45 protein-coding genes and 1 pseudogene (2 of these 46 only partly in view) are annotated in these 57,671 nt (G+C 69.5%); 21 read left to right on the top strand and 25 right to left on the bottom strand.

Annotation, left to right across the window (positions count from 1 at the left end):
• Window positions 1-879, bottom strand: partial view of a LacI family DNA-binding transcriptional regulator gene (locus AB0A90_RS24795; protein ID WP_357252341.1) — the 5' portion only. 252 nt of this gene lie to the left of the window's left edge; 879 of the gene's 1,131 nt are visible here — the first part of the coding sequence; the start codon lies at window positions 877-879; the stop codon falls past the left edge of the window.
• A gap of 562 nt (window positions 880-1,441) precedes the next feature.
• On the opposite strand from AB0A90_RS24795, the gene AB0A90_RS24790 reads away from it, so the two are divergent.
• Window positions 1,442-4,150, top strand: a complete 2,709-nt coding sequence (locus AB0A90_RS24790) for an RICIN domain-containing protein (protein ID WP_357252338.1) — start codon at window positions 1,442-1,444, stop codon at window positions 4,148-4,150.
• A 234-nt stretch (window positions 4,151-4,384) separates the two neighbouring features.
• On the opposite strand, the gene AB0A90_RS24785 is transcribed toward AB0A90_RS24790, so the two are convergent.
• Window positions 4,385-5,563 carry an epoxide hydrolase family protein gene (locus AB0A90_RS24785; protein WP_357252335.1) on the bottom strand — a complete coding sequence of 393 codons (1,179 nt, stop codon included), beginning with the start codon at window positions 5,561-5,563 and terminating at the stop codon, window positions 4,385-4,387.
• Window positions 5,564-5,640: 77 nt separating this feature from the next.
• Here AB0A90_RS24785 and AB0A90_RS24780 point away from each other — a divergent pair, with 77 nt between their 5' ends.
• On the top strand, window positions 5,641-5,973 hold the full coding sequence (locus tag AB0A90_RS24780) for a hypothetical protein (protein WP_357252332.1): 333 nt from the start codon (window positions 5,641-5,643) through the stop codon (window positions 5,971-5,973).
• Between the two features lie 11 nt (window positions 5,974-5,984).
• On the top strand, window positions 5,985-6,662 hold the full coding sequence (locus AB0A90_RS24775; RefSeq protein ID WP_357252330.1) for a hypothetical protein: 678 nt from the start codon (window positions 5,985-5,987) through the stop codon (window positions 6,660-6,662).
• 248 nt (window positions 6,663-6,910) lie between these two features.
• On the opposite strand, the gene AB0A90_RS24770 is transcribed toward AB0A90_RS24775, so the two are convergent.
• Both AB0A90_RS24770 and AB0A90_RS24765 read right to left on the bottom strand, forming a co-directional pair.
• Complete coding sequence (locus AB0A90_RS24770; protein WP_357252327.1) at window positions 6,911-7,891, bottom strand: aldo/keto reductase; 981 nt, start codon at window positions 7,889-7,891, stop codon at window positions 6,911-6,913.
• 102 nt (window positions 7,892-7,993) lie between these two features.
• Window positions 7,994-8,926 (bottom strand): NADP-dependent oxidoreductase, encoded by a 933-nt coding sequence (locus AB0A90_RS24765; protein WP_357252324.1) that lies wholly within the window; start codon window positions 8,924-8,926, stop codon window positions 7,994-7,996.
• Between the two features lie 211 nt (window positions 8,927-9,137).
• On the opposite strand from AB0A90_RS24765, the gene AB0A90_RS24760 reads away from it, so the two are divergent.
• Window positions 9,138-9,764: a TetR/AcrR family transcriptional regulator gene (locus AB0A90_RS24760; RefSeq protein WP_357252321.1), complete on the top strand. Its 627-nt coding sequence runs from the start codon at window positions 9,138-9,140 to the stop codon at window positions 9,762-9,764.
• 16 nt (window positions 9,765-9,780) lie between these two features.
• Here AB0A90_RS24760 and AB0A90_RS24755 read toward each other — a convergent pair whose 3' ends face one another.
• The 8 genes from AB0A90_RS24755 to AB0A90_RS24720 form a co-directional block, all read right to left on the bottom strand.
• Entirely contained in the window at window positions 9,781-11,172 is a 1,392-nt protein-coding gene (locus AB0A90_RS24755) for a nitrate/nitrite transporter (protein WP_357252318.1), read from the bottom strand.
• Between the two features lie 53 nt (window positions 11,173-11,225).
• Entirely contained in the window at window positions 11,226-11,555 is a 330-nt protein-coding gene (locus AB0A90_RS24750) for a Rieske (2Fe-2S) protein (protein WP_357252315.1), read from the bottom strand.
• Window positions 11,555-14,212: a nitrite reductase large subunit NirB gene (gene nirB, locus AB0A90_RS24745; protein WP_357252312.1), complete on the bottom strand. Its 2,658-nt coding sequence runs from the start codon at window positions 14,210-14,212 to the stop codon at window positions 11,555-11,557. The genes AB0A90_RS24750 and nirB overlap by 1 nt, the downstream gene beginning before the upstream one ends.
• Window positions 14,212-14,559, bottom strand: coding sequence for a molybdopterin oxidoreductase (locus AB0A90_RS24740; RefSeq protein ID WP_357252306.1), 348 nt, complete (start codon window positions 14,557-14,559; stop codon window positions 14,212-14,214). The genes nirB and AB0A90_RS24740 overlap by 1 nt, the downstream gene beginning before the upstream one ends.
• A gap of 15 nt (window positions 14,560-14,574) precedes the next feature.
• Complete coding sequence (locus AB0A90_RS24735; RefSeq protein WP_357252303.1) at window positions 14,575-16,716, bottom strand: molybdopterin oxidoreductase family protein; 2,142 nt, start codon at window positions 16,714-16,716, stop codon at window positions 14,575-14,577.
• 227 nt (window positions 16,717-16,943) lie between these two features.
• The gene (locus AB0A90_RS24730) at window positions 16,944-19,799 is read right to left on the bottom strand and encodes a glycoside hydrolase N-terminal domain-containing protein (protein WP_357252300.1); all 2,856 of its coding nucleotides are present in this window, start codon (window positions 19,797-19,799) and stop codon (window positions 16,944-16,946) included.
• A gap of 370 nt (window positions 19,800-20,169) precedes the next feature.
• The gene (locus AB0A90_RS24725; RefSeq protein ID WP_357252297.1) at window positions 20,170-23,058 is read right to left on the bottom strand and encodes a glycoside hydrolase N-terminal domain-containing protein; all 2,889 of its coding nucleotides are present in this window, start codon (window positions 23,056-23,058) and stop codon (window positions 20,170-20,172) included.
• 397 nt (window positions 23,059-23,455) lie between these two features.
• Entirely contained in the window at window positions 23,456-24,955 is a 1,500-nt protein-coding gene (locus tag AB0A90_RS24720) for a protein kinase (protein ID WP_357252294.1), read from the bottom strand.
• 588 nt (window positions 24,956-25,543) lie between these two features.
• Here AB0A90_RS24720 and AB0A90_RS24715 point away from each other — a divergent pair.
• Window positions 25,544-27,220, top strand: coding sequence for a family 43 glycosylhydrolase (locus tag AB0A90_RS24715; protein WP_357252290.1), 1,677 nt, complete (start codon window positions 25,544-25,546; stop codon window positions 27,218-27,220).
• 65 nt (window positions 27,221-27,285) lie between these two features.
• Here AB0A90_RS24715 and AB0A90_RS24710 read toward each other — a convergent pair whose 3' ends face one another.
• The 3 genes from AB0A90_RS24710 to AB0A90_RS24700 form a co-directional block, all read right to left on the bottom strand.
• Complete coding sequence (locus tag AB0A90_RS24710) at window positions 27,286-30,345, bottom strand: immunoglobulin-like domain-containing protein (protein WP_357252287.1); 3,060 nt, start codon at window positions 30,343-30,345, stop codon at window positions 27,286-27,288.
• A 146-nt stretch (window positions 30,346-30,491) separates the two neighbouring features.
• Window positions 30,492-31,034 carry a hypothetical protein gene (locus AB0A90_RS24705; RefSeq protein WP_357252284.1) on the bottom strand — a complete coding sequence of 181 codons (543 nt, stop codon included), beginning with the start codon at window positions 31,032-31,034 and terminating at the stop codon, window positions 30,492-30,494.
• Window positions 31,035-31,150: 116 nt separating this feature from the next.
• Window positions 31,151-32,038, bottom strand: coding sequence for a dihydrodipicolinate synthase family protein (locus AB0A90_RS24700; protein WP_357252281.1), 888 nt, complete (start codon window positions 32,036-32,038; stop codon window positions 31,151-31,153).
• Window positions 32,039-32,108: 70 nt separating this feature from the next.
• Here AB0A90_RS24700 and AB0A90_RS24695 point away from each other — a divergent pair, with 70 nt between their 5' ends.
• Window positions 32,109-33,005, top strand: coding sequence for a LysR substrate-binding domain-containing protein (locus AB0A90_RS24695; RefSeq protein WP_357252278.1), 897 nt, complete (start codon window positions 32,109-32,111; stop codon window positions 33,003-33,005).
• 262 nt (window positions 33,006-33,267) lie between these two features.
• Entirely contained in the window at window positions 33,268-33,555 is a 288-nt protein-coding gene (locus tag AB0A90_RS24690) for a hypothetical protein (RefSeq protein ID WP_357252275.1), read from the top strand.
• A gap of 129 nt (window positions 33,556-33,684) precedes the next feature.
• On the opposite strand, the gene AB0A90_RS24685 is transcribed toward AB0A90_RS24690, so the two are convergent.
• On the bottom strand, window positions 33,685-33,921 hold the full coding sequence (locus AB0A90_RS24685) for a hypothetical protein (protein WP_357252272.1): 237 nt from the start codon (window positions 33,919-33,921) through the stop codon (window positions 33,685-33,687).
• A 36-nt stretch (window positions 33,922-33,957) separates the two neighbouring features.
• Between AB0A90_RS24685 and AB0A90_RS24680 the strand changes: the two genes are divergently transcribed.
• From AB0A90_RS24680 to AB0A90_RS24655, 6 genes are all read left to right on the top strand, one after another.
• On the top strand, window positions 33,958-35,970 hold the full coding sequence (locus AB0A90_RS24680) for a heavy metal translocating P-type ATPase (protein ID WP_357252269.1): 2,013 nt from the start codon (window positions 33,958-33,960) through the stop codon (window positions 35,968-35,970).
• Between the two features lie 41 nt (window positions 35,971-36,011).
• On the top strand, window positions 36,012-36,449 hold the full coding sequence (locus AB0A90_RS24675) for a MarR family winged helix-turn-helix transcriptional regulator (RefSeq protein WP_357252266.1): 438 nt from the start codon (window positions 36,012-36,014) through the stop codon (window positions 36,447-36,449).
• Window positions 36,436-36,957 (top strand): hypothetical protein, encoded by a 522-nt coding sequence (locus tag AB0A90_RS24670; RefSeq protein ID WP_357252263.1) that lies wholly within the window; start codon window positions 36,436-36,438, stop codon window positions 36,955-36,957. The genes AB0A90_RS24675 and AB0A90_RS24670 overlap by 14 nt, the downstream gene beginning before the upstream one ends.
• Window positions 36,958-37,087: 130 nt before the next feature.
• Complete coding sequence (locus AB0A90_RS24665; RefSeq protein WP_357252260.1) at window positions 37,088-37,591, top strand: MMPL family transporter; 504 nt, start codon at window positions 37,088-37,090, stop codon at window positions 37,589-37,591.
• Window positions 37,546-37,839, top strand: coding sequence for an MMPL family transporter (locus tag AB0A90_RS24660; RefSeq protein ID WP_357252257.1), 294 nt, complete (start codon window positions 37,546-37,548; stop codon window positions 37,837-37,839). The genes AB0A90_RS24665 and AB0A90_RS24660 overlap by 46 nt, the downstream gene beginning before the upstream one ends.
• A 237-nt stretch (window positions 37,840-38,076) precedes the next feature.
• Window positions 38,077-39,324, top strand: coding sequence for a hypothetical protein (locus AB0A90_RS24655; protein WP_357252254.1), 1,248 nt, complete (start codon window positions 38,077-38,079; stop codon window positions 39,322-39,324).
• Between the two features lie 94 nt (window positions 39,325-39,418).
• Here AB0A90_RS24655 and AB0A90_RS24650 read toward each other — a convergent pair whose 3' ends face one another.
• Window positions 39,419-40,864 carry a DHA2 family efflux MFS transporter permease subunit gene (locus AB0A90_RS24650; protein ID WP_357252251.1) on the bottom strand — a complete coding sequence of 482 codons (1,446 nt, stop codon included), beginning with the start codon at window positions 40,862-40,864 and terminating at the stop codon, window positions 39,419-39,421.
• A gap of 93 nt (window positions 40,865-40,957) precedes the next feature.
• On the opposite strand from AB0A90_RS24650, the gene AB0A90_RS24645 reads away from it, so the two are divergent.
• The gene (locus AB0A90_RS24645) at window positions 40,958-41,557 is read left to right on the top strand and encodes a TetR/AcrR family transcriptional regulator (protein WP_357252248.1); all 600 of its coding nucleotides are present in this window, start codon (window positions 40,958-40,960) and stop codon (window positions 41,555-41,557) included.
• A 106-nt stretch (window positions 41,558-41,663) separates the two neighbouring features.
• Window positions 41,664-42,188: a hypothetical protein gene (locus AB0A90_RS24640; RefSeq protein ID WP_357252245.1), complete on the top strand. Its 525-nt coding sequence runs from the start codon at window positions 41,664-41,666 to the stop codon at window positions 42,186-42,188.
• Window positions 42,189-42,253: 65 nt separating this feature from the next.
• Here AB0A90_RS24640 and AB0A90_RS24635 read toward each other — a convergent pair whose 3' ends face one another.
• A complete protein-coding gene (locus AB0A90_RS24635; protein WP_357252242.1) occupies window positions 42,254-43,240 on the bottom strand; it encodes a hypothetical protein in 987 nt (328 codons plus the stop codon).
• Window positions 43,241-43,310: 70 nt separating this feature from the next.
• On the opposite strand from AB0A90_RS24635, the gene AB0A90_RS24630 reads away from it, so the two are divergent.
• Both AB0A90_RS24630 and AB0A90_RS24625 read left to right on the top strand, forming a co-directional pair.
• Window positions 43,311-43,919: a TetR family transcriptional regulator C-terminal domain-containing protein gene (locus AB0A90_RS24630; protein ID WP_357252240.1), complete on the top strand. Its 609-nt coding sequence runs from the start codon at window positions 43,311-43,313 to the stop codon at window positions 43,917-43,919.
• Between the two features lie 54 nt (window positions 43,920-43,973).
• The gene (locus AB0A90_RS24625) at window positions 43,974-44,573 is read left to right on the top strand and encodes a GrpB family protein (RefSeq protein WP_357252237.1); all 600 of its coding nucleotides are present in this window, start codon (window positions 43,974-43,976) and stop codon (window positions 44,571-44,573) included.
• Window positions 44,574-44,637: 64 nt separating this feature from the next.
• Here AB0A90_RS24625 and AB0A90_RS24620 read toward each other — a convergent pair whose 3' ends face one another.
• The 5 genes from AB0A90_RS24620 to AB0A90_RS24600 all read right to left on the bottom strand — a co-directional run bounded on the left by AB0A90_RS24620 (window position 44,638) and on the right by AB0A90_RS24600 (window position 51,090).
• Complete coding sequence (locus AB0A90_RS24620) at window positions 44,638-45,603, bottom strand: AEC family transporter (RefSeq protein WP_357252234.1); 966 nt, start codon at window positions 45,601-45,603, stop codon at window positions 44,638-44,640.
• A gap of 275 nt (window positions 45,604-45,878) precedes the next feature.
• Window positions 45,879-48,350 carry an FtsX-like permease family protein gene (locus tag AB0A90_RS24615; protein ID WP_357252231.1) on the bottom strand — a complete coding sequence of 824 codons (2,472 nt, stop codon included), beginning with the start codon at window positions 48,348-48,350 and terminating at the stop codon, window positions 45,879-45,881.
• A complete protein-coding gene (locus tag AB0A90_RS24610; RefSeq protein ID WP_357252229.1) occupies window positions 48,347-49,108 on the bottom strand; it encodes an ABC transporter ATP-binding protein in 762 nt (253 codons plus the stop codon). The genes AB0A90_RS24615 and AB0A90_RS24610 overlap by 4 nt, the downstream gene beginning before the upstream one ends.
• 111 nt (window positions 49,109-49,219) lie before the next feature.
• Window positions 49,220-49,876 (bottom strand): response regulator transcription factor, encoded by a 657-nt coding sequence (locus tag AB0A90_RS24605; protein WP_357252226.1) that lies wholly within the window; start codon window positions 49,874-49,876, stop codon window positions 49,220-49,222.
• Window positions 49,864-51,090, bottom strand: a complete 1,227-nt coding sequence (locus AB0A90_RS24600) for a sensor domain-containing protein (RefSeq protein ID WP_357252223.1) — start codon at window positions 51,088-51,090, stop codon at window positions 49,864-49,866. The genes AB0A90_RS24605 and AB0A90_RS24600 overlap by 13 nt, the downstream gene beginning before the upstream one ends.
• 168 nt (window positions 51,091-51,258) lie before the next feature.
• On the opposite strand from AB0A90_RS24600, the gene AB0A90_RS24595 reads away from it, so the two are divergent.
• Together AB0A90_RS24595 and AB0A90_RS24590 are read left to right on the top strand one after the other, a co-directional pair.
• On the top strand, window positions 51,259-51,489 hold the full coding sequence (locus AB0A90_RS24595) for a hypothetical protein (RefSeq protein WP_357252220.1): 231 nt from the start codon (window positions 51,259-51,261) through the stop codon (window positions 51,487-51,489).
• 82 nt (window positions 51,490-51,571) lie between these two features.
• Complete coding sequence (locus AB0A90_RS24590; RefSeq protein WP_357252217.1) at window positions 51,572-52,213, top strand: SIMPL domain-containing protein; 642 nt, start codon at window positions 51,572-51,574, stop codon at window positions 52,211-52,213.
• A gap of 25 nt (window positions 52,214-52,238) precedes the next feature.
• On the opposite strand, the gene AB0A90_RS24585 is transcribed toward AB0A90_RS24590, so the two are convergent.
• Both AB0A90_RS24585 and AB0A90_RS24580 read right to left on the bottom strand, forming a co-directional pair.
• Complete coding sequence (locus tag AB0A90_RS24585; RefSeq protein WP_357252214.1) at window positions 52,239-53,120, bottom strand: hypothetical protein; 882 nt, start codon at window positions 53,118-53,120, stop codon at window positions 52,239-52,241.
• 123 nt (window positions 53,121-53,243) lie between these two features.
• Entirely contained in the window at window positions 53,244-56,555 is a 3,312-nt protein-coding gene (locus tag AB0A90_RS24580; protein WP_357252212.1) for a S8 family serine peptidase, read from the bottom strand.
• A 434-nt stretch (window positions 56,556-56,989) separates the two neighbouring features.
• On the opposite strand from AB0A90_RS24580, the gene AB0A90_RS24575 reads away from it, so the two are divergent.
• Both AB0A90_RS24575 and AB0A90_RS24570 read left to right on the top strand, forming a co-directional pair.
• Window positions 56,990-57,406 carry a transcriptional repressor gene (locus tag AB0A90_RS24575; protein WP_357252209.1) on the top strand — a complete coding sequence of 139 codons (417 nt, stop codon included), beginning with the start codon at window positions 56,990-56,992 and terminating at the stop codon, window positions 57,404-57,406.
• 209 nt (window positions 57,407-57,615) lie between these two features.
• Window positions 57,616-57,671, top strand: a pseudogene (locus AB0A90_RS24570) (sigma-70 family RNA polymerase sigma factor) (its annotated part continues 496 nt past the right edge of the window); the annotation flags it as partial.

Here is a 57,671-nt window from a genome sequence, read left to right as displayed (position 1 = left end):
CGGGGGAGTGACGTAGGCGGCGACCGGGATGTCGTCGAACCCGACGACGCTGATGTCCTCGGGCACCCGGCGCCCGGCCTCGAGCTGCGCGCGGATGAGCCCGATCGCCATGTCGTCGTTCGCGGCGAACACCGCGGTCACGGTGCCGTCGCCGGCCAGTTCCCGGCCCGCCGCGTAGCCGGACGCGGCCGACCAGTCGCCCTCGACGACAGGCGGCTCGTCCGCGCCGTGGGCTCGCAGCGCCTCGCGCCAGCCGGCGAGACGATCCCGTGCCGAATACCACCGCTGCGGGCCGGCCAGGTGATGGACGGTCGCGTGCCCCAGCTCCAGCAGGTGCTCGGTCGCGGCCCGCGCGAGCCGGCCCGCGCCGACCCTGGCGGTCACCACCTGCGGCGCGGTGAAGGTGGGCGGCGCGCCGAGAACCAGGACCGGCACGTCGACGCTGATGAGGCCGACGCCCTCGTCGATCGGCTCGGAGATGATGACGCCGTCCACGCCCTGGTCCAGCAGCGACGCCAGGGCGCTCGCGATGCCGCCCGGGTCGCCCTCGATCGTGGTGACCACCCGCAGCGTGTAGCCCACCTCCCGAACCGCCCGCTCGATGCCCATGAGCCACGACGCCGGCCCGTACAAGGCGCTGCCGAGCGTCACCACGCCGATCGACCGGGTCCGCCCGGAGGCCAACGCCCGGGCCGCCTGGTTGCGCCGGTAGCCGAGTTCCTCGGCGGCGTCCAGGACCCGCCGGCGCACGTCGGCCGAGACATACGGCTCGTCGTTGAGGACCCTGGACACCGTCTTCTGGGAGACGCCGGCCAGCCGCGCGACGTCCACGCTGCGCGGCGTCGGAGGGCTTCCACCCGGCCTCGCCAGTCGCGTCACGGCACCTCCCATCGCCAGCCATCGTCCTGTATGATTGCGCAGTCATGTCTACGCAGTCAGACACTCGCCGTCACGAGCCCGCAACCCGCTCGTAACGTGGGCGAAGCGTGTTACTTACCAGCACCCTAACTCCATTTTCGAAGCGAACAAGTCAGGCCGGGCCGCCCGCCGACTTCACCGAGGACCACAGTGCTGTCCACGTCTTCAGCGCGTCACGCAGCCGGGACCGCAGGGGCGAATCGGTTCGCTATTCGATCGGTACCGCGTCGGCGGGCCGGCGACACGGAGTGCCTGAGCGCGATGCCCAGCACTCCGGAAGGGCCGTATTATCTGCGGCCACTCAAAGCTCGTGAGGCGCCAGGAGCAGGAAGTAACCGCCTTGAAACCTTGACTTCACGCGCGATACGCCCATTAAATACATACCTATGTATCTGGGCCGCAGCCACCCTTCCCGGGTGGTCGGCGACGCCGGCAGATTTGTCGAATCGATTCGGGTCTCGGCCCTGAGGCTGTGCTCTGAACCGGTGTTGCGGAGCTGTCGGGTGAGTCACAGGAGGTAACCGTGCATCGTACCAACGTCCACTGGGGTGGCCGATTGTCGGCGTTGGCCAGAGGGCTGGCCGCGACCGTGGCCCTCGCCCTGCCTCTGACGCTGGGTGGTCTGACCCTGGCGACCCCCGGGTCGGCCCTGGCCGCGCCAGTCGCGACGCAGAGTGTCGCGGCCGCCGGACTTGACGGTGTGGCGGCCGGCAACGCCGCGCTCACCTCGGTCGACCTGGCCGGGACGTGGAACTTCACGCCCGCGGGTCGGGGGGCGACCACGATCGCGGTACCCGGCGGCGGCTGGTACAAGCAGGGCTTCACCACCGTGAACGAGGCGGTGTACTCGCGCAGCATCACCGTGCCAGACTCGGGGCAGCCGCAGTCGACCTGGATCGAGTTCGGCGCCGTCAACCACCAGGCGACACTGTCGGTCGACGGCCGAGTGGTCGCGACCCAGACGACGGCGTTCACCCCGTCGAACTTCGACATCAGCGCATACGCGGCGCCCGGCACCACCCACACGATCACGGTGAACGTGAAGGGCCGCGGCGCGTTGAAGGCATCCAACGGCCGGTACCTGGTGCCCGACGCCGCCACGTGGTCCGAGGCTGTCCCGCAGGGAATCTTCGGGTCCGCGTTCCTGCGGGTGTACCCGGCGGTGTACGTCAGCGACACATTCGTGCGTACGTCGGTGGCGAACAAGACGCTGACCTACGACGTGACGGTGCGGAACACGTCGGGCAGTTCCCGGTCGGTGACGTTGACCGGGTCGCTGTCGTCCAGCAACGGAACGGCTTTCAGCTACCCGGCACTGCCCAGCCGTACGGTCACCGTGGCGGCCCGCTCGACCGCGACCGTGACCGTCGGGCCGGTCGCGTGGAACCTCGACAGCACCTCGTACTGGTGGCCCAACGTGCCGTACCGGTCCGGGTACCGGGCGCAGCTGCACGGGCTGGCGGTGCATGCCGTCACCGACGACGGCCGGACGAGCGACGCCGAGTACCGGTTCGGGTTCCGGGAGGCCACCCAGAACGGTGACTACTACTACCTCAACGGCGTGCGCGTGAACTTCCGCGGCGACAACCTCCAGGGTGCCGACTATGACCGGATCAACAACGGCGGCAAGGGCGACGCGTACCACACCCTGCCCGGCTTCCTGCCCCCGTCGTCCGGCAACGGCGGCTGGCCGCAGGCGGTGGACAACTACCAGCGGCTGAACTACAACGTGGTGCGCATCCACCAGGAGCCCGGAAGCCCGTACATGTTGGATGTCGCCGACGAGATGGGCCTGATGATCATCGACGAGGTCGCGATTCGCGGCTCCCAATCCTCGCAGGAGTGGCAGAACTCCGTCGGGCGCGACAACATGATCAACCACGCCCGTGCGCTGGTCCTGCGCGACCGCAATCACCCCGCGATCATCCGCTGGAGTCAGAACAACGAGCCGAACCAGAGCGGCCAGGATTCCGAACAGTTCGAGAAGGACCTGTACGCGGCGATGAACGGCGCCGACGGCACCCGGCCGATCATTGTCGAGGTGGGCGTCGGCAACAATGTCAGCCTGTATCCCGGGATGACGTACGCCAACTTCGCGGTTATCCCGCACTACGTCGACGGCTTCGGCAGGTACGGGGAGGGCCTGGTCACCGTCAACGGGCGGCCCGACGGCGAGGGCGAGTTCATCTGGCCGGCATGCAACAACAAGCAGGGCTTCGAGTGGTTCGCCACCGCGACTGCTGCCAAGCGCGGCAAGGGCGCCACCGACCTGCGTCCGTACACCCTGCTGTCCGCCTGGGCCAGCGTGGTGCCCGGCGTGCGGTCCACCGACTTCACCCCGGAGGAGGGCGGTCACCCCATCTACGGCGTGGACAACCTGCCCGACCCGTGGAGCAACCCGCAGATCCAGCGGGTGCAGGCGGCGTTCAACCCGGTGGCCGCGATCGACCTCCCGTACTGGTCCGCCTCCGGCAATTCGGATGCGAACGGCACCTTCCCGCTGCCGCAGGCGGTGCCCAGCTACGCCCGCGGCGCCACGGTGACCCGCAACATCACCGTGTTCAACGACGACCTCACCAACACCTCGGTGACCTTGGCCTGGACCGCCCGGCTCGACAGCCCGACCGGCGCGGTCGTCGCGTCCGGAAGCAGCAACCTGACCATCCCACTCGGCACGCGGGTGACCCAACCGGTGTCCTTCACCGCCCCCGCCACCGGCAGCCGCGTGTACCTGCAGCTGTCGACCACGAAGGCCGGCAGCACCACCTTCACCGACTCGGTCGAGTACTTCAACCTCGGCGGAGGCGGCGGAACCGGGCCCGCAGCGGGCACCTACCGCATCGTCAACCGCAACAGCGGCAAACCCCTCGCCATCGCCGGGAACTCCACCGCCGACGGCGCCAAGGCCGTCCAGCAGAGCGGCACCCCCACCTGGACGATCAGCACCACCCAGGACGCCTACACCCTGCGCTACACCGCCTCCGGAAAGATGCTCGACGTCAACGCCGGCAGCACCACGGCCGGCCTGCAACTACAGCAGTGGTCGGCCAACGGCGGCACCAACCAGTCGTGGTACCTGCGGCCCACCGGTAACGGCTACTACACCATCGTCGCCCGCGGCAGCGGACTGGCAGCTGACGTCTCCGGTGCCTCGACCAGCGACGGGGCGCAGGTCGTGCAGTGGACTGCCAACGGCGGGACCAACCAGCAGTGGCAGTTCGTGCCCGCCTGACCAGTAGCAGAGGTGAGTGTCAAGTTCGGCCGCCGGTAGAACGGGCCGCCGACTGTCGCGCCGACTCGGGGGCACGGTTTGTGCCCCCGAGTCGGCCGCGATCCAATCACTGTGGGACACGAGCTACCGATCCGAACAGACACGGGCCCGGTCCGCTCGCTACCTGTACGTGAGCCAGGCCCGGGCGTCGCGGCTGAGTGCACGGACGGTCGGTGGTAGCCCACGCGGGCCTGGTCAGGTCCGGCCGACCGAACGGTAGGGCCGGAAAAATTCGCGCAGCTCCTGCGCGTACAGCTCGGGCTCCTCGAAGGGCGCGAAGTGGCCACCCCGGTCGAGCTCGGTGATGCGCACGACGTTGGCCGTGCGCTCGAGCCAGGCCCGCGGCGGGTGGAGCGTGTCGCCGGGGAAGAGCGCGAAGCCGGACGGTACATCGACCCTGCGGGCGTGTTGTTCCGGCGGGATCGCGGCGTTGGCGACGTACATGCGCATCGACGAGCCGATCGTTCCGGTCAGCCAGTAGCGCGTGAGCAGGGTGAGGATCTCGTCCCTGGTGAAGCTCCGCTCGATATCGCCGTGACAGTCGCTCCACGACCGCAGCTTCTCGACGATCCAGGCGGCCAGTCCGGCGGGTGAGTCGGTCAGCCCCACAGCGGCGGTCTGCGGCTTGGTGCGGTGCATCGCGGCGTACGCGCCTTCGCTGGCCTTCCACGCGGCGGCGGCGTCGAGCCAGGCCCGCTCCTCCGGGGCGAGGTCAACGGCGGTGAGAACCGGGAGGCTGGCCTCCATGCGATGCACGGCAACGACTCGCTCGGGATGGTTCAGGGCGAGATAGCGGCTCACTGAGCTGCCGATGTCCCCTCCCACGGCACCGAAACTCGCGTGACCGAGCGCGGTCATCAACTCGGCCCACAGGTCGGCGACCGCGATCGAGTCGAGGGGTCCTCCCGCAGGACGGTCCGAGTGCCCGAAGCCCGGCATGTCCGGCACGACCACGTCGAAGGCGTCGGCCGGGTCCGCGCCGTGCGCCCCGGGGTCGGTGAGCAGGGGCACCACCTTCTCGTAGCGCCACGACGAGTCCGGCCATCCATGGCAGAGGACCAGCGGCAGCACCGGCCCAATTGGCGCGACGGCACGCGCACGAATGAACGAGACGCCCATGTCCCGGATCCGCGTGCGAAAGCGCGGCAGGCGCGCGAGAGCGGTCTCCTGCGCCGGCCAGTCGAACTCCTCCGCCCAGTAGTCGACGAGTTCGCGCAGATAGGTGATGTCTGTGCCCAGCGACCACCCAGCGTCCTCCGGCGCGTCCGGCCAGCGCGTCGCCCGCAGGCGCGCGCGAAGGTCCTCCAACTCCTCAGGGCTGGCGTGCACCCGGAACGGCTCGACACTCGTCGGGTCCTGCGACGAGGGAATCATGAGCCGCACCGCCTCGCCGCGCTACGGACGGTGACGGCACCGCCATCCGTGCCATGAGTTGTTGTCATGGACGGATCATGACAACCTCCGCGTACGTCGACAAGCTTCTGGTGGTGGAGACCGGTCGTCGGTGCGCCAGACCCGGCGTACCCCCGGTCGAAGGTCATTGGGACGAACGCCGACGGCGACTCCACGGCCTCGCCCGACCACATCGTCTCGCCGGAACGGATCGTCAATATGCCGGGCTTCAGTGGCTGTCGGACAGCGTCAACAAGTCGCCGCAATCTCGCCGCGTGGCCGATATGGCGATGGCCGATCCGAAGTGGAGAGACGAGCAGGTCTCCCTCGCCGACCAGGTCAGCGAGCAGTTGCGAGCTATCATCGACCGGCTGCTGAAGAGTCAGGGTTGACGGGGAGTGACGTGACGGATCCGGTCGAGGTCAGGGTCGGCTTGGAGAATTGGTCCCTGGCTTTCGTCGGCCCGGATTCGGCCGAACTGTCCCGGATTCCTGCGCAGTGGTGGCCGATCGCGCGCTCCACCGATCCGGCGAACCGATGCCGCAGTGCAGCGGCGTTGTGGAACCGGGGTCTGCTCGATCTGTTGCCCCGGTTCACCGAGGCGCTGCGCACGCGTTTCGTCGACGTCCAGGCTGCTATCACCGATGACTGCCCGGTGCTGGTCTACGTCGGACGGGCGGACGACGGCGGGTCCGTCGGCTGGGTCGGCTACGACCCGCGTAGCTTCGGTGAACCGCCACCGTTCTGGGATAGCTTCCCCGAGCCGCTGCGGGTCTTTCTGCGCGAGGTGCACGCCGGCTTCGTCTCGGGCGACCGGCTGTCGTACGGGCCGGTACGTCCCCGGCACATGGAAACGCTGGCCGACCTCAGCGACTGGCCGGAGGGCATCGACGGCTGGGAGGCCGACATCGAGTCGACCCGGTTGTTGCAGATCAGCTCGGACGGCGGATTGTTGAGTTACTGTCTGACCCTGGACCTGCGGCCGGGACAGGTCGCCCTGGTCTACGAGGGTCTCGTCGGCGCGAAGGACTTCGGCTCCGAACTGGACGAGCTCCTCACCTCGCGGCTGCGCCACCCGTAGGACCTAGCCACCGTCCGACCGGCGCGCGATGCCGCGCGGCGAGCCCCTAACTCCCGGAGCGTGAAGACCCTCGTCGCCGGTGGAGCCGGTCTCGTCCGGTCCGAGTAAGTGCACATCCCGCGGCGGCCAGGAGCCGGCTGTGGCCGCTCACCCGTGCGGTGTCGAAACAGCTCATGCCGGTCTTCGGCAAGCCGATGATCGGCTGTCCACGGCCCGGAGGGCCGGGCACAGTGCCCGGCCGATCCGATTCAGCGTCGCGCCAGCGGCGGCTGCTCCGGGTAGCGGCCGCCGGCCGCGGCGCCGGGCGGCAGGGCCGCGTCCATCGCGTTCAGCTCGGCCTCCGTCAGCTCGACGTCGAGTGCCTGGACATTCTCTGTCAGGTAGCGACGTCGCTTGGTGCCCGGAATCGGCACCACGTCGGGGCTGCGGCTGAGCACCCAAGCGAGTGCCAGCTGGGCGGCGGTGACGTCCCTGGCGGTGGCCAGTTCACGCACCCGCGCTACCAGTTCCATGTTGTGCCGCAGATTGTCGCCCTGGAAACGGGGCGTACCGCGCCGGTAGTCGTCGGCCTCCAGTTGGGTGAGGTCGCTGATCGCGCCGGTCAGCAGCCCCCGCCCGAGCGGGCAGTACGCCACCAGCCCGATGCCCAGCTCACGCAGGGTGGGCAGCAGTTCGGTCTCCGGCTCCCTGCTGAACAGCGAGTATTCATACTGTCCGGCGGTCACCGGGTGCACAGCGTGAGCCCGGCGCACCAGGTCCGCCGGGGCCTCGGAAATGCCGAGGTGGCGCACCTTGCCGCTCGCGACGAGCTCGGCCAGCGCGCCCCAGGTCTCCTCAATGGGCACCTGCGGATCGACGCGGTGTTGGTAGTACAGGTCGATGTGGTCCACTCCGAGCCGGCGCAGCGACGCGTCGCAGGCCCGGCGCACGTAGTCAGGGCGACCGTTGATGGCGAAATGGCCATCCTCGGGGCGGCGTTCCACGCCGAACTTCGTGGCGATCACCGCGTGCTCGCGGCGGCCGGCGACGGCCTTGCCGACCAGCTCCTCGTTGGCGAACGGGCCGTACATGTCGGCGGTGTCGAGCAGGGTGACGCCGAGCTCCAGCGCCCGGTGGATCGTGGCGACCGACTCATTGTCGTCGCGGTCACCGTAGAACTCGCTCATGCCCATGCAGCCGAGGCCGAGAGCGGAGGTGGTCAGGTTCTGGCCGAGCACGCGGTGATTCATCCGCGATTCCTTCCAGGTGAGGAGATGACGACGGACTACTGCCCTCGGGATGTGTCGTACACCGTGGGTCTCCTTGCCGCTCGGGCGCCGTGGTGGCAACGGTCAGAAGGTGATGACGACCTTGCCGCGGGTGTGCTTGCCGGCGAACTCGGCGACCGCGCGCTGCGCCTCGGCAAACGGGAACCGGGCGCTCACCTCGGCCCGCAGCCGACCCGATGCGGTCGCCTCGACGATCCGTTGCAGCAGGCCGTTGGTGGCCTCGATGTGGGCGTACGAGGCGCGCACCTCACGGTCGAAGACCGGCGGACCACCGGCCGGAGAGATGAGCAGCCCACCGCGCTTGACAGCGGCTGCGGTTCCGGCCAGTGCGGGACCGGCATTGATCAGATCGACGGCGACGTCGACGCCGCCGGGAACGTGGCGCAGCGCCTCCTCGGTCGTGTCGCCGGAGGTGTAGTCGACGGTCACCGCGGCACCGAGGCCACGCACGTAGTCCGCGTCCGACGGCGGCGCGGTCGCCACCACGCGGACGCCGGCCTGGGCGGCGAGCTGCACCACGAACGAGCCGACACCCCCGGTCGCGCCGACCACCAGTAGTGAGTCGCCGCTGTTCAGCCCGGCCTGCTCGACAATGGCGGCCGCGGTCATCGCGGCCACCGGCAGAGCAGCGGCGTCCACCGGGTCCAGCGTCTCCGGCCGGGCCACCACCTCGGGGCCGTCGAGGGCCAACGTGTACTCCGCGACCGCGCCGGCGACCGGGTGGGTGAACGCCACCACCTCGTCACCGGGGGTGAATCGGGTGACGCCCTCACCGACCGCTTCTACGGTGCCGGCCGCGTCCAGACCCAGCACGAACGGATGCGACACCGGCATCATCTCGCGCATCACTCCGGTGGCGAGTTTGACGTCGAGCGGGTTGAGCGCTGCCGCTCGCAGCTTGATCAGGATCTGTCCCGGCCCGGGTGCCGGCTTGGCCAGCTCAGCGATGGTGAGCTGGTCGATCGGACCGTACGAAGGTGCGACGAGTGCCTTCATGGTGACGGGCCTTTCTGCGGTCTAAATGGAAGGTGTTCCACTTAATCGGGAAGGCTATCCGGAAAGGTTTCCGATTACAACGTCGCCGCACCGCTGGCCTCGACCTGCGAAGAACTGCTTACACTGCCGCGACAGCGCGCAGGTCACGGCAGAATGGGCGGACGGGCGCACCGGCTGCCGGAGGCGTGGCCGCGGGAGAGAGGACTGTCGGGTGGTTGGAGAGCCGGAGACGGCAGCGACGCCGGTCCCCGCGACACTGCCGGTCGCGGGACAACCGGGAATCGAACGCGCCGACGCCGCCCGCAACCGCCGCATGATGCTCGACGCCGCCGCGCGCATCGTCGCCACCGAGGGCGTCAAGGCGCTGGCCCTCGACGAGGTGGCGCGGGCCGCGGGAGTGGGCACCGGCACCGCCTACCGCCGCTTCGGCGACCGCGCCGGACTGATCTTCGCGTTGCTCGACGAGGAGGAGGCCACTTTCCAGGCCGCTTTCCTGCAGGGCCCGCCGCCGCTGGGCCCCGGCGCGCCGGCGGCGGAGCGGATCCATGCCTTCCTGCATGCACTGGTGGACCGGGTGGAGGCGCAGCTGGAAATGCTGCTGGTCACCGAGGCCAGCTCGCCGGTGGCGCGATACCGCAGCGGGCCGTACATGATCTACCACACCCACCTTGCCGGTTTGCTCGGCGAGGCACGCCCCGACGTCGACCCGCACTACGTCGCGGCCGCGCTGCTCGCGCCGGTCTCGGCCACCCTGATCAGCTACCAGCTGCGCGAGCGCGGCCTCGGCACCGACGTGCTCAAGAGCGGTCTCGACGACCTGCTGCGCCTCAACCTCTGAGCGTCTCCGCCGGCTGTCAGACGCCCTCAAGTCTCCCGGGTGACGGGCGCAGGTACACGTACCAGGTGAGGACGAAGCAGACCGCGTAGAAGGCGATGAAGGCGACGTAGGCCGCATCCGCGCTCTGGTAGGTCAGGAACGACTGCCGGAAGGCAAGATTGACGAGGACTCCGCCGAACGCGCCGATGGCACCGGCGACGCCGATGAGCGCGCCGGAGAGGCGCCGGGCCTCGTGCTCCGCCGCCCGGTCGTGCGGGTCGGCCGCGCCGCCGGCGGTCACCCGTACGCCGCACCTGGCCCGGAAGATCGCCGGGATCATCTTGTACGTCGAGCCGTTGCCGATGCCGCTGAACACGAACAGCGCGATGAAGCCGAGCAGGTACAACGGCAGCGAACGTTGCTGGGAGGCGAGCAGGACGGTCGACGCGCCGGCCGCCATCGCCACGAAGTTCGCGAAGGTGACCCGGGCCCCGCCGAGCCGGTCGGCCAGGGCACCGCCCACGGGACGGATGAGCGAGCCGAGCAGCGGTCCGAGGAACGTCAGGTACGCGGCCTTCACCGGGGTGTTGAAGGTGTCGGCGAACTGCACCTGAAGGACCTGGCCGAAGGCGAACCCGAAGCCGATGAACGACCCGAACGTGCCGATGTAGAGCAGGGACATGATCCAGGTGTGCGGTTCGCGGGTGACGTCACGCATGGCCCGTTTCTCGTTGCGGGCCTGGCTGAGGTTGTCCATGAACATCGCGGAACCGAGTGCGGCCAGCACGATCGCCGGCAGGTAGATGCCGGCGACGATGCCGGGACTGGCCGTCCCCAGGACTGCCAGCACGAACAGGCCGACGAGCTGGACCGCGGCGACGCCGAGGTTGCCGCCGCCGGCGTTGATGCCGAGCGCCCAGCCCTTGAGCCGGTCGGGGTAGTACGCGTTGATGTTCGCCATCGAGGAGGCGAAGTTCCCGCCGCCGACGCCGGCCAGCGCGGCGATGAGCATCATCGTCGCGTACGAGACGCCGGGCCGGATCAGGAAGGCACCGAGCAGGCTCGGGACCAGCAGCAGCGACGCACTGATGATCGTCCAGTTGCGGCCGCCGAACCGGGCCACGGCAAGGGTGTACGGGATCCGCAGCACCGAGCCGACCAGTGCGGGCACGGCGGTGAGCAGGAATTTCCCGGCCGGATCGATGCCGTACTGCGGCCCGAGGAACAGCACCAGCACCGACCACATCGTCCAGATGGAGAAGCCGATGTGTTCGGAGAAGATGGAGAAGATCAGGTTGCGCCGGGCAATGCGGGATCCCTGGCGTTCCCAGAAGATGGGGTCCTCGGGCCGCCAGTCGTCGATCCAGTGTCCGCGAAGGGTCAGGCTGCGCCGGTCCTGCTCGATACTGCCGGGAACGGCCGTGGTCATGGTTCCTCCCAGGTGAGTCCTCGGTCCGCTCGACACCGTGCTTGGTTCGCTCCTCAGGCCGGCGGCAGACCCACCACCAGGCGTCCGTCGGCGTCGGCGCGGACCGGGTACACGGTGAGTGGGGGCTGTCCGGTGGTCGAACGGCCGGTCGCCAACTCGAAGGTGTTCTGGTGCAGGGGGCAGACGACGACCCTCATGTCCACCAGGCCGTCCGCGAGCGGCCCGCCGGCGTGCGGGCAGACCGCCGACACCGCGCGCAGGCTGCCATCACGCAGCCGGAAGATGGCGATCATGTCGTCACCCACGGCGTAGGCACGCCCCTCCCCGAGGGGGATCTCGTCGACCGGCCCGAGCCGGTGTTCGACGGCGACGAGCCTGGCCATCACGACCGCCTCGCGGATGCCGGACCGGCGCCGTTCCCGTTGTCGCCGCGCCCCTGGTGGCCGTTGCCACCGTGTCCGTTGCCGGCCGAGTCGCCCCCCGGCACGCCGGCCGAGTCACCCCCCGGCACCGCGGAGCCGATCGACGGGACCACCGGCCCCGGGACCGGGACCGGTACGGGCTCGCGGACCGGCACCTGAGGCAGGACCGCCAACGGCAGGGAGGTGCGGAACTGCCCCGGAGTGACCGGGTCGCGCCGTTCCAGCCACGGGTCCCGGTACGCGGCCACGGAGGCAGCCATGGCCGCGTCGAGCCGCGCCGCGATGCCGTCGCTGTCGTCGACGACCACCGCCCGGATGTGGTCGATGCCCAGCCGGGGCACCCACGCGTACGTGCGTTCCAGCCAGTTCGCGCTCTCTCGGTAGTACTGCAGGAACCGGCCGGTCAGCGTGATGACCTCGTCGGGCGAGTCGACGACGGCCAGGAGGTCTCCCTTGCGGACGTGGGCGCCGGCGGCCCCGCCGACGTAGATCTCCCACCTGCCGCCGTCGATGGCGACCACACCAAGATCCTTCACGTACGCCTCTGCGCAGTTACGGGGGCAGCCGGTGACGGCCAGCTTCATCTTGCCGGGGCCCTCGATGGCCTTGAACCGGTCCTCGATCGCGATGCCGAGAGCGGTGGAGTCGCCGACGCCGAAGCGGCAGAAGTCGGAGCCGACGCAGGTCTTGACCGTACGGAAGCTCTTGCCGTACGCGTACCCGGACGGCATGTCGAGGTCCGCCCACACCTTGGGCAGGTCTTCCTTGCGGATGCCGAGCAGATCGATGCGCTGCCCGCCGGTGATCTTCACCAGTGGTACGGAGTACTTCTCGGCCACCTCAGCGATCCGCTTGAGCTGTGCCGGTGTGGTCACGCCGCCCTTGATCTGGGGGACGACCGAGAAGGTGCCGTCTCGCTGGATGTTGGCGTGCACCCGATCGTTGATGAAGCGGGCGTCGCGTTCGTCGACGTACTCGTCGCCCCACATCATCCGCAGCAGCGAGGCCAGGCCCATCTTGCTCTTCGCGTCCTCCTCGCGGCCGGGCACGAGGGTGGCGAACACGGCGGAGACGGATTTCAGGCCGTGTTCGCGGATCACCGCCATCAGCTCCGCCTTGGGCATCGGCACACCGGGGACGTACCAGCTCGCGGCCGGGTCGTCCTCCACCTTGCCGTCAGCGGCCCACTCGACGATCTGGGCGACCAGGCCCTTGCATGATCCGCAGCCCTTGCCGGCACGGGTGGCGTCCATGACACCGGTGAGCGTCTTCACGCCGCCCTGCACGGTGCCGACCAGCGCCCGCTTGGTGACGCCGTTGCAGTTGCACACCTGCACGTCGTCGCCGAGCTCCGCGGCACTCACGTCGGCCGACGGCGTGCCGAGGTCGAACAACATCTCGACCCGCTCCTTCGGCAGGGCCAGCCCACGGTCGAAGGCCTGCATGAGGAACGCGACCTTCCGCACGTCGCCGAGGAGAGTCGCGCCGACAAGCCGGTCGTCGCGGATGATGATGCTCTTGTAGACGCCCTTGCGCGGCTCGGCGAAGACGACCGTCTCGTCGTCGTCGCGTTCCGCCTCCTTCAGGCCCATCGAGGCGACGTCCACGCCCGCCACCTTGAGCTTCGTGGCCAGCCGAGAGCCGTGGTACGCCGCGTTCGGGTTCGTCCCGGTGAGGTGGTCGGCGAGCACTCGCGCCTGCTCCCACAGCGGAGCCACCAGGCCGTACGTCTCGCCGCGGTGCTGGACGCACTCGCCGACCGAGTAGATGTCGACCTCGTCCTGCACGCGCATCTGGTCGTCGACGACGATGCCCCGCTCCACCGGCAGCCCGCTGGTCGCGGCCATCTCGGCGTTCGCCCGGATGCCGGCGGCCACGACGACGACGTCGCAGGCGATGGTCCGACCGTCCTTGAGCTTGACCCCCGTCACGGCGTGCTTGCCGAGCACCTCGGTGGTGTGCGCGCCGAGGACGACCTCGATGCCGAGCCGCTCGATGCTGCGCCGCAGGATCGCGCCCGCCTGCGCGTCCAGCTGAGCGTTCATCAGATGGCCGGCGGCGTGCACCAGGGTCACGTGGGCCAGGTGGTTCTGCAGGCCACGGGCGGCCTCCAGACCGAGCAGGCCGCCCCCGATCACCACCGCGCGCTCGTGCTCTCGGGCGTACCGGATCATGTTGCGGGTGTCGTCGATGGTGCGAAACGCGAACACTCCCTGGTGGTAGCCGCGCCCGGGGCGGTGGAGGCCGGGAATCGGCGGGACGAACGCCCGGCTGCCGGTGGCGATGATCAGCTTGTCGTACGGCGTCTCGGTGCCGTCGTCCGCGTAGATCCGTCGCGCGAAGCGGTCGATGCGGGTGACCCGGGTGCCGGCGTGCAGGGTGATGCCGTTCTCCGCGTACCACGACATGTCGTTGAGGAAGATGCCCGCCTCGTCGTCGACCCCGGAGAGCACGTTGGAGAGCAGGATGCGGTTGTAGTTGCCGTACGGCTCCTCGCCGAACATCGTGATGGCGAACTGGTCGCCCCCGCCGCGTTCGAGGATCTCCTCGACCGTGCGGGCGCCGGCCATCCCGTTGCCCACCACGACGAGGCGCCGGCGCTTGTCGACGGCGTCCATCAGACCTCGACCAGCCCCAGGTCGACGATCACGGTGCCGGACACCCCGGCCGGCGCCGCCACGTGCACCTCGAGACCGGTGCCGGAGTCGAGGTCCTCGACCACCCGCAGCGGCACGTGGACGTCGGACTTCGCGCCGATCGGGAAGTACCGCATCGGCTGGCCGTCGCGCACGAGCAGGACACAGATCAACTCATCACTGGCATTGCCGCCCCGGAAGTAGACCGGCTGGGCGACGACGCCGTCCGGCACCACGTAGCTGAGCGAACTGTCGACCAGGCCGGGCCGGTCGAGACCCTTGCCCTCGAAGCTGTAGACGCCTTGCAGGAAACGGGGAGTGGTGTGCACAGCGAGGCTCCTTGCTCAAAGAGATGCTGGATTGGGCGGTGGGTTGGTCAACAGGTCGGTGTCGTCGGGGCCGCCCGCGCGCGCGATCGACACCGCGCAGGCTTTGAAGGCCGGCATCCGCGAATGGCGGTCCAGCGCCGGGTCGGTCAGCGCGTTCACGGCGGAGCTGCCGGCCCAGTGGAACGGTGCGAAAATGGTGTCCCGGCGGATGCCGTTGGTGAGGCGCGCCCGGAAGAGCGCCCGCCCGCGTCGGCTGCGCAGTTCCACCACGTCGTTGTCGGCGATGCCGTGCCGCCGGGCGAGGTCCGGGTGCAGCTCGGCCCGGGCGTCCGGCAGCGCCATGGTCAGGGCACCGACCCGGCGGGTCTGGTTGCCGCTCTGGTACTGCTGCATGTTGCGGCCGGTGGTCAGCACGTACGGATAGTCGGCGTCGGGCATTTCCGCCGGATCGCGATGCTCCACCCGGAAGAACCTCGCCCGCCCGTCGGCGGTCGGGAACCGGTCGGTGAACAGCCGTGGTGTCCCGGGATGGTCCTCGCTCGGGCACGGCCAGAAGACCCCCTGCTCCGCCTCGATACGCTCGTACGTGATCCCGGCGTAGTCGGCTGTGCCGCCGGCGCTGGCCCGGCGCAACTCGTCGAAGACGCGGCGCGGATCGTCGTCGAAGTAGCGGCCGCGCCCGAGCCGGCCGGCGAGGTCGGCGAGCATCCGCAGGTCGGTGCGGACCTGCGGCGGCGGCGACAGGGCCTGTTTGCGGCGGATGACGCGCCCCTCCAGATTCGTCATCGTGCCCTCCTCCTCCGCCCACTGGGCCGTGGGCAGCACCACATCGGCCACGGCTGCGGTCTCGGAGAGGAAGATGTCGGAGACGACGAGCAGGTCCAGCGCCCGCAGCCGGTCCATCACCCGGTTGGCGTGCGGGGCCGACACGGCGATGTTGCTGGCGAGCACGAGCAGCACACGTACTCCGTCGTCGGTCCCGAGCCGGTCGAGCATTTCCCAAGCCGACCGGCCCGGTCGGGGCAGCTCGTCCGGGTCGATGCCCCAGACGGCCGCGACGTGTGCGCGCGCCGCGGGGTCGTCCAGGCGCCGGTAGCCGGGCAGTTGATCGGCTTTCTGCCCATGCTCGCGGCCACCCTGCCCGTTGCCCTGCCCGGTGATCGTGCCGTAGCCGGAGAAGGGCCGACCGGGAAGGCCCAGGGCGAGGGCCAGATTGAGGTACGCCTGCGCGGTGTCCGTGCCGTTGCTGTGCTGCTCGGCGCCGCGAGCGGTGAGCACCATCGCCGACGTCGCGGTCGCCAGCAGCCGTACCGTCTCCCGCAGGTCCCGTTCCGGCACGCCGGTCATCCGCTCCACCCGGTCCGGCCAGTACGCCGCCACGGTGGCCCGGACCGCGTCGAAGCCGCTCGTGCGGTCGCGCACGTACGTCTCGTCGACCAGGCCCTCGCGGATCGCGATGTGCAGCAGCCCGTTCGCCAGTGCGAGGTCCGTGCCCGGCAGTGGCTGCAGGTGGAGGTGAGCGCCCCCCGCGGTGGTCGTGCGGCGGGGGTCGACGACGATGTGCCGCGCACCAGCGGCCCGTCCGGCGTCGAAGTACTGCATGGACGGCGGCAGCGCGTCCGCCGGATTCGCGCCGACCAGCAGCACGGCCTGCGCCTGGGCGATGTCGGCCAGGGGGAACGGCAGGCCACGGTCGATCCCGAGGGAGCGGTTCGAGGCGGTCGCCGCGGACGACATGCAGAACCGGCCGTTGTAGTCGATCGACGCCGACCGCAGCGCCACCCGCACGAACTTGCCCAGCGCGTACGCCTTCTCGTTGGTCAGCCCGCCGCCACCGAAGGCCCCGACGCTGTCCGGGCCGTACCGGTCCTGGCTGGCCCGGATGGCGTCGACGATGCGGTCCAGGGCTTCGTCCCAGCCTGCCGGTCGCAACGGGCTGGTGCGGTCGGCGGGATCCTTACGGACGAGCGGGCTCAGCAGCCGGTCACCGTGGTCGAGAAGGTCGGCAGCCGTCCATCCCTTGGCGCACAGACCGCCCCTGTTGACCGGGAATTCGGTGGGAGCCAGCCGAGGCGGCCCGTCGCCGATCGTCAGGGATATCCCGCACTGCATGGCGCAGTAGGGGCAGTGCGTATCGACTATGGGCGATGTGCTCACGCGTCCGATGCTTGCCCGGCACTGTTTCCGATCCATACCGGGGTCGTAACGCTCTGCGACCCTCGGGCACCACACCCGGTCGGCACCGCCGCGCCATGACCGCCACCACGATCACTCGCCGAGTGAGTGTCAGCGCCGCGATTGAGGCGGCGCTGACAACACACCCGACACATCGACGCGCAGTCGACCAACCTGCCCTTGCGCGATCTGTAGCTGTGAGACAGCCGCTAGATTCGTTGGAGTTTGAATCGCTGGTTGGCGCCGGTGCCGGGTGTCCACTGAGAGATGCGGGCACCGTCGGCGGTCGAAGCCTGCCAAACGTCCATTGCCAGACCGCTCTGCCGGTTGATGAGTCTGACCACCCCGCCGCCCTGGTCGTCGACCCGCCATTGCTGGTTGGCGGCGGTGGGCGCGTCGGGTTGCTGGGTGATGTCGGCGCCGGTGCTGTTGCTGGCGACCTGCAGGAACAGGCCGCTGTGCCGCACCCTGATCCGGAAGTGGCCCGCGTCTGCCGGCAGAAACTCGAACTGCTGGTTCTGTCCGCTGGAGCTCTGCCACTGGATCAGCAACCCGCCGGCGGCGGTGGACGCACCGTTGATGTCGGCCGCCTTACCGCTGTGCTGGGCCACGAGCCGGTAGTACGCACCAGTTTCGACCGGCCCCGAGTTGACTCCGGACGCGCGGTAGGTGTGGCCGGCCTGGCCGGTGAACTCCACCAGATCGGCCTCGATCCGCGTCGGCTGGACGGCGCTGCCGCTCGTCTCGTCGCGCAGTTCGAAGGTGCCGGCGAAGATCCGGTTGCGAACGCGGACGGGTCCGGCGCGGTCGGGAGTGACGACCAGCTCGATTCGGCTGCTGCTCCAGGCGGCGCCGACGGTGTATCCGCCGCGGCCGCGGAGCCCGGTGACCTGCCCGGTTGGCCAGGCGGATGGTAGGGCGGGCAGGAGGTGGAGTTCGCCGGCGTGGCTCTGTAGCAGCATTTCGGCGATGCCGGCGGTAGCGCCGAAGTTGCCATCGATCTGGAACGGCGGGTGCAGGTCGAACATGTTCGGTGCGAGCCGGTCGGTGCGTACGAGGTCGCGGAGGAGCTTGTGGGCGCGGGTGCCCTCTTCCAGCCGGGCCCAATAGTTGATCTTCCAGGCGAGTGACCAGCCGGTGCCGTCGTCGCCGCGCAGTTCCAGGGTCTGTCGTGCGGCCTGGTGCAGTTGGGGTGTGCCGCGTTTGGTGATCTGGTTGCTGGGGTGCAGCCCGTACAGGTGGGAGACGTGCCGGTGAGTCCGTTCGGTCTCCACCCAGTCGGCGAGCCATTCCTGGATGTTGCCGCGGGACCCGACCCGCGTCGGCGGCAGCCGGTCCCGGGCGGTCAGTACCTGGGCGCGGTAGGCGGCATCCACATTGAGGACTTCGGAGGCCCGTGCGACGCCGTTGAACAGGTCACGCAGGATCTGGTTGTCCATCGTCGGCCCCGCGCACACGCTGGCGTTCGTGTGATGCCGCAGCTCGGGCGAGTTTGACGGATTGGTGACGAGGTAGCCGAGCGTCGGGTGGCTGACCAGCGTGTCGAGGAAGAACTGGGCGGCGCCCTTCAGGGCCGGGTAGTTGGCGCGCAGGAACTCGATGTCTCCGGTGAACTGGTAGTGATCCCAGATCATGGTGGCCAGCCAGGCGCCGCCGGTTTGCCACATTCCCCACAGGGCTTCGTCGACCACCGACGAGCCGCGCCACGCGTCGGTGTTGTGGTGGGTGACCCAACCCCCCGCGCCGTACTGCGCCTGAGCAGTGCGGGCGCCGGATACCGTCAGATCTTTGATCATGTCGAAGACCGGCAGGTAACACTCGGCCAGGTTGGTGGTGTCGGCCGGCCAGTAGTTCATCGGCAGGTTCGCGTTGATTGTGAACTTCGAATCCCAGGAGGGAGCCATCTGGTCATTCCAGATCCCCTGCAGGTTCGCCGGCTGGCTGCCCGGCCGTGAGGAGGAGATCAGCAGGTAGCGACCGTACTGGAACAGCAGCGCGGAGAACTGCGGATCGTTGACGCTCGCGTGCTGCGCGATCCGTACGTCGGTGGTCTGGTCGGCCGCCGTCGTGCGTCCCAGATCGATCGACACCCGGTTGAACAGCGCCTGGTAGTCGGCCACATGGCGGCCGCGCAACTGGTCGAAGCCGATGGTGCGCGCCGCGGCGAGGTGCCGCCGCGCGATGCCCTGGTAGTCGCCGTTGACGGTCCGGTAGTTGACGTAGCTGGACCCGATCGACACCAACAGGGTGACGCTTGTCGCGCCGGAGACCCGCAGCGTGCCACCGGAGCTGCTGACCGTACCGCCGCTCACGGCGGCATTGGCCAGAGCAAGGAACCGGACCTGCCCGGTGATGCCCTCCATGTTGCCGGAAACACCGTCGAGGCCGATCGTGGCGGAGTCCGGGCTGGACACGGTCGTCCGTTGCGGGCTGCCGAACGTGGCGGTGAACGTGATCGCGTTTGCCCGGTCGGCGGTCAACCGGATCACGATCACCTGGTCCGGTGCGCTGGCGAACACCTCACGCTGAAACCGCACCCCGTTGAGCACGTAGCTGGTAGTGGTGGTGGCCGTGGTCAGATCGAGGGTCCGCTGGTACTGCGACGCCCCGCTGGCACTGCCAAAAGCCAGCCGCAGGTCGCCGACCGGCTGGTAGGCCAACTGCCCGACCGGACTGCCCAGCATGGTCTGGTTGATCAGATCCTGCGCCTGCGTCCACTGATCGGCGAAGACCCGCCGCCGAATCTCCGCCAGGTTGGCCGCACCGCGGGTGTTGGCGGAGTCATACGGGCCACCGGCCCACACGGTGTCCTCGTTGAGCTGCAGCCGCTCGGTGTCGACATTCCCGAACACCATCGCGCCCAACCGGCCGTTGCCAATCGGCAGAGCCCGTAACCAATCCGTACCCGCCGGCTCGTCGTACCACAACGCCATGTCGTTGGCTGCCAGCACCTGTGAGGGTGCGGTCGACCCCGCCCGAGCGACTGCGGTCCAACCCGGCAGCAGCATGACACCAGCTCCCGCCGCCCCGGCGCCGAGAAGTTTCCGTCGTGTCACTTCAGACATCTTGTCTCCTTCGTGCAGCCGAGCGACGCACGGCGGCCCCAGCTGCCCCGGCCTTGACGATCGCAGGGCAGGGAAAGCGGAACGTTGACGAGGACGTCGCCTGAGTTTTCTAGGGTGTTACGGCGTTCACCAATCGTCAGACGTCACATGTTAACAACAGAGATAAAAGGTGGTCAATGCGTTGCCGTGGGACCACAATGCGATGCTGTCGTCCCGACCGGGCAGAGGCTCATAAGCTCAGTCCACACCGTTCGCGCCGTGCCTCCTGCGCAGTCGACGCGCAGGAGGCGATCGACTGCGGGCGATCGCCTAGAGGTCAGACGTACCCTCTGGGCCGGCCGGACCCGCGGCCGACCCGGCACCTTCCGCCTCAGGCATCAAGGATCTGCCATTCCTGGCTGATCTCGCTGCTGACCGGTTGCTGGACCGCCCTGGCGCCGTCTGCGGTGGAGCCGCCTTCGACCCCGACGCACCAGCCATTGCTCACGTTGACGAACCGGTAATATCCGCTGGTCGTCGCGGGGACGAGATTCCACCACTGGTTACGCCCGCCGTTGTCGGCCCACTGAACGAGTGCCGCGCCCTGGCCCGAGCCACCTGGACTGTCCAGGACCTTCCCACTCTTGACACCGGCCAGCCGGAATGAGCCATCGCTGTTGGGCAGCAGCCGCCACTGCTGGTTGGCCGCGCCGGTCCACGGCCACTGGATGACAGTTGCCCCGTCCGCGGTGGAGCCGCCGTTGACGTCCAGCACCTTTGCGCTGCGCCGGTTGACCAGTCGAACGACGCCGCCGGCGGCGGCTGGCAGACCTACGACAACCTGTATCTGTTGCCCGGCCGTCAACGAGATCACCCGGGCCTGCGGACCGAGCGGCGAGGGGGTGACCGTCGCGGACGTGGTGATGGATGCCATCCCGCGCCGGCTGAGGAGGGTGATCGCCTGGGTGATCGTCGAGGTGAGTACCACGGTTACCGAGCGACCGGGAAGATCCCAGGAGAGGCTGTGAATGCGGACCTGGTTGCGGCCGCGGACCCCGGTGATGGTGCCCCTGGCGAGCTGACCGGGCACGGCGGGCAGCAGCTCGATGACGCCGGGCCTGGTGTACACAAGCGCTTCGCTGAGCACGGCCGGCAGGGTGTTGGCCGCATCGGCGTTGTAGGTCTCCAGATTCGGGTTGTGTGCTGTCATCAGCGACCGGAAGAGCATGTTGTTGCCGATGATCTTCCGGAGGTTGCTGTAGACGCCGGCACCGTCCTTGAGTCGAGCGGAGGCGAGGGCTCGATGCAGACTGCCGTGCGCAGAGGTGTTCTCGTCACCGCGCAGCGCCAGGGCCCTGAGCGCGGCGGTGACCAGCCCGGGAGCCTCCTCGGGATTGATCTCGTGCAGGGGCCACGCGCCGTACAGGTGGTGGACGTGCCGATGGTTGTAGCGATCCGTGAGGCCCGGCCAGGACCATTCGGCGAGGGCGCCGCTGCCGTTGATGGTGTAGGGCGGGAGCTTCGCCAGCAGGGCCGTCCAGCGTGCGACGCCTTGGCCGGCGCCCTGTTCGACACCGAGCGCGTTGGCAGCCTCGACAGCCGCCCGCAGGGCGTGTCTGCCGGCCTGGATGTCGCCGGTGGCGTTGATCGCCAGCAGGACGTTCGTGCTGGCCGGCGAGTTCTCCATCGAGAACGACGGCACGAACACCACACGGCCGGCCGAGTCGGTGCGGGTCAGGAAGTCCTCGTAGAACAGCGCCAGCTCCATCAGCGCCGGTCCCAGCTTCTCAGCCAGGAACGTCCGATCCCCGGTGACCTGGTAATACTCCAGCAGAGGGTAGAGCAACCAGTCGGCGCCACCGGTCCAGCACTGGCCGGGGAAGCCGGGGTCGAAGTGCAGCATGTAACCGTACTCGCCGTCGGTTCGTGATGGGGCCAGGAAGCCGCGGGCGCCGTACAGGTTGCGAGCGTTGGTGCGCCAGTGCGCGAGCTGGCCGAGGATCAGGTTGAAGTAGCCCTGCATGGCATCGGTGAGGTCGAGAATGTTGCCGCCGGCGACCTGGAGGTTGATGTTGGCATCGGTGGTGAAATCGTCGGCCCAGGCGCCATTCCAGGTGCCGGCCCAGATTCCGGTCAACCGCGGCGGCAGTACGCCGCTGGAGCTGATGAACAGGTAACGGCCGCTGTCGTAGAGCCGTTCCAGCAGGGCCACATCGATGATGTTGCGGTTGGCGTTCTGCCGGGCGATCAGCTCGGTGGTCGACAGCTGCCGGTCGGCGGCAGAGACGTTCAGGTCCAGGCGGGAGCGGTCGTACATCGCCGAGTGCAGGGTGACGTGCCGGGTCCGCAGCTCGGCATAGTCGGCGCGCACCGCGGCCAGCGCCGCGTGCAACGGCTTGCTGTCCCAGGCCGTGGGTGACTCGTACCTGTCGAGTTTGGTCAGCAGGAGAAGCCTGGTTGCCGCGGTGACGACGATCCTCGACCCGTTCGCGGCTACCGTGCCACCGGTGGCGACGACCCGGGTGACGCCCTCGAAGCCGAACGCGCCCTGCCCGGACGGGTAGGTGCCCCGCAGGTTCAGGTAACCCGAACCGTCGATGACGCTGGCCAGGGTGGTGAAACGGACCGAGCCGGGGACACCGGCGAGGGAGGTGTTGACGCTCAGGGTCGCGTCGATCGAGCGGCCGGATGCCGGGGTCAGTTCGTGTACGACGACGTTGTCGGCCCGAGAGGCGAAGGCGCGGCGGGTCCAGGTGCCGTTGCTGTCGGTCCAGGTGGAGGTGACCTCCCCGGTCCGGAAGTCCGTGCTGCGGGCGTACCCGTTGGCGGTGGTCATGCCGGGCGTGCTGATCTGCAACTCGAAGCCGGGGTGGTAGGTCTGGGTCCAGCGCAGGCTCCAGCCGGCCGCGAAGTCCGAGTTGGCTCCGGCGTAGTTCCCGGCCAGCGCCTTGTCTCGTACGCCGGCCAGCCGCCCGGAGATCACTGGCGGGGTCACGCCCCGGCTGCCGTTGGGCAGCACGAAGCGATGATGATTGAAGATCACCTTTTCGAGGGTCGGCGTTCCGTACAGGACGGCGCCGTACTCACCGTTGCCGGTGAGGAACCCGTCCGTCCAGTTTGTCGCTGCGGTCGCGTCGTAGATCCCACGCTCGGGCAGGGTGACCTGGGGTGCAGCGGCGGCGGCCCGTCCGGCGCCCACGGCCGGGATCAGGGTCGCCGAGCCGGCGGTCAGCGCGGCAGTGGCGAGCAGGCGCCTACGGCTCACGGGCAGGTCCGTCATCAGGAGTTCCTTTCGAGCCGAGGCTGAAGGTTGGGCGTCATGTCGTCCGGCGCCCGCAGCCCGTCGGTTCTGGGCTACGGACAACGGTTCTCCATGTTCGAATCGATTCGGCAAGAAGATGGGCATGGCTTCGAGTCAAGGCGTGCGTGCCGGCCGTGACCGAATCGATTCGACGACCGACCGATGTCGTTGACCACCCGGGCGGGTGAACACAGCCGACATGTAGATGTGATTAACCGGCAACACTGGCACTGAGTCAAGGATTTCAACTCATCTATGTTGTGCCTAAGCTCGAAATTCCATCAATTCTGGCAAAAGCCGCAGCAAAGGTAGGATGAAAGGCTCGTCGGCTCTGCCGCCGACGCACCGGCTGCGGTCGGCCCGCCATCGGGTGCGTTCACTGGCGGCTCTCCTTGATCTTCGGCGACGGCGTACCGGCGTCGCACCGCGCCTTGATCTCGCTCTTGTTGTCGGTGGACAGCAGCACCACGCGGATCTCCCTGGCCGGACCCGATTCGTAATCGGTGACTCTGTAGCCGGCGGCGGGAGCGACGTTCGCAACGCGAGCCTGGCTGCCGGTGCAGAGCACAGTCACCACGCCACCGAGTGCCCGAACGGGTCTGCCTGGCTTCGCGGCCGCCGGTGCCGGCGCGGCAGTAGCCGTCGCCGTCATCTGCTCACCGCTCGGTGGCGCCGTAGGGCCGGGACTGGCCGACGACCCGGCTCCGAAGACAGGTGCAGACGGCCCAGCCGGAGCGCTGAACGTTCGGCTTGGTCCTGAAGGTGGTGCGGGCTCCGCGGAAGTCTGCCGGGGAGTCGGTGCCTCGGTGGCAGGCGTATCGGCGGCGCCCGGTGGGGTGGCACCGTGTCGAGGGGAGGCCCTGTCCGACCTGCCATCGATAGCCGAAAACTGGGGGAGGAAGAACCAGATGGTCCCTGCCGTCACCAGCAGAACGGGGATCGACAACGAGCCGAGGAGGCGGCGTCGCCGGCCGGTGGAGGAACTGGCGGTGGCCGCGAGCGGTACGAGCGGGACGGGTACCTGCTGCGCTGATCGTGCCACGTGTCGCTCGGCGTCGTCGCTCAGACCGTGCAGGGCCGTCGCCACCTCCCTGGCGTCCGGCCGATCAGCGGGATCCCTGGCGAGGCAACGGTCGAGGAGACGATGAACCTCGGGGGACACTCCCTCGATGTCCGGCAGTGGTGCCGGATCGACGTACACGTGAGCATCCAACATCTGCGTGGGGGTCTCCGCTGACCAGGGCAGCTCGTTGGTAAGCGTTCGGTACAGCAACAGTCCGAGCGCGTACACGTCGGAGGCAGGCAGGACGGTGCCACCGGTGAGTCGTTCGGGCGCGAGGTAGGCCGCGGTGCCCAACAGCTTCCCGTCCGCCTCCAGCTCCGGTCGACCGACGGTGGCGGCCAGACCGAAATCGACCACCTTCACACCGGCCGGCGTCAGCATCACGTTGGACGGTTTGATGTCCCGGTGCACCAGATTACGGTCATGCGCGGCGGCTAGCGCCTCGGCGACCTGCGCGCACGTCCGCATCGCGGCGGCCGGCGGCAGGGGACCAGCGGCAAGTCGCTGAGACAGGGTCTGGCCGGGCAACAGTTCCATCACCACGTACGACACTTGACGCCCGGCGGCATCGGTGTGTTCGCCGAAGTCGTACACGCTCGTCACGTGGGGGTGCCAGAGGCCCGCTGCGGCCCTGGCCTCGGCATGGATGCGTTGTCGTGCGCCGTGGGCGGCAGCTTGCGCGCCGGCCAGAACCTTGACGGCCACCGCGCGTTCGAGGACCCGATCCCACGCCCGCCAGACGACTGACATGCCACCAGCGCCGAGACGGCCCTCGACCTGATACCTGTCGTCCAACAGATCACCGGCGATCACTGGGACAGCTTGCCAGAGCGGACTCGTCGTGGCATGGCGCCCCGCTCCGACGCTGGTCACCAACCGTCACGATCTAAGCTTGGTCCATCCGTTGAGGAATGTCGCCGGGCGCCGGGAGGTGCCGCCCTCCCGGAGCAACGCGATCCGACTCCGTGGCCGCTCGCTTCCGGGTGAATCCGTCAACCACGCCGGCTGCACCAACCAACAGCCGACATCATGATCAGTATAGTCGCGGCGCATTGATGCTCTTGACACGCTCCAAATAGCACCGTTAACATCACCGAAACGTTGTTAGCGCTAACAGCCGCCGGCCGCTGATCCGCGCCGGACGAGACCGAATCGATGGGCGTGTGCGCTGGAAGCCCAACTGGTCGGAAAGCTTCTCCCACCCTTCGTGATCACGGTCGAGCGATGCCTCACATCCAGCAATTAGCCACGTCAGGCCGGCTATTCGCAAATCGGACCGCCCGTTGTTAGCGCTAAATACGCCCAGACGGAAGGTGGGACCCAATGGTCATCGAGAGGACTGCCGGCAATCGACGTCGAGGGTTGGCAGCTATTGGCCTTGCTCTTGCGGTAGGAATGGGCGTGGGTCAACTGACGCCGATCGTGCCGGCGTCGGCGGAGAAACCCGTGCCGCCGGCGGCACCCGGCGTCGGACCGCAAACCCCGTCCGCCAAGGTGCCACTGGCCGGCGTCGACATGGCTCAGACCTATGTGAACCCGATCAATTTGCCCGGGATGGCCGTGCGCAACATCGTGGCAACGATGCCGCCTACGGACGAGAATGTCGCAGACACTTCGCAGATCCCGGCCAGCTTGAACCTGGAGACGTGGACGGCAGCGTCCGGGCGGACTCTCGCGAGCCGATCCACCGCCGGGTTCACCAGGATTTCCGAGAACTCCGCACGGACCGGGGCGGACTGGTCCGCGCTGAACGTCGACGGGACCATCTATCTCTACGCATCTGGTGCCATGCAGAACGCACCGAACAACAACCGCACTGTCTGGTCCACCACCGACTACCTCACGTGGACGCCCCACCAGATGAACCTGGGCCTGGTCGCACCAACCGTCGTGCAGCTCGGCGACAAGTTCTACATGGCCGGCAACAACACGCCGGTCTATCAAGCGGACTCGCCCACCGGGCCGTGGACCAGCATGGGCAGTTTCCTGCGCCCGACCGGCCAGACCCTGAGCGTTGGCGACGTGCAGTTCTTCCCGGACACCGACGGTCGGCTGTACCTGACGTACAACATCGGCTCGCCGATCATGGGCGTCGAACTCGACCCGAACAATCCTCGGCAGCTCATCAGCGACCCGGTTGTGCTCTGGACCTTTGACCCGCGCCAGGAGTGGCAGCACATCGGTGACAACAAGGCGACCTACACGCACGGGTACGTGGAGGGTTCGCAGTTGTTCAAGGTGAGGGACAAGTACTACCTCTCGGTCGCATCCGGTGGCACGGAGTTCACCACGTACGCGACCGGCGTGATGACATCAAACAAACCGCTGTCCGGTTACAAAGTCACCCAGCAGAACCCCATCGGCTACGGAAACAACCACCCGAGTGCGGTATATCCGAACGCTGGGCACGGCAGTTTCGTACTCGACAAGTCCGGCAACCTGGTGTTCTTCTACACCTATGTCATCGCGTACGAGGAGTTCTTCGAGCGGCGACTGGGGATGGACATCTGCAACGTGACTCCCGCCGGTCCGAAACGGGGAGCGATCGATTGCGAGCTGTCGAACACGCCGCAATTGGCCCCGGGGAAGAAGATCTCCGGCAGGGACGACACCGGACTCTACAATGTGGCCACCAACAGCCAGGCGTACTGGGCGAGCAGCTATGCGCCCGGGCGCAACCCGTACTACGGAAGCGACCGCTCCCTATCCACGTGGTGGGAGCCGGCTGACGGCGATGCCGCGCCCACGTACATCAGGGGCTTCGGGACCGTCTTCCACATCTCCGCCGCGCAGATCCAGTGGAAGGAGCTCGGACGCACGTTCACCAAGGACAACGCGGTGCGGTACACGCTGGAGTACAAGGATATCCCCACCAACACGTGGCGGCCTCTGGTCGACAGAAGCACGAACTCCACCGCATACACGGCTGACTACGTCAACTTCGACCGGGTGCTGACGAACGCAGTCCGGCTGAAGGTCCTGGGTACGACCGAGAACGTCAAGGTCGGCGTCCACGAACTCAACGTCTTCGGGGAGAACTACAACCTGGCCGTCGAGAAGGGCATGCTCACTCGATAGTCCGGTTGCTGGGCCGTGCGGTGGGAGCGGGCGAGATCAACAGATCTCGCCCGCTCCTCCCTGTGCTACGGGTGCAGATGCGGCTTCCGCACCGTCAACGTCTGGTGATTGGCGGCGTGGGGCCGGTAGGTCGGGTTGCCGGAGTAGGCAACGTGGACCCGGTAGGCCCCGGGCTGCAGATTGGCGGTGGGCAGTTCGACGGCGGCCCTACCGTCCGCCAGTGGCACGACGTGCACGGTGCCGCCGAAGGTGACGGTGACCTCGCCGGTCGGGGTCGGAGCGTGGTGCCTGCGCCCGCCCGCCGGCCCAACGGTCACGTTCAATCTGAACGTGCCCCCGCGGATAACCGACGCCGGCTTGGCCTTCGCCTGGACCTTGACGGCGGCCGTGCCCGAGGGCACCTCGAACGATGCCGTACCCACCGACGCCTTCAGGTAGTCGAAGCCGAGGTACTCGGCCTTGACCGTCCGGGCACCCGCCGGGAGACCTGTCGGCAGCGTGACCGTGGCTGCGCCGCCATTCAGGTGGGCGAGCTTCGACCACGAGCCGATGCTGAGCCGCACCTGACCGCCGGTCTCGAAACCGTCAGCTGCGGTGACCGTCACGGTGGCCGTGGTCGTCTGGGCGCCGCTCGCGTACGGCTCGACTGCCACCTCGGTGGCGGTCGTGACGTCGCTGTTCGGGACTCCGCGGATATCGTTCCACTCGCGGACGGTCAGCGGGATCACGGTGCCGTGACGCGGACGGACGACACCCGCGTTGGTCATGGTGATCGCCTTGGCGTTCCAGGTCGGAGCCTCGATGTCCTCGTGGCACGCGGCCTGGTAACCCCCACCGTTCGTGTACCGGTCACCCCAGAGGTAGAACTGGCCGGGGCAGGAGGTGTCACCGGGGTTCGCCTTGAAGACGACCGGTCCCTCGTACCCCTGGTTGGCGGCCCACGTCGTGCGCCCCAGAGCCGGCGCGACCAACGTCCAGTTGTCGATGTTGCTGTCCAGGAAGTCGGTGTGCTTCTCCGAGAAGATGTCCGAGCCCTGGTTGCCAGCCTCGTTCTTGGTCACCCGGTAGTAGTGGTCACCGACCCGGATGGCGGTCGTGTCGATCCGCGACAGCGGGGCCGGATCCTGCCAGACCTGGGGGGCGGAGAACGTCTTGAAGTCCCGCGTCGTGGCGTACCACATCTGCGCGTTGCCCTGACCGGTGCGGTTCACCGGGTCGCTCCACAGCGACTGCGCCCAGAACACGACGTAGGCGCCGATCTCCTCGACCCACAGCGACTCTGGTGCGAAGGCGTTGCCCGCGTTGTCGGGCGCGACCTTCACGTGCCGCTGAGGGGTCCAGTTCACCAGATCGTGCGACTCGAACACCTCGATGTACTGGGTGTCGTTGATGGCGTATCCACCCTGGTCGTACCAGTTCAGGTCGGTGGCGATCATGTAGAACGTGTCGCCGTCGGGTGAGCGGACGATGTGCGGGTCACGAAGCCCCTGGTCGCCCAGTTGAGAGATCAGCGACGGCCGACCTCCGGTCAGACCTGTCCAGTCCAGGGCGGTGTTTCCGTTGGACGTGGCGAACATGATCTGCTCGCCGTCGGCAATACCCTCACCCTTGAAGTACCCCATGAAGTACCGCTCGTACTCTTCGGTTCGCGGCATGGCGGTGATGGTCACCGGGAACGACTTCTTCTCCGAGGCCGAACCCTTGGTGATGGTCGCCGTCAGGGTGGCGGCAACATCCTCGTGGCCGAAGGCCGGGCGGCTGACCGCACCCGTCGGGGTGACGAGGCCGGTGGTCGATTTCCAGGTGATCGTGGATCCGAACTCGCCCTTGGCCGCGAGGTCGAGGTTTCCGCGTACGTCGTCGGTGTCGGCCAGGGTCAGGTCGAAGGCGTCCCGGTCGACCGCCTGCGCGTCGTCGAACTCGGCCTTCACCACGACGGGGATCTCCCGGGTGGTGACCTCCTGGCCGCCCTTGCGGACAGTCGCCGTGAGCGTGGCTGTCGCGTCGGGCTGCCCCTGCGCGGGCCGGGTGATCCTGCCGGTCACCGCAACCTTGCGTGCGCTGGCGAGGGCTGGCGGGCTGTTGACCTCGACGACCGAAGGGTCCGAACTGGTCCAGGTGATGGTCGAGCCCGCCACGGAGCCCACCTTGGGCAGAACGACATCGCGTACGACCGCACTGGTCAGGCCGAGGTCGATGGCCGCGGCGTCGGCGCGAACCCCATCGGAGACGGTCTTCTCTGCCAGCAGGAGTGTCTCGTCCAGACGCACCGCCCGGTCGTACACGCGGAAGTCCCGGATTGTTCCGCGGAACGAGTAGTGGCCCGACGTCTGCGAGCGACCCAGGAAGTTGCAGTTGGTCCCCGCCGCGTTCACCGACGGCGCCGTGGTCAGGTCGGTCGACGTCGCGTGCAGCACGCCATCGAGGTAGAGCCGGCCGGTCCAGCTCGTTCCGTTCGAGTTCAGTGACTGGGTGTAGGTGACATGGGTCCACGCTCCCTCGAGCATGCGGACCCGGTTCTGTTGGAGGTTCGCCGGACCCACCGCGACGCGGAACCGCTGGGTGTTCGACGCGAAGATGGAGCCCTCGGCGCCGGTGTCGACGTCGCACGAGCCGGACTTGCGGCCGAAACCCCACATCTGGTGCTCGCCGACGTTTGCCGGGTCGACCCACACGTCATAGTCGACGGTGAGGTTGGACATGCCGGCGGTGATGTCGTTCGGCAGTGCCACGTATGCGCCGTCGAGGGCGCCCTCGTAGGAGTCGGGGTTGAACCTGACTCCTTCACCGGTCAGGGCCGCCCTCTCGGGATTCACGAGCGTGGCGTTCGCCGCCGCGCCCGCGCTACCCGAGTTGACCAACGTCGTCCCACTGGTCTCGTCGAGGGCGAAGTGGTGTACCAGACCCTCGTCGAGATGCTCCTCGGCAGCGTGCGAGGGCGTCGCCGCGAACGAGACCGAAAGAAGCGCACCCAGTGCCAGGACCGCGACACCTCTACCCTTGCGACTCAGCCCGAGACGTGGCCTTCGCTGTCGCAGTCTCAACTGATTCTCCTTCATCGGGGCGGGGGTCTCTCTAAGGTGGACGGAACTGATGACGCTAACTACGGCGTGCTGCCAGGTCAACGCAGTGCGTCGCCGCCTGAGCGGGTCCCGCGAGAATCGTGTCCGTCCCGCACAGGCGCGTACCGCCGGCTGAGGACCCTGCGGATGGCGGCGAGGCGCGACGCCGAGGGCCAGGGCGGCCCGCTCGTCCGGCCCGGCCGCTCGGGTCAGCTCCTCCGGGCGAGCGGCGCCACCCCACCGCAGGCACCGATCGTGCGCGCGGCCGCGGCCTGGACCTGCGGGGACGGATCGGATAACGCCGCGGTGGCCGTGGCCAGCAACGCCGGCACGATCTGCCGGCAGCCGAGCACCGCCCGGACGTAGAGGGCACCCTGCAGCCGCCCGTCCTCCCAGATCCCCTCCTCGTCGCCATCGGCAAGCGCCTGGGCCAGAGCGGCGTCCACGTCGAAGTCTGGCTCGGGCAGGTCCCTGTCCGTGCTGCTGCCCGCCTCGGCCACCGCGGCCAGGAAGTTGAGCAATTCGGCACGCAGGCCGGGATCGGTCACCCGCGGGTCGGCGAGCAGTGCGGCCACGTGCAGGGCGACCGGCGGGGTCGCGGTCCACGGCGTTCCCTGATGGATGATCGCCGACCACAGATGCTCGAGCGCCGTCGCGCGGGCCGTCGGGTCGTCCCCGGCGAGCGCCGCCAGATGGCCTGGGGTATCCACGGCGGGGCCGTAGGCGTGCAGCAGAGCGGCGTACTCGGTCACGCCGGGAAAATACCCGGTCCGCACCGCGAACACCGTGTTGCACTGCACCCGGCGTCCGCTCGTGTCGATGAGCGGAAGCCGTCAGCAGGGCGGACTGCCTGGGCGTCACGCGCTAATCAGGCTGTGGCGTACCGACCCGCAGTCGTCACACCCAGGTGTCGGACCGCCGCGTCGATGCTGGCTGCGGCCGCTGGCAGCAGCGGCAGCCGTACTCCCGGGGTCGGGATACGGCCTTGCGCGTGCAGTACTCCCTTGATCACGGCGGGGTTGGGCTCGGCGAACAGGGCGGCGGACAGTCGCCTGAGCTGGTGTCCCAGTGGCCGTGCCTGATCCGCCTGCCCTGCCTGGAAGGCTGCGACCAGCGCGAGGAACTGTGCGGTGGCCACGTGTGCCGAGGCGAGGATGGCACCGTGTGCGCCGAGTGCCAGCATCGGCGCCAGCAATTCGTCCGTGCCGGCCAGGACACTGAACCCCTGGGGTGGGTCGGTGAGCAGATCGACCGCGTCACCGTCGATGGCGCCTGGCGCGTACTTGATGCCGATCACCGCGTCGATCGCCGCCAACCGCCGTACCGCACCTGTCGACAAATCTTGTCCGGTGCGGTGCGGTACGTGGTAGACCACGAGCGGCACCGGGCTGGCCGCCGCGAGGGCGTCGAAGTGTGCCACGACGCCGTCCTCCCCGGGGCGCACGAATGACGGCACCAGACACAGCGCGGCGACCACCGATCGGCGGGCGGCCAGCGCCTGCAGTTCCTCGGCGGTGTTGGCACCGACCAGTAGCGGGACGGCTCGCCTCCCGCACACCCCGGTCAACACCTCCAGCACCTGGTGACGTTCGTTCGCGCTCAAGGTGGTGGCTTCGGCGGTGGTGCCCAGGGCCACCAGACCGGCAGCGCCGGCGGACAGCACCTCGTACGCGAGTTCTTCCAGTACGCCCAGGTCCACCGCCCCGGCCTCGTCGAAGGGAGTGATCAGGGGAACGTGTACGCCGTTCAACGTCATGAATGCAGCCTGGCCGACGGCACCCGTAAGATCCAGTTCCGATTCCTTGGCTGATGCGTAAGGTGAGCTGATGCTCGATGGACGCCGGTTGCGGCTTCTCAGTGACCTGGATCGGCTGGGCACGATCGCCGCCGTCGCCGCCGTCCACGCGTACACACCATCGGCGGTGTCCCAGCAACTGGCCGTGTTGGAACGCGAGGCCGGTGTCGCGCTGCTGAGGCGCAGTGGCCGCCGGGTGGAGTTCACCGCCGCTGGCCGGGTGCTCGTGCGTCATGCCGCGACGGTGCTCGCAGCGCTGGAGGAGGCCGGCGCCGCCGTGGCCGCCGTACGCTCCGAACCCGCCGGGCAGATCCGCATCGGTGCCCATCCCTCCGCCGTACGCACGGTGCTGCCGGCGGCGCTGGTCTCGCTCGGCCGCGACCATCCAGGGCTGGAGCTGTCGGTCAGCGAACTCGACCCGGTCGCGGTGCCTGGCGCCCTCCGTGACCGCCGGCTCGACGTGGGCCTGCTGCAGGACTACGACATCGTGCCGGCCGGCACGGACCCGTCGCTGGAATCGGTGCCACTGCTGCACGAGGCCGTCTACCTCGCCGTCGCGGCGGATGCGCGGGTCACCACGCTCGCCGATGCCCACGACACCTCGTGGATCCTGGCCAGCCCGGGCACGCTGTGCCACGACGTGGCTCTGCGGGTGTGCCGGGGCGCCGGCTTCACGCCTCGTGCACGGCACCACATCGACGACTTCGCTGCTGTGCTTGCCCTGGTCCGGGCCGGGCAGGGGGTCGCACTGGTACCTGAACTAGCGGTGCTCGCGCCGGAGACGGGAGTACGGCTGATCGCCGCACCGACTCGACGTCGCACCCGGATCGGGTACCGCCGCGGCGCGGCCGAGATGCCGGCAGTAGCGGCCGTCGTCGCCGCGTTACACGCCTCCGCTGGACTGTTCGGCGCAGGTGAGCCTGCTTAATCGGCGGATCGTCACCGCTGAGGATGGGCTGGGGCTCGCGTTCTACGGCCGGATGTCCACGGTCGACTTCCAGCGGCCCAGGAGTGAGCTTTGCGGTCAAGGTGACAACCGGAGAGCGGCCGTCGGGCGGCTGACGCAGCTGTGGTCGGGGGTTGTTCGCCGATGTTGGCCGCCTGCCACTGGACGGGGTGGCACGCTGGGCACGTGGACTGGGCAGTGAGCCGGGGGAATCTGGCATCGGGGTTACGGTGAACGGCCTCTGATGCGTACCGCGTTGATCGTGGTAGCCGCGTTGGTGGCGGCGGTGGTCGTGGACCTGACCTCTGGCGTGCTGGTCCGTCGGGTGGCCCGTGGCCGATACCGGTGGTTGCTGGAGCCGCTGCGGCATGCCTGCCGCCGCCCGGCGGCGGCGGTGCTGCTCGTTGGGGCGCTGTACTACGCGCTGCTCTTGGGCCCGGCGGCGTCGCCACCAGTCCGACGACGATCTCAGGGCGGCCCTGTTGACTCTGCGTCATCGGTGCTCCTCACCGTAGCCGGGCTCGGCCCCTGAGGGCGAGAACCGGAGGCGTGCCGCGCCGTCGCGGCAGCTTCCGTGTCGACGCGATGCCGGCCGGTGCTCCTTTGGTGGCGAAGTGACCAACTGCGGTCTCCCGTCCCGCGTCGCCGACAAATGTTGGGTTCAGGTGGGTGACGTGCGGAACATCGACACACCTGGACGGACATACCCCCCGGGGGTATTTTGAGGGTGAGGAGGCGATGCGGGATGTCGCACGATGAGCACCACCAGATGCGGACCCCGGGTGAGGCCGTGGAACGACACGGGGGTCAGGGTGATGACCAAATCGGCCGAGAGGGTCTGGGCGGGCAGCTTGTTCAGCCCGGCGCCCACGGCGACCATGCCGGTACTGCCGGCCATGGCGGGCATGACAAGCACGCCGGCCACGACCCGGAGATGTTCCGCCGCAAGTTCTGGCTGAGCCTGGTCCTGACGGTGCCGATCGTGGTCACCAGTCACATGGTGATGGACTGGTTCGGCTACCGGCTGGACTCGCCGGGCGTCGACTGGGTGGGACCGGGGCTGGGCACCGTGGTGTTCGTCTACGGCGGGTGGCCGTTCCTGCAGGGCGCGGTGCGGGAGGTCCGTGACCGGGCGCCGGGGATGATGCTGCTGATCGCGATGGCCATCACCGTCGCGTACGTGGCCTCGGGGGCGACCGCGCTGGGCGTGTTCGATCTGGACTTCTGGTGGGAGCTGGCGGCGCTGGTCACGATCATGCTGCTCGGGCACTGGCAGGAGATGAAGGCCATCGGTCAGGCCCAGGGCGCCCTGTCGGCCCTGGCCGCGCTGCTGCCCGACGACGCCGAACGCCTCGGCGGTGACGGGCAGCCCGAACGGGTGCGGGTCAGCGACCTGCGTGTCGGCGACGTTGTCCTGGTGCGTCCCGGTGGGCGGGTGCCGGCCGACGGGCGCATCACTGACGGTCGCGCGGAGTTGGACGAGTCGATGATCACCGGTGAGTCCCGGCCGGTTGGCCGCGAACGCGGCGACCGGGTGGTGGCGGGCACGGTCGCCACCGACGCGGCCGTCCGGGTGCGCGTCGAGGCCGTCGGCGAGGACACCGCCCTGGCCGGCATCCAGCGCCTCGTCGCGCAGGCCCAGCAGTCCAGCGGCCGGGCGCAGGTCCTCGCTGACCGGTTCGCGGCCTGGCTGTTCTACATCGCCACTGCCACCGCCGCCGCGACGCTGCTGATCTGGACACTGGTCGGGAACCTCGACGAGGCCGTCGTGCGTACCGTCACGGTGTTGGTGATCGCCTGCCCGCACGCGCTGGGGCTGGCCATCCCGCTGGTGGTCGCCCTGTCGACCGCCGTGGCGGCGAAGGGCGGCATCCTGGTCAAGGACCGCCTCGCCCTGGAGCGGATGCGCACCATCGACACGGTGTTGTTCGACAAGACCGGCACCCTGACCCGCGGCGCGCACGTCGTCGCCGGTGTCGCCGCCACTGGCGGCGTCAGCGAGACGGACGTGCTGGCCGTCGCGGCGGCGGTGGAGGCCGACAGTGAACACCCCCTCGCGCGGGCCATCGTCACCGCCGCCGCCCAACAGGGCGCCCGACGCACCGCGACCAATTTCCGGTCGCTGACCGGTCGCGGGGTACGCGCCGACGTCGACGGCGTCGGTTACGCCGTCGGGGGACCCGCCCTGCTGCGCGAACTCGACGCCACGGCACCCGGCGACCTCGATGAGCACCGGGCCGAGTGGTCCCGACGAGGAGCGGCGGTACTGCACCTGCTGCGCCTGGACGGCGAGCGGGCAACCGTCATCGGCGCCCTCGCCCTGGAAGACCAGATCCGCCCCGAGGCGCGCCAAGCCATCGCCGACCTCCGCCAACAGGGCATCCGCAAGATCGTCATGATTACCGGGGACGCGCGGCCGGTGGCCGAGGCGGTCGCTGCCGACCTGGGGTTCCGGCCCGGTGAGGGCGAGGTGTTCGCCGAGGTGCTGCCCGCCGACAAGGACGAGGCGGTCGGTGAGCTGCAACGCCGGGGGCTGCGGGTGGCGATGGTCGGTGACGGCGTGAACGACGCTCCTGCGCTCGCCCGCGCCGACGTCGGCATCGCCATCGGCGCCGGCACCGACGTCGCGATCGAATCCGCAGGTGTCGTGCTCGCCTCCTCCGACCCGCGCGGGGTCACCGGAGTCATCCGGCTCTCGCGCGCCTCGTACCGCAAGATGATCCAGAATCTGGCCTGGGCCGCCGGCTACAACGTCGTTGCCCTGCCCTTGGCCGCCGGTGCTCTGGCCTGGGCCGGTGTGAGCCTGAGTCCCGCGGTCGCCGCGGTGCTGATGTCCGCCTCCACCATCGTGGTCGCGCTCAACGCCCAACTGCTGCGCCGCGTGCAGCTACGCCACCCGGACGATTCGGGTCAGGACCGCGGAGGGCGCTCCCCATCCAATCGCTGAAGTGGTTGTGTCATCGAACGACTTGGTTGTACCGTCGAACCATGCAGAGTGAGGAGGTAGATGCGGCGCAGGACGCCCTGTTGCGGTTCATCCGCAACTTCGGCCTCCATCAGCCCGACCGAACGCCATGCGGACAGCCACTGCCGGTCTCCGAGGCGCACGCCATGGTGGAGATCGCCCGCGAGACAGGCATCCGTCAGACGGAACTGGCCCGCCGGCTGCGGCTGGAGAAAAGCACAGTCAGCCGCCTGGTCACCAACCTGGTCAACCGGGGTTGGGTGCGCCGCGAGACGGCCGACAGTGACGGCCGCGGCGTCGTGCTGCTGCTCACCGAGGCCGGAATCACCGCTGCTGCTCGGCAGGCCGACGCCCGCCGGCACCGGCTCACCGCTCTGCTCGCTCGCGTACCCGACGACCAACACGCCGCCGTGGTGCGCGCGCTGCAGACCCTCGCGGAGGCCGCCGATGAACCGTCCTGACCGCCACTCTCGAACCCGGACGCTGCTCATGGTCGCTGCCACCGCCACGGCCATCACCCTGAGCAGCGGATGCGCCGACGACTCGACGCCGACACCGGTGACGTCCAGCCGGCAGGCCGAGGTGGCCGAGCGGGGCGCATCAGTCATGCCGTTCGACCTGGAACGCACCACGCACCAATTCACCAAGAGCGGTAGCGGCGGCGTCCAGACCGTGACCGCCGACGACCCGCAGGACGCCAGTCAGGTCGCCCTCATCCAGCAGCACCTGCACGAGGAGACCTCCCGCTTCCGCCGCGGCGACTTCACCGACCCGGCCGCGATCCACGGCGACCAGATGCCCGGCCTGCAAGCGCTCCGTGCGCACGGCGGACGCATCACCATCGACTACGAGACCACCGCCGGCGGGGGACGCGTCACTTACACCACCAGTGACACCGAGCTCCGCAACGCTCTGCACCACTGGTTCGACGCGCAGGTCGGCGACCACGGTGAGCACGCCACCCGCTGAACACCGTCTACTTGGATGAGGTTGCCGGTCAGCGAGACGCCGCGCTGACCACGCGCTCGAAGCATCCACGTCGATGCGCCTCGTGACGTGGACGTTGGCGATGTAAGTGCTCCGGACGTCTGCGTCGACGATGCCCGGTCCCGACGGCAGCCCTGCCACCGTCAGCTCCGACGGCGCGATCGCTCAGATCAACCTGCTGCTGAACACCAGCCCGTACTCGACTTCGGCCCTCGACCTGGCCGGTGACGACCTCCGGCAGGTGGCCCACGACCAGGCCCCCCGCCGGAACAACCGCGCTGGTCGGCGGTGTCAGCTCCGTCTTCGCCGACATCCGCGACGCGAACAACCGCGACCTGTTGGTGATCTTCCCGGTGGCAGGGTGCTGATCGCCGTGATCCTGGGGCTACTCCTGCGCAGCATCGTCGCCCCGGTCTACCTCATGATCGCAGTCGGCCTCGGCTTCGTGGCGACGCTCGGGGCGACCGTCCTTGCCTTCCAGGGCATCGGCGACCGGGCCGGAGTGTCCTTCTCCCTGCCGATCATCCTCTATCTGTTCGAGCCGGCAACGATCCCCGCACCGCCGCCTCGTTGGCGATCCACCACGCTGGACCGTCGGTGGCCGCGGCCGGTCTGATCCTCGCCGGCACGTTCACCTCGATGCTGTTCGCCGGGGTGTCGTTCCTGACCGAGATGGGCTTCGCGGTCTCGGTGGGAATCGTGCTGTCCGCGTTCATCATGTCCCTGCTCCTCGTCCCCGGCATCACCGCGCTCCGCGGCCACGCCGCATGGTGGCCCGGGCACGGCGACGCCGCCCGCTCCGACCCGTCGGCAACGCCGGCCGGGGCCAGCCCTTCGGAGTCAGCGGCCACCTCAGCGCACTGAGCAATCGCCTCACGCGGTGGGCGGGGCGAAACGTCCCGTCCACCGCGTTTCCCCGATACCGTCGCTCACGCCGTGGGCGAGGTCGCCGCCTCGGCCGCCCCGGTCGCCTTCGGCAGCCCCCGCCGGGCGATCTGATCTCGGAGGGTGTGCAACCGCACACCCATGTGTTTCAATGCCGCTACCGATAGTTGATCGTGGCCTCAACACCTGAGGCTCGCCGGACAACGAGGAGTGTGCATGAGGCGACGGATACCCGCACTGCTGGCGGCAACCGTCCTCGGCCTGGGACTGACCCCGGGGCCCGTCCACGCGGCGCCCCCCGCGAGCGCCAGCGCAGGCGGGGGCATCGTCGCCCCGCCGCGGTTCGACTTCGCGACCGCCCGCGCCGCCGCGGACCCGGAGACCCAGGCACGCATCGCCGCCATCGCCGCGCTGCTACCGGACAACTGGCAAGCCATGCTCGCCGACAAGCGGGAGAGGCTGGGCCTGCGACCGTCCGTCGCGCAGCAGTTGGTCGAGGGCGCGATCGACCCGTCGCTCTACCAGTGCCAGGACACCCAGTTCACCACGTACACACAGGGCCTGCTCGAAGGCGTCGACCTGGACACCCTGCTGGTCCTGCTCATCTTCGGCGTCCTGGATTACGCGGCCTACGACGCGCTCATCTACGGCCAGCCCAACAACGAGGCGGACTACGGCCTGCCCGCCAGCCACAAGAGCACGTTGAAGCGGACCTTCAAGGACGCACAGCAGTTCTGGGACGTCAACCTGTTCGACGTCAAGCTCATGGCCATGCAGAACGACATGCTGCAGGATCCCGCGCGGGTAGCTCGGATGGTCGCCTTCATCTGGGGACTGGACGAGGAACAGGCGGCAGCCGCCGCCGCCGAGATCATGGCCATCATCGGCTCCGTCCCCGCGCTCGACAGAGGACGCAACCCGATCTTCACCCTGAACGCCTACGCCTTCACCGCCGAGGGTGAGGCCGACCCGCTGCTGCGGGACGTCCCGGACAAGGTCGTCTTCGGCGAGGGCATGCTCACCGCGATCGGCGCACTCGGCCTGGGAACAGCTGGCGCGCGCGCGATCCTCGCCCACGAGATGGCCCACCACGTTCAATTCGAACAGGGCCTGTTCGACAGCCCGCTGACCGGCGCCGAGGCGACCCGCCGCACCGAACTGATGGCCGACGGCTTCGGCACCTACTTCGTCACCCACCCGCGCGGGCTCAACTTCAACGGCGTCCAGATCCACCAGGCGCAACAGACGTTCTACGAGGTCGGCGACTGCTACTTCGACGACCCCGGTCACCACGGCACCCCGAACCAGCGCCTGCGGGCCTCGGTCTGGGGCGCCCAGGTCGCCCAGCAGGCCACGGGCATCAAGCCCATCCTGCCGTCGATGAATCTCTTCAACCGATTCGAGCGCAAGCTCCCGGCGTTGATCAAGCCAGACGCGCGCCCGGAACCGGCCGGCCGCCTCTGACCCGTCGTACCCCCCGGTGGGCCGTCGGAAGCCGGACGGCCCACCGGGGCGCTCATGCACGTTGATCGCAGCGTCGTCCATCAGCGTTCTCCGCTCAGTGTTCTGTTGTCGGCGGGGTGGTGGTTCGGGGTAGCCCCAGGGCGAGTAGGGCACCGAGGGCGACCACGGCCGCGCCCGTCGCGACCGCCGGCGTCAGGCCGTCCACGAAGGTCGTGCCGGTGGCGTACCCGCCGTTGGCGGCGAAGACCGAGGCGAGCGCGGCGACTCCGACGGCTACGCCGAGTTCGCGGACGGAGTTGTTGGTGCCGGAGGCGGCGCCCCGGGCGTCTTCCGGCACACTGGCCATGGTCGCGGTGCTGATCGGGGCGAAGGTCAGTCCCATCCCGATGCCGGCCAGCGCCAGTGGTGCGGCGAGCACGCCGTAGGCGACGTCGGCCGCAACGACCAGGGCGAGCCAGCCGAGCGCGATGGCGAGGGTGCTCTGGCCGGCGATGATCAGGTTGCGGACGCCGAGCCTGCCCACCAGGAGCCCGGCCAGCGGGGCAACCACCATCGGCGCCATGGTCCACGGCATCGTGCGTATCCCTGCCTCCAGGGGACTCAGTTTCTGCACCACCTGGAAGAACTGGGCGAGCAGGAACACCGAGCCGAAGACGCCGACCGAGAACGTGAACGCCACTGCGGTGACGAGGCTGAAGGTGCGGGAGCGGAAGAGCCGCAGCGGCAGCATCGGGGCCGAGGTTCGCCGCTCCCACCAGAGGAAGCCGCAGATCAGCGCGGCGCCTCCGACCAGCGCCGCCACCACCCCGGTCGACATCCACCCGTGCTCCTCGCCGTGCACCACGCCCCAGACCAGGGCCAGCACGCCGACGGTGGAGAGGGCCAGGCCGGCCGGGTCCAGCCGGGACGACGGGCGACGTGATTCGCGCAGGGTGGTCGCGGCCAGTCCGATGGCGAGCAGTCCGATCGGTACGTTGAGCCAGAAGATCCACGTCCAGTCGAGCCCTTCGACCACCGCTCCGCCCACCAGCGGGCCGACAGCGATACCGAGACCGCTGATTCCGCCCCAGATTCCGATGGCGGCGTTGCGACGCCGCTCGGGGACGGCCGCGGCGAGCAGGGTGAGCGACAGCGGCATCACGGCCGCTCCGGCCGCTCCCTGGACTGCCCGGGCGGCGGTGAGCATCCACGGTTCGGTGGCCAGGGCGCAGGCGGCGGAGGCCAGCGTGAACAGGCCGATGCCGGCGAGGAAGAGCCGGCGACGGCCGATCCGGTCGCCGAGCGCGGCGGCGGTGAGCAGCAGCGCGGCGAAGGGAAGCGTGTACGCGTTGACGAACCACTGCAGGTCGGTCAGGGAGGCGCCGAGTTCCGTCCTGATCACCGGCAGTGCCGTCGTCACGACGAGATTGTCCAAGGTGACCATGAACATCGGCACGCCGACGGCGGCGAGCACGGCGGCCAGGGGTGGGCCGTCGGGCCGGTCGGGTGGGCCGGGAGGAAGCACGGCGGCGCTCTCGGTGACGGTGTTTGCACAGGGCATCAGGGGCTCCTTGTTGTTATCGAATGATAACTAGGCTCCTGTTAAAGTAGCTATCGACTGATAACATGTCAACATCCCTTCGAAGGAGTACCGATGACCAGGACCCGGCTGACCGCCAGCGAGCGCGGCGAACAACTGGTGGCCGCGGCGGTCAAGGCGTTCGCCACCGCCGGTTACGCCGGCACCAGCACCGATGACGTGGCGCGGCTGGCCGGTGTCTCGCAGCCGTACGTGATCCGGTTGTTCGGCTCCAAGCAGCGCCTGTTCATCGCCACTGTCGAACACGCCGCCGGCCGGATCGAGCAGGCGTTCCATCGAGCGGCCGAACGACAGAAGGACCTGCCGACCTTGGCCACCGCCTACGACGAGCTACTGACCGAGCATGACCTGCTCGCCGTCCTGCTGCACGGGTACGCGGCCAGCTCCGACCCGACGATCGGCTCCGCCGTACGCGTCCGCTTCGGCCGGATCTATCAGCTGGTCCGAGACCTGACCGGGGCGACCGCGGAGGAGACTCGCGAGTTCCTGGCCACCGGGATGCTGCTCACCGTGATGGCGTCGATCCGCGTCATCGGGCCGGACGCGGTCGCGCCGGAACCGTGGATGTCGGAGATCGCCGACACCATCTACAAGCCCGATCCGGACGGCGAATCCGCACCCGACGGGGAGGCGGCGACGCGAGCCTGCCGGTGATGGCGGTGCAGCCATTGACGTTCGCCTCGACCTACTAACCTCGGGATCTGTGATATCTGATCTGGCGGATGTCGTCGCGGCGTGCGGCTCTGCGGTCGCGGTTGTCGTGACCGTCGTATTCGCGGTACGCCAGCTGCGCTCGGCGCAGACCGCCAACCAGACCCTCGTCGCGATCGAACTGCTGACCCGAGACCGATCCAGCGACGAGTTTCTCCACGCTGAGGACTTCGTCCTCAAGGAGCTGACCCTCCGCCACCCGCCACCCGGTGTCAGTGTCAGTGACCTGCCGGCCGAGGCACGCCACCATGTGGTCCGGCTGTCCCTCTACTACAACGGCCTGGGCCAGATGCTCGCTTTTGCGGCGGTCGATCCGAGGCTCCTGGTGGGTACCGTCAGCTACCGCTCCCGGCAGGCCTGGCGTGTCCTGGAGCCCTACATCCTCGCCGAGCGTGCCCAGCGCGGCGAGACGTACCTGTCCCACTTCGAGCACCTGGTTCACCTGGCCACGCACAATCCGTGGGCCACGGCGGTCCGCAAGTTCAACCTGAAGCACTTCGGCAGCTATCCCGCCGAGCTCGGCCTGAACGACGCCGCGGCAACAGAGCCGTCGCCCCAGCACGAAAACGCGTAACAGTGACAAGCGCCGAGATGCAGTCGGCCGGCATCAGCAGCGGGTCGGTGGCAGAGCCGTACGTGTCAGAGGCGGAAGATCCGAACTATCAGCCCGGTGTCGTGCATCGTGTGTGGCGCGAAGGCGTGGTACGCCCACGCGTGCACCCAGGCGTTGCCGGTCCGTACCGTGAGCCAGGTCTTGAACGCGCCGGGCAGCGTGTAGATGAGGAGTACGAACAGGATCGTCAGCGTGGCCTCGCGCGGTGACCCGAACCTGCCCCAGCCCTCGAACACGTGCAGGGCCGCGTACGTCAGGCCGCCGAGAACGAGGGTCGCGGTGGTGGAGCCGGTCAGACGGGCGTAGCGGGGGACGAGGATGCCCTGCACGAAGATGACCGTGGGCAGCACCGTGCCAGCGAAGTACAGCAGGAAGGTCAGTGGCACTCCGACGGCGAGCTGACCCGGCGCCAGGCCGGCGAACGCGTGGCCGAGCACCACCCATTGCGCGAGCGATTCGACGACCAGCACGGCGAGGATGAGGATGGCATCGCCACGCCGATCCGCCGAGCGCAGACACATCTGGTGGGCGGTGTACCGCCGCCGGAACCACAGGAGTGGCACCAGCGCGTAGACCACAACGTTGTACGTGGCCCACCCGATCGCCTCGGCGGGACCGACCGGATCGGTGGCACCGACGAGCGTACCGGGCAGGTGGAAGCCGATCGGGTGCCAGCCGAGCCCTCGGCCGATGAGCAGGCCACCGAGTTGGGCGAGGACGGCGTACGTCAGGACGAGTCCTGTTTCGCGGCGAGCGGTCGGGAGCATCGGTGCGCGCTCGGCGATCACGGGTGCGGTTCGGCCACGGGTGAGCGCGTAAGCGATGGCGGCGAGCAGTACCAACTCGACGAGGGTGGCCTGAGCGGCGATCACCTGGCCGGGCCCGGATGGCGGGTCGTGCTGAGCCGGCCAGTCGAAGGGGGCGTCGCCGGGCGCGAGGAGCAGTACCGCGCCGTTGAGTGTGATCCAGCCGACCACCGCTGCCGTGAGCCAGGCTCGTTCTTGACGTGACACAGAAGCCCCCGCTTATCTAGCACAGTTGTGTTAACAGCAAGACGGTAACACGAGTGTGTTATAAAAAGTGGTGCCGAAGCTGGTGGATGCGCAGACCCGACGGACCGAGCTCGCCGAAGCGGTCTGGCGAATCGTGATGCGGGACGGGCTGGAGCAGGCATCGGTGCGAAATGTGGCACGCGAGGCCGGGCTGTCCATGGGCTCGTTGCGCCACTACTTCGCCACCCAGTCCGAACTCCTCGGATTCGCCCTACGGCTGGTGGGAGAACGGATCGAGGAGCGGATCCGAGCCGTGGACACCACGGGCGACCAGCGTGCGGTGGTCCGGTCGATGATCGACGAGATGCTGCCGCTGGACCGGACGCGGCGTGGCGAGTGCGAGGTGTGGCTCGCGTTCACGGCACGCGCCGTCGTGGAACCGACAATGGCCGGCCTGCGCAAGGAGATCGACAGTCGCCTCACCGACGCCTTCACCACCATGATCCGGCGACTGGCCGACGCCGGTGCACTCCGCCCCGGGCTCGATCAGAAGGTCGAGGCAGAACGCCTCTACGCCCTCGTCGACGGAGTGATCCTGCACGCCCTCCTGCGCCCCGGCCGGACCTCGAACGCAACCGCCAGTGCCACCGTCGGCGCACACCTCGACCAGATCGCGCCAGCCGCCGCGGCTGAACGCTGATCGGCCGTACGGGGGCAGCGGCTCGACCCCGACCGCTGCGCTACCGTGCCACCCGTGGTCGTCCCAGATTCTTACGCCTCCATGTTCATCGCCGCGCCCGACCCAGCTTGGCCGCAACAGGGAGCCGCGCTCGTCCACGAGTTGCGGACCGTGTTGGCACCGGTGGCGCGGCGGGTGGATCACATCGGCAGCACCTCGATCCCCGGCATGGCGGCCAAGCCGGTGATCGACCTGCAGGTCAGCGTCGCTGACCTCGACGCCGCCGTAGCCGCGTTCGATGAACCACTGGCCGCCCTCGGATTCTGCCGACGGCCATACGAGCGAGACCACGTACCGGCCGGTCGGGACGATCCGCCACACAGGTGGGCCAAGCGGTACTGGAACAAGCAAAGCGCCGGTGAGCGGGATGTCAACCTGCACTGTCGGCTCGTAGGCTCACCGAATGAGCGGCTCGCCCTGCTGTTCCGGGACTGGTTCCGGGCGCACCCGGCAGCAGTGCCAGCGTACGCACGGTTCAAGGGCGCTCTGGCCGCCGCCGTCGGGGACCTGGACGTCTACACGGACGTCAAAGATCCGGTGGTCGACCTCGTCGTGACCGTCGCGGAGGAATGGGCTGCCGCCACCGGTTGGTCCCCGGGCGGCGTCGACCGTTGAGGACTGGCCGCCAGCGCCATGGTCGGCGTGACTCACCAGGATTGCCGGCGAGTAGCTGACGGACCTACCCGAGTAGCGCGGCGGCCGCGGCCAGGGTGGCCAGCGACAGCGTCGTGGTCACCACCACCGCCCGGTTGGCCACCGCCTCGCCGACGCCGTACTCCTGGCTGAAGATGAACGTGTTCTGCGCGGTCGGCAGGCCCGCGCACACCACCACGGCGAGCAACTGCGGCGCCGACAGGTGCAGGGCCAGCCCGGCCGCGTACGCGATGACCGGCTGTGCGACGAGCTTCAGCGCGGTGATCACGGCCAGCTCGCCCGGCTCGGCCCGCGACGGCGCCGTGCGGTCCATCGACGCGCCGAGCGCGACCAGGGCGGCCGGGACCGCGGCACCCGACAGCAGGGTGAGTGACGCGCCGACCGTCGAGGGCAGATGCAGGCCGGTCGCCGAGCACGCGACACCGAGCAGCGACGCCAGGATCACCGGGTTGCGGACCGGCAGGGAGGCGATACGTCCGACCCGTATCCGCCCGGCCGGGTCGCTGTGCCGGTCCAGGGCGACCAGGACCACGGGCGCCACCACCAGCACCTGCAGCAGCACCACCTCCGCCAGGAACGACACGTTGCCGAGCACCTGCGTGGCGATCGGGATGCCGAGGTTCGCCGAGTTCACGTACCCGGCGGCCATGCCCCAGATCGGCCGTTCGCCGGGCCGGCGACCGAACAGCCAGCTCGCGCCGACCCACCCGAACCCGACGACCGCGGCCGTGCTCACCCCGAAGGCGAGCAGCGGGCGGCCGGCGAACCCGGACAGCGGCATTCGGGACAGGGCCAGGAACAGGGCGGACGGCATCGCAAGATGGAACACGAACCGGCCGAGCACCGACGCCGCCGCCTCGCCCAGCAGGCCCCAACGACAGGCCGCGTAGCCGACCGCGGTGAGGATCCAGATCGGTACGAACGCCGACACCAGGCTCATCCGGGCGTCACCGGTGGGCGGGCGGGCGAGCCGGGCAGCGGGGTTGACCACGTGTACGCCGATCCGGAGACCACGCGTTCAGCCTCGCATCCCGTCCGGACCGAGCGAAAACGCGTCCACTGTCAGCGGTGGTACTGAACCAGGCGGAACTCGTGGTCCTCGGGGTCGGCCATGACGACAACCACGCCCTCGTCGTAGTCGTGCCGCTCCCCGGTGAACACCAGCCGTGGCCGAGGCTCCGGGTGGGCTGGGACGCCGGGGGCGACCGTGCCGCCTCAGCGATGTACGCGGAGGCGGCACGGTTGCCGATATTCGAGCCGCGACGCCTACTCCCGCACACCGATGTTGTCGATCGGAGGAGCCCCGAGCAGCCGTCGGACGGGCCACACAGTGGTCGTCAAGGCCAGCAGTGTCGCGCCGCCGAGCACCGCCACCCAACCGAGCGGCGGGACGTACGGGATCGGGCTGCCGGTCAGTCCGTTCACGATCGCGCTCAGGGTCAGCGCCGCGATCGTCGCGCCGATCAGCACCGCGGTGCCGAGCAGCCCGGCCTGTTCGGCCCGCACCATCCCCCGAATCTGCCGGCGGGTGACCCCGACCAGTTGGAGCAACGCCAACTCGCGGCGACGGGCCAGTGCGGCCAGCACCATCGTGGTGGCGGCCGCCAGCGCCGAGTACCCCACCATCACAGCGATCAGCAACCGATTCAGCCAGGCGCCAAGCGCCAGATCACTGCTGAGCAGGTGCGTACGGGTGGCGGCGTCGAGAACCTCGGTGCCGGGTCGCCCAGCCGACCACGTGGCCAGTGCGGTGTCGGCCTCCGGGCCGGCGCGGACCAGGACCTCGTCGTCGGTATTCCCGGCCGTGTGCCCGGCGACCGTCTCGGCGGCCAGCGTGACGTCGCCGAAACCGAGGCCACGGCCGTAGATCGCGATGACGTCCAACGTGACCGGGGTCCCGTCGCCCAGCCAGAGTTCCGCCTGATCGCCGACATCCCAGCCGGACGAGGACGCCTGCATCGCCGACAGGGCGACCGTGCCGGCGCGCAGGTCGGCGAGGGTGCCCTCGCGCACGGCGAGGTCCATCGTCGACGTGATGTCCGCCGGGTCGACCGACTGCGCGCTGACCGGCTCGATTCCGCCGAGCGCCCGCACCAGCACCTGCGTACGGCGTACACCGGTGGCCGCCTGCACCCCGGCCAACTCGCGGATCTCCCGGGCCGTGTCCGTCGGCAGCCCACCCGGAGCGACAAGCACCCGCTCGGCGAGCGTTCCCGCGCTGCTCTGCGTGGTGGTCTGCCGTTCGAGGTTGGTCTGCAGGAACCAGACCGAGCCGCCGAACCCCACGGACAGCACGAGGGCGGTCAGGACGGTCGCCATGCCCTGCGCGTTGGCCCGCAGATTGGCCGCGGCCAGATAGCCGCTGACCCGCCACATCCGCGGCAACAGTGGGGTGAGCAGGCGTGCCGCGTACGCGTTGATCCTCGGTGCGAGCAGCGCCACCGCGATGAGGAACAGGTACAGCATGCCGACCGCGCCGGCCAGTGCCCCGGTCGATCCGACGGCACCGAGCGTGAACGCCCCGGAGGTGCCGGCCGCCGCCAGCGTCAGCACGCCGGCGATCAGCCGCACCCGGCCGCTGCGCCGGGGCTCGACAGCGATCTCGCCGAGCGCCTCGATCGGCTTGATCCCGGTGACCCGGCGGGCGGCGACCAACGCGGCGAGCACCGCCACGAGGACCGCCGTACCGACCGCGGCCGGCACCGCGAACAGGCCGCCGACCATCGGGAAGCTTTCCGGCACGAACCCTCGCCCGACCAACTCGCCGTGCACCCAGCGGGCCGCCAGTAGGCCGGCCGGGCCGCCGACCGCCGAGCCGATCAGGGCGAGCAGCGCGGCCTCGGCGATCAGCATGCGGCGCACCTGCCCTGGCGTGGCCGCGACCGCGCGTAGTAACGCCAGGTCACGCCGACGGTGCCGGACGGACAGACCGATGGTGCCGGCCACCACGAAGACGATCAGCAGGACGACGTACCCCCCGAAAGCCGAACCGGCCTCGATCAGCAACGTCTGGGCGGTCTGGTTCTCCGACTGCTCGACGTTCGCACGGTCTTTTCCGGCGTAGGTCGTGGCGCCCGCCGCCGACGCGATCTCGCGTACCGCGCCGAGGTCGGCGGCGGGCGCCATCCGCACGCCGATCGCATCCACCCGGCCCGGGTGGGCGGACATCCGGGCGGCCTGCGCGTCGGTGAAGAACACCGCCGCCGAACCGGTCTCGGCGGTTCCGCTCACCCGGTACGACCGACTGGCCCCGGCGACGACCAGGTCGATGCGGTCGCCGGGCGCCGCGCCGAGACGGGTGTCGACGAGCACCTCGTCGTCGGCCCGTGGCGCGGCACCCGCGGCGATGGGACGACCGGTGAAGGCGTACGTGTCCCAGCCGTGTCCCACGGCCGCGGGTGAGCCGATCAGCACCCGTTCGTCGCCGGTGACGGCCGCGACGCCCGGCACCTGGCGGATCCGGTCCACCAGGGCCGCGTCCACCGTGCCGCCCTCGGGCAGCGTGACGGTGCTCGTGGTGGTGTCGCCGCCGAACTCTTTGAACGTGTGGCTGACCGTGCGGTTGGCGACGACCACGTCGGCCGTGGCCCACAGGCGTGGCTCCGCGCGGAACCGCAGCCCGGACTCGACGAGCGTGCCCATCGCCACCAGGATCAGCACGCCGGCGATCAGGGCCAGCAGGGTCGCGGCGGCGGGGCCGGCACGGTGCCGCAGCAGGCGGGCGGCGAGCCCGGTCATCGCAGGACCCGCCGATCCAGCGAGGCCAGGTGCTCGGCGATACCGGCGGCTCCGAGCTGCGGGAGGTCGGCGACGATCGCACCGTCGGCCAACACGAGCACCCGGTCCGCGTACGACGCGGCGATCGGATCGTGGGTCACCATCACCACGGTCAGCCCGTGTTCGTCCACGACCGCGCGAAGCAGCGTCAACACCTCCGCCGCGGTCCGCGAGTCGAGGGCGCCGGTGGGCTCGTCCGAGAAGATCACCTCGGGGCGGGTGGCCAGCGCCCGGGCGATCGCCACCCGCTGCTGCTGGCCACCGGAGAGCGCGGCCGGCCGGTCGTGCAGTCGGTCGGTGAGGCCGACCCGCTCGACCACCCGGGTCAGCCAGGCCCGGTCCGGTCGGACGCCGGCCAGGCGCAGGGGCAGCACGATGTTCTCCTCGACGGTGAGCGCACCGATCAGGTTGAACGCCTGGAAGACAAACCCGATCCGGGTACGACGCAGCTCGGTCAGGCGGGTCTCGGACAGCCCGGACAGGTCGGTGCCGCCGATGACCACCCGACCGGAGCTGGGCCGGTCGAGCCCGGCGGCGGTCTGCAGCAGCGTGCTCTTGCCAGAGCCCGAGGGTCCCATCACCGCGGTGAAGGTGCCCCGGTCGAAGCCGACATCGATGCCCGCAAGCGCGGTCACCTGGTTGCGGCCGGCGCCGTACACGCGTGTGAGGTGCTCGACGCGTACCGCCGGTTCGATTGTCTGTCCCGGATAATCCGGCATTCTGGTGGCCTCTCTCCGTGTCATCGGCAAGAACTGCGCGCACCAGAAACGCTATTGACGTGGGAGAACGGCAACCATCCCGCGGGCTGCCAGGTCCGGGTACAGCAGGCGCTACCGCCGACCGCCGTCCAGGAAACGCAGCACCGCGGTGACCCGGCGGTCGGCCTGGTCGTCCGGTGGAAGCTGAAGCTTCGCGAAGATGCTGCGGATGTGCTTGTGTACCGCGCCGTCGGTGACGAACAGCCGCTCGGCGATCGCGCCGTTGCCGAGCCCTTCGGCCATCAGCCCCAGCACCTCACGCTCACGCGGCGACAGCTCGCTCAGCGCCGTGTCCGTCCGGCGGTTGCGGGCGAGCAGCTGCGCCACCACCTCCGGGTCGATCACGCTGCCGCCGTCCGCGACGCGGTGCAGCGCGGCGAGGAACTCCTCGACCCGGCCCACCCGCTCCTTCAACAGATAACCGAGCCCGACGGCGCCGACCGAGAACAGGTCGGTGGCGAACGCCTGCTCCACGTACGCCGACAGGACCAGCACCGCGAGGCCGGGGCGCCGCCGCCGGGCCTCCACCGCGGCCACGATGCCCTCGTCGGTGTGGGTCGGCGGCATCCGTACGTCCACGATCGCGACGTCCGGTGCGTGTTCGTCGACGGCGACCAGGAACTCGCCCGGAGTACCGGCCGTGGCGACCACGTCCAGATCCTCCGCCCGCAGCAGCAGAGCCAACCCCTCACGCAGCAGCGGGTCGTCCTCGGCGATCACGATCCGCATGGCAGCTCCACGTCCATTCTCGTCGGCCCGCCCGGCGGGCTCGTCAGTGTCATTCGGCCGTCGTACGCCTCGACCCGCCGGCGGATACCGGTGAGCCCCGAGCCGCGCGCCTCGTCCGCGTCGCCGTGCCCGTCGTCCTCAACGCACACCAGCAGCCGGCCGCGCTCGCGGCGCACCGCCACGTCCACCCGGCTCGCACCGCTGTGCCGGACGACGTTGGTCAGCGCCTCGGCCACCACGAAGTACGCGGTGGCCTCGACCGAGGCCGCGCACCGCACCGTCACGTCCACCTCGAGTCGGCAGGGCACCACGCAACTGCCGGCCAGGCCCGCCAACGCGCCGGCGAGACCCCGGTCGTCCAGCACCGGTGGCAGGATTCCGCGCACCACCGTACGCAGCTCGCCGAGCGCCTGCTCCGCAGCGTCCTGCGCCTGCCCGAGGATCTCGTCGACGCGGTCCGGATTGCGGCGCGCGGCCCGCCGCGCGGCACCCAGCAACACGTTGACCGCGACCAACCGGTTCTGGGTGCCGTCGTGCAACGACCGCTCGATCCGGCGCAGTTCGACAGCGTGGGCGTCCAGCGCCGCGGCGCGGGTGGCGGTCAGCTCGGCCACCCGCAGCGACAGGTCGACACCCGGCGGCGGCGGCAGCAGCAACCGGCCCGGCCACGCCTGGAGGCGGGCCAGGGCCGGGCTGCACCAGATCGCGGCGGCCAGCCAGCCCACCCCGAGCAACCCGACCACGAGTGCCTCGGACAATCCGTCGACGCGCCACCAGACGATCCCCGGCTCGCCGGCATCAGCCGGGAGCAGCCGGTAATACAGCGGGAACGTGACGTACTGGACGGCGGAGAGGGGCAGCACGAGGCCGACCAGCCCGGTCACCAGGCCGATGAGCGAGTGCAGCCCGACCCAGCCCAGCTCCCGGCGCACGAAGGGATCACGCGTCGCCGTCCGCAACCCGACCGGCACCGGTCCCGGCGTGGGGATGGGCTCGCCCCAGCGGGACAGCCGGGCACGCTCCCGGTCGGCCACCGAGCGCACCGCCCGCAACGCACCGGGCGCCGCCAGCAGCCCCACCCCGACCAGGCAGGTCACCGCCACGATCGCCGCCCAGAGCAGCGCGCCCAACGCCAGGGTGGCGGTGCCCAGCCCTCCGACGAGGTGCTCCAGGGCGTCGACCGAGGCGCGAACCCGGCCCCGCACGTACGCCATCGACCCACCTCCTCCGCCAACATAGGCCACCGGGGGCCCGGCCCGGCAACGCTCGGCGTGGAAGGTGCAGCCTGCTGTACCACTGTCGTCGAGCTGGCGGGATCGTTCCCGCCGCGCCGCCCGCCTAGCGTTGACGGCGTCGAGGAACGAACGCCCGAGGAGGCAGTCATGACCGATCCGTACCGCATCACCGAGGCCCCGGTCGCCGCGCCGAAGAAGCCGGGCGGCCTGCTCCGCCCACTGCTGTGGCTGGTGCTCTTCGTCAGCGCGGCGGCCAACGTGGTGCTGTCGACCGCGGTGGACAACCAGTGGCTCAGCTCGGCGTTCGGCCTGGTGGTGGTGCTCTGCGCGGTCGCGCTGACCGTCCACCACCGCCGCAACCGGGCGCGAGAGTCGTAACGACGAAACCCCACCTCTCGTCGCGCCCAAGAACGCGTACCGGGAGTACGGGCCGGGGGACAGTCTGGTTGGATCGGCGTTCATGCAGATGGTGGAACATCCCTGGGGCATCACCGCGTTCGGTGCGGCGAGCGTGAAGGCCCTACCGGATCTTGTGCGCGTCAGGTTCAAAATCGTCCGGGTAGAGCAGGTCCCGGCCGCCGCGTTCGAGGCGGCTCGCATAGCCGTGCGGGCCGTGCGCGGCGCGCTGCGGGAGCACGGGATAGCCGACGCGGCGGTCGAGGGTTCGCGCCTGGACCTGAAGACCGCCACCGAATACACGGACGGGTCACGCAAGTTCATCGGCTACCAGTGCCAGGCGGCCTTCGCGATCCAGTCCGGCGTCCTGGACGACGTCGAGCAACTGCTGATCGACATCGTCGCGGCGGGCGCCAACGAGATCGAGAGCGTCGAGTTCGACGTCACCGGCAAGCGCGAACTACGGGCCGAGGCTCGGCGCGAGGCGGTGGCCGCGGCCCGCGCGAAGGCCGAGTTGTACGCCGAGGCCGCCGGCGTACGCATCGGTGCGGTCCTGCACATTGAGGACGTGGACCCGGAGCAGCCGGGCGCTTCCCGCTACCGCAGCCACGCCGAAGCCGCCGCGACGAGCGCCCAAGACCTCGCCCCAGGCCACGTCGTGGTGTCCGCCGCCGTGGTGCTTGGCTACGCCGTAGCCCGTGACTGACGTGTTCGGAGCTTTGCTGATCACCTCAGATGCGGAAGACGTAGCAGTCGCGGAGGATGCTGACGTCGTCGTCCGACTCGGGCCAGGCGATCAGCGGCCGACCGTGCACGTCGAGGTCATCGGGCCAGCCGGTGGACACCGGGTCGATGCTCACCTCGGCCGCGACCTGCGGCGCCCCGCACTCACCGACGAAGTCCCACAGCTCTTCGGCCTCAAGCCGTTCCGGCGGCCCGGTGAGACCGAGACGCGCCACGGTGCGCTGCTCGATCGGCAGCGGCTCACCGGTCGCCGTTTCCGGCTTCGCACTGCTGAAACGGCGGATGATCTGCCCGCGCGAGCCGACCAGCCACGCGTCGCCGTCGCCCTGGTTGCCGTAGAAGTAGGCCTGCGTGTCGCCGTACCGGGAACTCAGCTCCTGGACCCACTCTTCAACCTGAGGTTCGCCGTCGGGATCGCAACTCGGGCCGGAGACCACTGTCCACCCGTTGAGCAACGGCGAGATGAATACGTGTCGCCACGTACGGGAACCGTCGGGTCCGCCGTGACCGAGGTGAGCGACGAGCGTCTCGCCGAGGCCGTAGGTGGCGGGCGCGGACCTGGTCAAACCAAGCACCTGCATGATCTCCTGCTGATCACCGCCACGCACGGTCAGCCACGAGTTGAAGCAGCCATCAATCGAGTACGGCCGGTCGTGGGGAAGCTTGATCGTGATGAGCCGCCGCAGCACGGCCAGGTCAGCGGGGTCGAGCGCCCCTTCGCCGCCGAGGTGCAGCAAGGCAAGCAGCGCGGGACGCCGGGCCCGAGCTGGACCATCGCGGCGGATCGCCCGTAGCTCCGGCAGCAGAGACGCGTCCAGGCTGGCGAAGCCCTTGTTCACCGGATCGATCAACAGGTCCGCGAGGTCCACGTTGGACACCCTAACCGCGGCGATCCACCTCGGGACATGTCGCTGTCGCGTCGGCCCCGGGTCGCGGTGCGTGGGAGCCCAGCCCAGGAGATCGGGGATGGGCTCCCACGCGGTGCGGATGGATCAGTTGACGGTGCCGATGGAGACGGCGCCGCGTCCGACGACCGCGCCGTCGTTGGTGACGACGGCCAGTTCGCCGTACAGCTCACGCCCGGCGCTCGGGGCGGACTGCGCGGTCACCGTCCCGGTGAGGGTGGCGGTGGCGCCGTTGGGCAGGGCGAGCGGGGTCGGCGGGGTGTCCAGCGTGCCCAGCGATGATGCCGAGAACGAGTCCCGGTAGTCGTAGGCGGTGCTGGTGTTCGGTCCGTCGACGGCGTACCCGTCGACGACGACCCGGTAGGTTCCCGCCGGCGGGTTGGCGATGGTGACCGCTTCCTCGGAGTCACCGTCGGCGGCCTGGCCGACCTGCGCGTCGCCGCGGAACACCGTCAGGTCCAGGTCGGCGCCCAGGTTGGCGGTGTTTCCGATCCGAGCCGTGAACCTGCTGGCACCGCCCGGAACGTCCACCAGGTACTCCTGCTGGGCGCCCTCGGCGATGGTCGGCCGCTCGGCGTGCACGCTGGACAGTGGACCACCCTGACCGGTCACCGCGACCGGGCCGAAGGTGTTGGTCAGCGTCCAGGTCGCCGGGGTCGGCTGGCCGGCGGTGAGCGTCGGCAGTTCGATCACGGCCGGCTCGACCTGCACGCCCTGCACCCGCGCCTGCAACTGGAACGGGTTGTTCAACGCCGGGGAGGTCCGCCGTGCCTCCACCTCGATCTCCCAGACCCCGGCGATCGGGTTCTGGTAGTCGCGCTCCTGCGGCTTGCAGGCGGCGGCGTCGGAGTAGTTGGTGTAGCAGGCGGTGCTGGCCGTGCTCTCCACCGGTACGCCGTAGGGGTTGATGGCGATGAACCGGGTCTGCGACCCGGTGGCGATGCCGGACAGGTTCACCTGCAGCGCCCCCGCGCCGGCCGGCACGGTGATGAAGTACGAGGTGAAGCTGTTGCGCGCCACCGAGCCCTCGGCGGAGAACGAGTAGCTGGGCTTGGTGACGGTGGTGGCGGCCACCACGACGGCGGAGACCTCGAAGTCGAGCACCGAGGTCTTCGGGTCGTCCACGGTCAGGATCGCGCCGTGCGCGCCGGTGGTCGACGGCTTGGCGGTGACCGGGATCGTGACGGTCTTGTTCAGCGGGAGCGCGACCGTCCTGGGTGCGGTGAAGGTGCCGTCGTTGCCGCGCAGGGCCAGCTTGTGGCTGATGGTTCCGGCCGGTCCGCTGGTCCGGGTGACCTTGACCGGGTAGGTGCGGCTCTGGCCGACCTTGTGCCCGCCCTCGGCCGCGGTGCAGCGGTTGTAGACGCCGGCGCCGCGGTTCGGGTTGGGGACGAACCGGCTCAGGTCGCGGTCGTAGCGGGTGAGGTTCTCCGACAGTTCGGTGCAGACCGGGGCGTCGGAGACGTACGAGCGGGTCTCGACGGTCTTGGCGAGCAGCTTCCACGCGCCGGCGACGTTGAACATGCCGTAGCCCTGCGCGTACGTCGCCACGCCCGCGATGGGCTTGGCGGAGGTGTAGATGGCCCGGCGCAGCGCGGCCGGGGTGACACCCTTGTCGGTGGCCTTGGCGGCGGAGAGCAGCAGAGCGGCGGCGCCGGCGGCCTGGGGGGAGGCCATCGACGTGCCGTTGAGCATCTGGTAGCCCGGCGGCAGCGCGTAGCCGGCCTCGGCAACGGGGATGCCCGGCTGCCAGGTCGGCGCGGTGGAGATCGCCGACCCGGGAGCGGTGATGTTCGGCTTGAAGCCACCATCCTCGCGCGGGCCGCGGGAGGAGAAGTTGAACAGCGCGTTCTTCTTCGTGACCACCGAGCCGTAGTTGGCCAGCCAGGTGTCCTTGCTGATGTTCGCGGCGACGCTGACGACGTTCTCGGCGACCGAGGGGTCGCCGACGGTGTTCAGGCCCGGTCCGGAGTTGCCGGCGGAGATGAACATCTGCACGCCGTAGGTGGTGATCAGGTCGTTGTAGAGCTGCGCGCGGGCGTTCGCACCGTCGTTGAGCGTCGGCAGGCCGCCGATGGACATGTTGACCACGTCGACGTGCCGGTTGATGACCAGGTCGGCCATGCCGGTGGTCAGCGCCGCGGTGGTGCAGCCGCCACCCCAGGAGCAGGCCCGGGCGGAGACGAGCTTGGCGCCGGGGGCGGCGCCGTCGAAGGCGGTGTTGCCGAGCATGTCGTTGGCGGCGGTGATGCCGGCGACGTGGGTGCCGTGGGTGGCCTCGATGATGCCGATGTTGACGTAGTCGGCGTACGGGCCGGGCTTTCCGTCGCCCGGGGCGATGTCGACGTCCTCGCGGTACTCGACCACGAAGGGCATCTGGTCCCGTACGGCGGTGGCGGGGTTGTCGGTGCCGAAGTGCCCGACGTCGAAGCGCTCCCGGTACGGGCGCATCAGCGTCTCGTCGGTGAAGCTGTTGTCCTGGTCGACGTCGACCCAGATGTCGTGGGTCTGCGGGTTGTACAGCACGCCCCACGCGTCGGTGGTGTCCCCGTCGCGGTTGACGTCACCCGCCGGGTCGCTGGCGGCGGTGATCGACTCGCGGAACAGGTTGAACGTGTAGGTGCCCGCTGGCACGGTCCACGTCGCGCCGCCCGCGCTGAACGAGGGTCCGGTGACCTCGGTGACCATGCGCCGCCAGGTGCCGTCGTTCTCGGTCACGGGGTCGGTGGCGGTGACCCAGTCGACGATCTTCCGCTCACCGGTCGTGGTCTTCTGCAGCGCCGGCTGATCCAGGTCGATGCCGGAGTCCATGATGCCGATGGTCACCCCCCGGCCGTCCCACTGCGGATGAGCCGCTTTGAAGGACTCCGCGCCGGTCTCGTTCGTCGGCATGTACGGGTTCACCGCGCCGGTGCCCGCGCCCGGACCGCTGAGCGTCGCACCCTGCGCGGCGGCCTTCGCACCGGAGGCCGCGGCACCGGCGGTCGGGTCCGGTAGCTGGATGACCTCGTCCAGGTCGATGGCGGCGACGCCCGGCAGCCTGGCGGCCTTGAGCACCTTGCTGGTGGGCACGGTGGCCAGGACGTAGCCGATCTGGTCGAAACGCCGGTTGACCGCGCCGCCGAGGGCCTCGACGCCGTCGACGACGGCCTTGCTCTGGCCCTTCTCGGCCGCGACGATCAGGGTGACCGTCGGCGCGTGCTTCGCCTCGGCCTGCGCGAGCAGCTTGGCGTCGTGCGAGCCTAACGCCTCCGCGGGGGTCGCCGCCGGAGTGTCGGGGGTGGAGGGAGCGGCGCTCGCGGTGGCGGCACCACCCGGCACGGTCATGGCGCCGGCCGCCAGGACCGATGCGAAGAGCGCGGCGGAGGTACGCCTGCTCAGGTTGCGGGGTCTACTCACGTTCTCTTCCTCCAGAGAACAGGGCCCTGAGATGACAGGGCACGCGTGAGCGATCCTTCGTGGTGTTGGTAGTCGATGTCGATAGATGGTTCGACGTTGTGATCTCTCCGTGACGTCGCCAGCGTGCCCCTTCGCGGCGGGGATGAGATCGACCGCCATGACCTCGAAGGATGTCGCCTGACCAAAATCGGCCATCGCTACGCTGCGGTGCTGTCGCGCTGTCACACCCGCCGCCCTATCGGCACTCGTTTCGGTTTCCGTTACCGTGCGCCCGGCGTTCGATCTGCGGCGGGTCGATCTGCGCTGCCCCGCGGTGGCACAGAAGGCGGGGTCGCGAGATGGCGCGGCGACGCTCACGCGCACGCATAATGGTCCGACGGGTAGCGAGGCGACGTGTCGCAAGCGGCAGGCCGGCGGCCCGACATCACGGGAGGATGGCGGCCACGGTGAACCAGGCGATGCCGAGTGTGACCCGGAACACCCGACAGCGGGCAGAGGTACTGGCGCTGTTGCGCGAGGTGGAGGGCTTCCACTCGGCGCAGCAACTGCACCAGATGCTGCTGGCGCGTAAGGCGGGGGTCGGCCTGACCACCGTCTATCGAACCCTGCAACTGCTGGTGGACGCCGGCGAGATCGACTCGACTCGGCTGCCGGGCGGCGAACAACTCTTCCGCCGGTGCAGCCAGAGCAAACACCACCACCACCTGGTCTGCCGAGACTGTGGGCGCACCGTCGAGGTGGCCGGTCCGGCCGTGGAGCGGTGGGCCGACCAGGTTGCCGCCCAGCACGGGTTCGTGGACGTCGGTCACACCCTGGAGATCTTCGGCACCTGCGCCGAGTGCGTCCGCTGAACGTAAGTCCGATGGTCACGTGCCCTGGGCCTGCGGCGGGCGTACTGCTGGCGGAACTTCTCGACCCGTGAGGGGGACGCAGCCGGCGAACGGGTCGTGGTAGGTGCGCTGTCGCGCTCCCGGGCCTGCCGTTCTATGGCGAGCAAAGCCGCCCTGGACCTGCTGACCAAGAGTTGGGCGGCGAATTCGGCCCGGCCTGAGTACGCGTGAGGTTCGACCCGACGCGGGGGATCGAGTTCGCCAGCTACGCGATCCCCACCGTCGT

Origin of the sequence: Micromonospora sp. NPDC049204 (assembly GCF_040647935.1) — a bacterium.
Classification (GTDB): Bacteria; Actinomycetota; Actinomycetes; order Mycobacteriales; family Micromonosporaceae; genus Micromonospora.
The sequence above is the reverse complement of the archived record's forward strand: the minus strand, read 5'-3'. Positions and strand labels throughout refer to the sequence as shown.

Excerpts from the sequence above, each read along its gene's own strand:
- AB0A90_RS24785 (WP_357252335.1), bottom strand. The coding sequence starts at position 5,563 with ATGATTCCCTCGTCGCAGGACCCGACGAGTGTCGAGCCGTTCCGGGTG.
- AB0A90_RS24780 (WP_357252332.1), top strand. The coding sequence starts at position 5,641 with ATGACAACCTCCGCGTACGTCGACAAGCTTCTGGTGGTGGAGACCGGT.
- AB0A90_RS24770 (WP_357252327.1), bottom strand. The coding sequence starts at position 7,891 with ATGAATCACCGCGTGCTCGGCCAGAACCTGACCACCTCCGCTCTCGGC.
- AB0A90_RS24765 (WP_357252324.1), bottom strand. The coding sequence starts at position 8,926 with ATGAAGGCACTCGTCGCACCTTCGTACGGTCCGATCGACCAGCTCACC.
- AB0A90_RS24755 (WP_357252318.1), bottom strand. The coding sequence starts at position 11,172 with ATGACCACGGCCGTTCCCGGCAGTATCGAGCAGGACCGGCGCAGCCTG.
- AB0A90_RS24750 (WP_357252315.1), bottom strand. The coding sequence starts at position 11,555 with ATGGCCAGGCTCGTCGCCGTCGAACACCGGCTCGGGCCGGTCGACGAG.
- nirB (WP_357252312.1), bottom strand. The coding sequence starts at position 14,212 with ATGGACGCCGTCGACAAGCGCCGGCGCCTCGTCGTGGTGGGCAACGGG.
- AB0A90_RS24730 (WP_357252300.1), bottom strand. The coding sequence starts at position 19,799 with ATGTCTGAAGTGACACGACGGAAACTTCTCGGCGCCGGGGCGGCGGGA.
- AB0A90_RS24725 (WP_357252297.1), bottom strand. The coding sequence starts at position 23,058 with ATGACGGACCTGCCCGTGAGCCGTAGGCGCCTGCTCGCCACTGCCGCG.
- AB0A90_RS24700 (WP_357252281.1), bottom strand. The coding sequence starts at position 32,038 with ATGACGTTGAACGGCGTACACGTTCCCCTGATCACTCCCTTCGACGAG.
- AB0A90_RS24695 (WP_357252278.1), top strand. The coding sequence starts at position 32,109 with ATGCTCGATGGACGCCGGTTGCGGCTTCTCAGTGACCTGGATCGGCTG.
- AB0A90_RS24690 (WP_357252275.1), top strand. The coding sequence starts at position 33,268 with ATGCGTACCGCGTTGATCGTGGTAGCCGCGTTGGTGGCGGCGGTGGTC.
- AB0A90_RS24685 (WP_357252272.1), bottom strand. The coding sequence starts at position 33,921 with ATGGCCGGCAGTACCGGCATGGTCGCCGTGGGCGCCGGGCTGAACAAG.
- AB0A90_RS24680 (WP_357252269.1), top strand. The coding sequence starts at position 33,958 with ATGTTCCGCCGCAAGTTCTGGCTGAGCCTGGTCCTGACGGTGCCGATC.
- AB0A90_RS24675 (WP_357252266.1), top strand. The coding sequence starts at position 36,012 with ATGCAGAGTGAGGAGGTAGATGCGGCGCAGGACGCCCTGTTGCGGTTC.
- AB0A90_RS24670 (WP_357252263.1), top strand. The coding sequence starts at position 36,436 with ATGAACCGTCCTGACCGCCACTCTCGAACCCGGACGCTGCTCATGGTC.
- AB0A90_RS24665 (WP_357252260.1), top strand. The coding sequence starts at position 37,088 with ATGCCCGGTCCCGACGGCAGCCCTGCCACCGTCAGCTCCGACGGCGCG.
- AB0A90_RS24655 (WP_357252254.1), top strand. The coding sequence starts at position 38,077 with ATGAGGCGACGGATACCCGCACTGCTGGCGGCAACCGTCCTCGGCCTG.
- AB0A90_RS24650 (WP_357252251.1), bottom strand. The coding sequence starts at position 40,864 with ATGCCCTGTGCAAACACCGTCACCGAGAGCGCCGCCGTGCTTCCTCCC.
- AB0A90_RS24645 (WP_357252248.1), top strand. The coding sequence starts at position 40,958 with ATGACCAGGACCCGGCTGACCGCCAGCGAGCGCGGCGAACAACTGGTG.
- AB0A90_RS24615 (WP_357252231.1), bottom strand. The coding sequence starts at position 48,350 with ATGACCGGGCTCGCCGCCCGCCTGCTGCGGCACCGTGCCGGCCCCGCC.
- AB0A90_RS24610 (WP_357252229.1), bottom strand. The coding sequence starts at position 49,108 with ATGCCGGATTATCCGGGACAGACAATCGAACCGGCGGTACGCGTCGAG.
- AB0A90_RS24605 (WP_357252226.1), bottom strand. The coding sequence starts at position 49,876 with ATGCGGATCGTGATCGCCGAGGACGACCCGCTGCTGCGTGAGGGGTTG.
- AB0A90_RS24600 (WP_357252223.1), bottom strand. The coding sequence starts at position 51,090 with ATGGCGTACGTGCGGGGCCGGGTTCGCGCCTCGGTCGACGCCCTGGAG.
- AB0A90_RS24595 (WP_357252220.1), top strand. The coding sequence starts at position 51,259 with ATGACCGATCCGTACCGCATCACCGAGGCCCCGGTCGCCGCGCCGAAG.
- AB0A90_RS24590 (WP_357252217.1), top strand. The coding sequence starts at position 51,572 with ATGCAGATGGTGGAACATCCCTGGGGCATCACCGCGTTCGGTGCGGCG.
- AB0A90_RS24575 (WP_357252209.1), top strand. The coding sequence starts at position 56,990 with ATGGCGGCCACGGTGAACCAGGCGATGCCGAGTGTGACCCGGAACACC.